Source organism: Cellvibrio sp. BR (genome assembly GCF_000263355.1).
Classification (GTDB): Bacteria; Pseudomonadota; Gammaproteobacteria; order Pseudomonadales; family Cellvibrionaceae; genus Cellvibrio.
Map to the genome: position 1 here is coordinate 414,152 of NZ_JH668201.1, position 57,671 is coordinate 471,822.

At 46.7% G+C, this 57,671-nt stretch carries 50 protein-coding genes and 1 tRNA gene (1 of these 51 cut by a window edge); 31 read left to right on the plus strand and 20 right to left on the minus strand.

Annotated features, from left to right (window positions below; all coding sequences use genetic code 11):
• Nucleotides 1-166 precede the first annotated feature (166 nt).
• Nucleotides 167-847 carry a UDP-N-acetylmuramyl pentapeptide phosphotransferase/UDP-N-acetylglucosamine-1-phosphate transferase gene (locus tag O59_RS07045; RefSeq protein ID WP_007640975.1) on the minus strand — a complete coding sequence of 227 codons (681 nt, stop codon included), beginning with the start codon at nucleotides 845-847 and terminating at the stop codon, nucleotides 167-169.
• 597 nt (nucleotides 848-1,444) lie between these two features.
• On the opposite strand from O59_RS07045, the gene O59_RS07050 reads away from it, so the two are divergent.
• Nucleotides 1,445-2,758, plus strand: a complete 1,314-nt coding sequence (locus O59_RS07050) for an ammonium transporter (RefSeq protein ID WP_050976989.1) — start codon at nucleotides 1,445-1,447, stop codon at nucleotides 2,756-2,758.
• 55 nt (nucleotides 2,759-2,813) lie between these two features.
• On the opposite strand, the gene rlmB is transcribed toward O59_RS07050, so the two are convergent.
• From rlmB to O59_RS07080, 6 genes are all read right to left on the minus strand, one after another.
• Complete coding sequence (gene rlmB, locus O59_RS07055; protein WP_007640987.1) at nucleotides 2,814-3,587, minus strand: 23S rRNA (guanosine(2251)-2'-O)-methyltransferase RlmB; 774 nt, start codon at nucleotides 3,585-3,587, stop codon at nucleotides 2,814-2,816.
• A gap of 17 nt (nucleotides 3,588-3,604) precedes the next feature.
• Nucleotides 3,605-4,378 carry a pyridoxine 5'-phosphate synthase gene (locus tag O59_RS07060; protein ID WP_007640989.1) on the minus strand — a complete coding sequence of 258 codons (774 nt, stop codon included), beginning with the start codon at nucleotides 4,376-4,378 and terminating at the stop codon, nucleotides 3,605-3,607.
• Entirely contained in the window at nucleotides 4,371-5,015 is a 645-nt protein-coding gene (locus O59_RS07065) for a peptidylprolyl isomerase (protein ID WP_040391681.1), read from the minus strand. Before O59_RS07065 ends, O59_RS07060 begins: the two co-directional genes overlap by 8 nt.
• A 13-nt stretch (nucleotides 5,016-5,028) precedes the next feature.
• On the minus strand, nucleotides 5,029-5,688 hold the full coding sequence (locus O59_RS07070) for a TIGR04211 family SH3 domain-containing protein (protein WP_157152504.1): 660 nt from the start codon (nucleotides 5,686-5,688) through the stop codon (nucleotides 5,029-5,031).
• Nucleotides 5,689-5,715: 27 nt separating this feature from the next.
• A complete protein-coding gene (locus O59_RS07075) occupies nucleotides 5,716-6,015 on the minus strand; it encodes a YciI family protein (RefSeq protein WP_007640994.1) in 300 nt (99 codons plus the stop codon).
• Between the two features lie 96 nt (nucleotides 6,016-6,111).
• On the minus strand, nucleotides 6,112-6,882 hold the full coding sequence (locus tag O59_RS07080) for a VC0807 family protein (protein WP_007640995.1): 771 nt from the start codon (nucleotides 6,880-6,882) through the stop codon (nucleotides 6,112-6,114).
• Nucleotides 6,883-6,920: 38 nt separating this feature from the next.
• Between O59_RS07080 and O59_RS07085 the strand changes: the two genes are divergently transcribed.
• The 5 genes from O59_RS07085 (at nucleotide 6,921) to rluB (ending at nucleotide 11,590) form a co-directional block, all read left to right on the plus strand.
• Nucleotides 6,921-7,766 (plus strand): PHP domain-containing protein, encoded by an 846-nt coding sequence (locus O59_RS07085; RefSeq protein WP_040391682.1) that lies wholly within the window; start codon nucleotides 6,921-6,923, stop codon nucleotides 7,764-7,766.
• Nucleotides 7,767-7,837: 71 nt separating this feature from the next.
• Complete coding sequence (locus O59_RS07090; RefSeq protein WP_040391684.1) at nucleotides 7,838-8,464, plus strand: L-threonylcarbamoyladenylate synthase; 627 nt, start codon at nucleotides 7,838-7,840, stop codon at nucleotides 8,462-8,464.
• Between the two features lie 130 nt (nucleotides 8,465-8,594).
• A complete protein-coding gene (locus tag O59_RS07095; RefSeq protein WP_007641008.1) occupies nucleotides 8,595-9,527 on the plus strand; it encodes a ScpA family protein in 933 nt (310 codons plus the stop codon).
• Nucleotides 9,524-10,423 carry an SMC-Scp complex subunit ScpB gene (scpB, locus tag O59_RS07100; RefSeq protein WP_007641010.1) on the plus strand — a complete coding sequence of 300 codons (900 nt, stop codon included), beginning with the start codon at nucleotides 9,524-9,526 and terminating at the stop codon, nucleotides 10,421-10,423. The genes O59_RS07095 and scpB overlap by 4 nt, the downstream gene beginning before the upstream one ends.
• Before the next feature lie 306 nt (nucleotides 10,424-10,729).
• Nucleotides 10,730-11,590 (plus strand): 23S rRNA pseudouridine(2605) synthase RluB, encoded by an 861-nt coding sequence (gene rluB, locus O59_RS07105; RefSeq protein ID WP_050977026.1) that lies wholly within the window; start codon nucleotides 10,730-10,732, stop codon nucleotides 11,588-11,590.
• Nucleotides 11,591-11,666: 76 nt separating this feature from the next.
• Here rluB and O59_RS07110 read toward each other — a convergent pair whose 3' ends face one another.
• The 3 genes from O59_RS07110 to O59_RS07120 form a co-directional block, all read right to left on the minus strand.
• Nucleotides 11,667-12,599: a GGDEF domain-containing protein gene (locus O59_RS07110; protein ID WP_232283049.1), complete on the minus strand. Its 933-nt coding sequence runs from the start codon at nucleotides 12,597-12,599 to the stop codon at nucleotides 11,667-11,669.
• Between the two features lie 285 nt (nucleotides 12,600-12,884).
• Complete coding sequence (locus O59_RS07115) at nucleotides 12,885-14,282, minus strand: ATP-binding protein (RefSeq protein WP_007641016.1); 1,398 nt, start codon at nucleotides 14,280-14,282, stop codon at nucleotides 12,885-12,887.
• Entirely contained in the window at nucleotides 14,282-14,989 is a 708-nt protein-coding gene (locus tag O59_RS07120) for a response regulator transcription factor (protein WP_007641018.1), read from the minus strand. Before O59_RS07120 ends, O59_RS07115 begins: the two co-directional genes overlap by 1 nt.
• A 188-nt stretch (nucleotides 14,990-15,177) precedes the next feature.
• On the opposite strand from O59_RS07120, the gene O59_RS07125 reads away from it, so the two are divergent.
• The 6 genes from O59_RS07125 to traF all read left to right on the plus strand — a co-directional run bounded on the left by O59_RS07125 (nucleotide 15,178) and on the right by traF (nucleotide 21,899).
• Nucleotides 15,178-15,684, plus strand: coding sequence for a Spy/CpxP family protein refolding chaperone (locus O59_RS07125; RefSeq protein ID WP_007641020.1), 507 nt, complete (start codon nucleotides 15,178-15,180; stop codon nucleotides 15,682-15,684).
• A gap of 186 nt (nucleotides 15,685-15,870) precedes the next feature.
• Nucleotides 15,871-16,413 (plus strand): flavodoxin, encoded by a 543-nt coding sequence (locus O59_RS07130; RefSeq protein ID WP_040391947.1) that lies wholly within the window; start codon nucleotides 15,871-15,873, stop codon nucleotides 16,411-16,413.
• A gap of 174 nt (nucleotides 16,414-16,587) precedes the next feature.
• Nucleotides 16,588-17,343, plus strand: a complete 756-nt coding sequence (locus tag O59_RS07135; RefSeq protein WP_007641024.1) for a phytanoyl-CoA dioxygenase family protein — start codon at nucleotides 16,588-16,590, stop codon at nucleotides 17,341-17,343.
• Between the two features lie 251 nt (nucleotides 17,344-17,594).
• Nucleotides 17,595-19,742 carry a protein-disulfide reductase DsbD gene (locus O59_RS07140; protein WP_007641026.1) on the plus strand — a complete coding sequence of 716 codons (2,148 nt, stop codon included), beginning with the start codon at nucleotides 17,595-17,597 and terminating at the stop codon, nucleotides 19,740-19,742.
• Nucleotides 19,743-19,832: 90 nt separating this feature from the next.
• A complete protein-coding gene (locus tag O59_RS07145) occupies nucleotides 19,833-20,471 on the plus strand; it encodes a redoxin domain-containing protein (protein WP_007641028.1) in 639 nt (212 codons plus the stop codon).
• A 276-nt stretch (nucleotides 20,472-20,747) separates the two neighbouring features.
• The gene (gene traF, locus O59_RS07150; protein WP_157152505.1) at nucleotides 20,748-21,899 is read left to right on the plus strand and encodes a conjugal transfer protein TraF; all 1,152 of its coding nucleotides are present in this window, start codon (nucleotides 20,748-20,750) and stop codon (nucleotides 21,897-21,899) included.
• A gap of 53 nt (nucleotides 21,900-21,952) precedes the next feature.
• On the opposite strand, the gene cmoB is transcribed toward traF, so the two are convergent.
• Nucleotides 21,953-22,921, minus strand: a complete 969-nt coding sequence (cmoB, locus tag O59_RS07155) for a tRNA 5-methoxyuridine(34)/uridine 5-oxyacetic acid(34) synthase CmoB (RefSeq protein ID WP_157152535.1) — start codon at nucleotides 22,919-22,921, stop codon at nucleotides 21,953-21,955.
• Nucleotides 22,922-22,944: 23 nt separating this feature from the next.
• Nucleotides 22,945-23,700 carry a carboxy-S-adenosyl-L-methionine synthase CmoA gene (cmoA, locus tag O59_RS07160; protein ID WP_050977027.1) on the minus strand — a complete coding sequence of 252 codons (756 nt, stop codon included), beginning with the start codon at nucleotides 23,698-23,700 and terminating at the stop codon, nucleotides 22,945-22,947.
• 161 nt (nucleotides 23,701-23,861) lie between these two features.
• Here cmoA and O59_RS07165 point away from each other — a divergent pair, with 161 nt between their 5' ends.
• The 6 genes from O59_RS07165 to O59_RS07190 all read left to right on the plus strand — a co-directional run bounded on the left by O59_RS07165 (nucleotide 23,862) and on the right by O59_RS07190 (nucleotide 30,798).
• Nucleotides 23,862-25,643 carry a bifunctional diguanylate cyclase/phosphodiesterase gene (locus tag O59_RS07165; RefSeq protein ID WP_007641040.1) on the plus strand — a complete coding sequence of 594 codons (1,782 nt, stop codon included), beginning with the start codon at nucleotides 23,862-23,864 and terminating at the stop codon, nucleotides 25,641-25,643.
• Between the two features lie 86 nt (nucleotides 25,644-25,729).
• On the plus strand, nucleotides 25,730-27,376 hold the full coding sequence (locus O59_RS07170; RefSeq protein ID WP_157152506.1) for a tetratricopeptide repeat-containing response regulator: 1,647 nt from the start codon (nucleotides 25,730-25,732) through the stop codon (nucleotides 27,374-27,376).
• A 95-nt stretch (nucleotides 27,377-27,471) separates the two neighbouring features.
• Nucleotides 27,472-28,101 carry a sensor histidine kinase KdpD gene (locus O59_RS07175; protein WP_232283050.1) on the plus strand — a complete coding sequence of 210 codons (630 nt, stop codon included), beginning with the start codon at nucleotides 27,472-27,474 and terminating at the stop codon, nucleotides 28,099-28,101.
• 106 nt (nucleotides 28,102-28,207) lie between these two features.
• A complete protein-coding gene (locus tag O59_RS07180) occupies nucleotides 28,208-29,101 on the plus strand; it encodes an FHA domain-containing protein (RefSeq protein WP_007641046.1) in 894 nt (297 codons plus the stop codon).
• A 71-nt stretch (nucleotides 29,102-29,172) separates the two neighbouring features.
• The gene (locus O59_RS07185; RefSeq protein WP_040391690.1) at nucleotides 29,173-30,489 is read left to right on the plus strand and encodes a DUF5610 domain-containing protein; all 1,317 of its coding nucleotides are present in this window, start codon (nucleotides 29,173-29,175) and stop codon (nucleotides 30,487-30,489) included.
• Between the two features lie 60 nt (nucleotides 30,490-30,549).
• Nucleotides 30,550-30,798: a glutaredoxin family protein gene (locus tag O59_RS07190; protein ID WP_007641049.1), complete on the plus strand. Its 249-nt coding sequence runs from the start codon at nucleotides 30,550-30,552 to the stop codon at nucleotides 30,796-30,798.
• A 68-nt stretch (nucleotides 30,799-30,866) separates the two neighbouring features.
• Here the strand turns inward: O59_RS07190 and O59_RS07195 are convergent, their stop codons facing one another.
• On the minus strand, nucleotides 30,867-32,099 hold the full coding sequence (locus O59_RS07195) for an EAL and HDOD domain-containing protein (RefSeq protein ID WP_007641050.1): 1,233 nt from the start codon (nucleotides 32,097-32,099) through the stop codon (nucleotides 30,867-30,869).
• 256 nt (nucleotides 32,100-32,355) lie between these two features.
• Here O59_RS07195 and O59_RS07200 point away from each other — a divergent pair, with 256 nt between their 5' ends.
• The gene (locus O59_RS07200; RefSeq protein ID WP_007641051.1) at nucleotides 32,356-33,303 is read left to right on the plus strand and encodes a chemotaxis protein CheV; all 948 of its coding nucleotides are present in this window, start codon (nucleotides 32,356-32,358) and stop codon (nucleotides 33,301-33,303) included.
• A gap of 99 nt (nucleotides 33,304-33,402) precedes the next feature.
• Here O59_RS07200 and O59_RS07205 read toward each other — a convergent pair whose 3' ends face one another.
• Nucleotides 33,403-35,397 carry a transglycosylase SLT domain-containing protein gene (locus tag O59_RS07205; RefSeq protein ID WP_050976990.1) on the minus strand — a complete coding sequence of 665 codons (1,995 nt, stop codon included), beginning with the start codon at nucleotides 35,395-35,397 and terminating at the stop codon, nucleotides 33,403-33,405.
• A gap of 176 nt (nucleotides 35,398-35,573) precedes the next feature.
• Between O59_RS07205 and O59_RS07210 the strand changes: the two genes are divergently transcribed.
• A complete protein-coding gene (locus O59_RS07210) occupies nucleotides 35,574-37,496 on the plus strand; it encodes an ATP-binding cassette domain-containing protein (RefSeq protein ID WP_007641053.1) in 1,923 nt (640 codons plus the stop codon).
• 44 nt (nucleotides 37,497-37,540) lie between these two features.
• On the opposite strand, the gene O59_RS07215 is transcribed toward O59_RS07210, so the two are convergent.
• Entirely contained in the window at nucleotides 37,541-37,999 is a 459-nt protein-coding gene (locus O59_RS07215; RefSeq protein WP_007641054.1) for a universal stress protein, read from the minus strand.
• A gap of 87 nt (nucleotides 38,000-38,086) precedes the next feature.
• Here O59_RS07215 and O59_RS07220 point away from each other — a divergent pair, with 87 nt between their 5' ends.
• Entirely contained in the window at nucleotides 38,087-38,590 is a 504-nt protein-coding gene (locus O59_RS07220; protein WP_007641055.1) for a hypothetical protein, read from the plus strand.
• Here O59_RS07220 and O59_RS07225 read toward each other — a convergent pair.
• On the minus strand, nucleotides 38,580-39,290 hold the full coding sequence (locus O59_RS07225; protein ID WP_157152507.1) for a hypothetical protein: 711 nt from the start codon (nucleotides 39,288-39,290) through the stop codon (nucleotides 38,580-38,582). The two genes, O59_RS07220 and O59_RS07225, sit on opposite strands and share 11 nt — an antisense overlap.
• 323 nt (nucleotides 39,291-39,613) lie before the next feature.
• On the opposite strand from O59_RS07225, the gene topA reads away from it, so the two are divergent.
• The 10 genes from topA (at nucleotide 39,614) to O59_RS07275 (ending at nucleotide 53,103) form a co-directional block, all read left to right on the plus strand.
• Nucleotides 39,614-42,235, plus strand: coding sequence for a type I DNA topoisomerase (gene topA / locus O59_RS07230; protein WP_007641057.1), 2,622 nt, complete (start codon nucleotides 39,614-39,616; stop codon nucleotides 42,233-42,235).
• A 59-nt stretch (nucleotides 42,236-42,294) separates the two neighbouring features.
• Nucleotides 42,295-42,828, plus strand: coding sequence for a DUF6586 family protein (locus O59_RS07235; RefSeq protein WP_007641063.1), 534 nt, complete (start codon nucleotides 42,295-42,297; stop codon nucleotides 42,826-42,828).
• A gap of 153 nt (nucleotides 42,829-42,981) precedes the next feature.
• A tRNA-Leu gene (locus O59_RS07240) sits at nucleotides 42,982-43,066 on the plus strand.
• Nucleotides 43,067-43,133: 67 nt separating this feature from the next.
• A complete protein-coding gene (gene tig / locus O59_RS07245) occupies nucleotides 43,134-44,447 on the plus strand; it encodes a trigger factor (protein WP_007641065.1) in 1,314 nt (437 codons plus the stop codon).
• A 175-nt stretch (nucleotides 44,448-44,622) separates the two neighbouring features.
• The gene (clpP, locus tag O59_RS07250; protein WP_040391691.1) at nucleotides 44,623-45,264 is read left to right on the plus strand and encodes an ATP-dependent Clp endopeptidase proteolytic subunit ClpP; all 642 of its coding nucleotides are present in this window, start codon (nucleotides 44,623-44,625) and stop codon (nucleotides 45,262-45,264) included.
• Nucleotides 45,265-45,359: 95 nt separating this feature from the next.
• Nucleotides 45,360-46,661: an ATP-dependent Clp protease ATP-binding subunit ClpX gene (clpX, locus tag O59_RS07255; RefSeq protein WP_007641068.1), complete on the plus strand. Its 1,302-nt coding sequence runs from the start codon at nucleotides 45,360-45,362 to the stop codon at nucleotides 46,659-46,661.
• 155 nt (nucleotides 46,662-46,816) lie between these two features.
• The gene (gene lon / locus O59_RS07260) at nucleotides 46,817-49,237 is read left to right on the plus strand and encodes an endopeptidase La (RefSeq protein ID WP_007641069.1); all 2,421 of its coding nucleotides are present in this window, start codon (nucleotides 46,817-46,819) and stop codon (nucleotides 49,235-49,237) included.
• 207 nt (nucleotides 49,238-49,444) lie between these two features.
• Nucleotides 49,445-49,717: an HU family DNA-binding protein gene (locus O59_RS07265; RefSeq protein ID WP_040391956.1), complete on the plus strand. Its 273-nt coding sequence runs from the start codon at nucleotides 49,445-49,447 to the stop codon at nucleotides 49,715-49,717.
• 190 nt (nucleotides 49,718-49,907) lie between these two features.
• A complete protein-coding gene (locus O59_RS07270; RefSeq protein ID WP_081489664.1) occupies nucleotides 49,908-51,779 on the plus strand; it encodes a SurA N-terminal domain-containing protein in 1,872 nt (623 codons plus the stop codon).
• A gap of 316 nt (nucleotides 51,780-52,095) precedes the next feature.
• Nucleotides 52,096-53,103 carry a glycosyl hydrolase 53 family protein gene (locus tag O59_RS07275; protein ID WP_007641072.1) on the plus strand — a complete coding sequence of 336 codons (1,008 nt, stop codon included), beginning with the start codon at nucleotides 52,096-52,098 and terminating at the stop codon, nucleotides 53,101-53,103.
• Nucleotides 53,104-53,171: 68 nt separating this feature from the next.
• Here the strand turns inward: O59_RS07275 and O59_RS07280 are convergent, their stop codons facing one another.
• The 4 genes from O59_RS07280 to flgM all read right to left on the minus strand — a co-directional run.
• The gene (locus O59_RS07280) at nucleotides 53,172-55,520 is read right to left on the minus strand and encodes a glycoside hydrolase family 2 protein (protein WP_007641073.1); all 2,349 of its coding nucleotides are present in this window, start codon (nucleotides 55,518-55,520) and stop codon (nucleotides 53,172-53,174) included.
• 51 nt (nucleotides 55,521-55,571) lie between these two features.
• Nucleotides 55,572-56,687 (minus strand): arabinogalactan endo-1,4-beta-galactosidase, encoded by a 1,116-nt coding sequence (locus tag O59_RS07285; protein ID WP_007641074.1) that lies wholly within the window; start codon nucleotides 56,685-56,687, stop codon nucleotides 55,572-55,574.
• A 241-nt stretch (nucleotides 56,688-56,928) separates the two neighbouring features.
• Nucleotides 56,929-57,405 (minus strand): flagella synthesis protein FlgN, encoded by a 477-nt coding sequence (locus tag O59_RS07290; protein ID WP_157152508.1) that lies wholly within the window; start codon nucleotides 57,403-57,405, stop codon nucleotides 56,929-56,931.
• 96 nt (nucleotides 57,406-57,501) lie between these two features.
• Nucleotides 57,502-57,671, minus strand: the 3' portion of a protein-coding gene (gene flgM / locus O59_RS07295; protein ID WP_007641076.1) for a flagellar biosynthesis anti-sigma factor FlgM. Its footprint extends 151 nt past the window's final position; the window shows 170 of its 321 coding nt (coding positions 152-321); its start codon lies off the right edge, out of view — the gene reads right to left on this strand; the stop codon is at nucleotides 57,502-57,504.

The window sequence follows — 57,671 nt, forward strand, 5'->3', positions numbered from 1 at the left end:
TGCTTCCTGCTTCCTGCTTCCTGCTTCCTGCTTCCTGCTTCCTGCTTCCTGCTTTATTCTTCGGCTTTTCCTGCTCTTACTTTGTGTGCGGCATATATGGCTGGTAGGTATGTCCTGCAAAGGCATTGGTATGTCCGAAAAGAACGACAAGCTCTAGTGGCAGGAGTCAGATTAAATTGAATGCCATGATAAGTAGCGTTGTTTTGGTGTGAGAGTTTAGTTTTATTGCTATTTTCTGATAAAAATGGGATCGATGCGGTAGGTGGAATTTCTGTCCAGTTGTTTTGCGTATGAATAGTGTATAGCTAGCATCTGCAATAAAAGCAGCCAAAATAATTAACCAATAACAGATTGTTAAAAGGTTATCTTGTGCAGTCCAAACGATAAGTGTTGCCAGTGTAATGCCGATAAAAAGGCTCCCTACATCACCCATAAAGAGTTTGGCTTTGGGGAAATTCCAGTATAAAAATCCCAAGCTTGCGCTACTAATAATAAGCATCAAGAGGATGATTTCGCTGTATGTGCCTTGCAAGTAAAAAAGAAGGCCTACGCTACTACAAACAAAGATTGCTTGCAGTCCTGCCAGTCCGTTCATTCCATCCATAAAGTTGTACAAATTTGTTAGCCAAACAATGCCAATAACTGATGCTATTACCAGTAATACGAAGATGGGTGCGGAAAATAAGATGTCGTTGAGGGTTATAAGGGTGATGGTGCACGCTGTTAGGGTTTGTGTGAAGAGTCGTATTCGAATGTTGAGAGTTATAAGGTCGTCGGCTATCCCAACAATTGCCATTAGTAATCCGGGGGCAAGCAAGTAGAGTGTTGTGTGATTAATTAGCCCCATGAAGTATGCGGTTAAAGCTGCAATGAGTGTTGCTAAGGCTATGGCGATACCTCCGCCACGAGGTGTGGGGATGGTGTGGGAGCTGCGAGTATTGGGAATGTCTAAGAGTTAGCGTCCAAACCAGTAAATAACAAGTTTTGAAAGCCCGAATGCAAGTGCTAGGGGCATCAGAAAGATAAGAATCAATAGTTCCATGTTTTAGGTCTTGGCTAAATTTTGTGTGCACGATTATATCTTATCTTTTTTGATCCCTTTATTGGTTTGTTTGTTTTGCACCAATATCGAGCCATAATATTTTTGTGTGTTCGCTGGTGGTGCTTTTGTACTTTGTTTGCGTGCGCCTTTAATTTATATCTATTTGAAATAATTATAAATTTAAATTATGGATCGTTTTTTGCTTTTGCGCAGAACCTTTGGCGTTTAGGTAAAAATCCATTAATTGGTGCTCTTTGGTTGTGCATTTGTCGGTTATTGGGTTGTTCTACGTGACAGGTAATACGCAAAAAGTGTACTAACTGTCTCATTATGAAGCGTTTACATTGCAGCTCATGTTGTCGCTTTTAATTGATGTCTGACAATAATCATTATGGGGTAAGTATGAAAAAACTAGATTCCGCTCTTCCATTAATTTTTGCCGCTGGTTTGGCGGTCTTGGTCTCGCCAGGGGCATTTGCTGAGGATGCTATTAATCAAGCCAATACCGCCTGGATTCTTACTTCCACGGCGCTTGTTTTATTTATGACGCTACCCGGTTTGGCGCTGTTTTATGGTGGTTTGGTTCGTGTAAAAAATATACTTTCTGTGCTTATGCAATGTTTTGCTATTGCATGCATGGTTTCTCTGTTGTGGCTAATTGCTGGCTATAGTCTTGCGTTTGGTGAGGGTAACGCCTGGATTGGTGATTTAAGTATGGTGTTTTTTGATGGTGTAACAGAGGGGGCGGTTACGAGTGGGATCCCTCTTAGTTTACATGCAATGTTTCAAATGACTTTCGCAATAATTACGCCTGCTCTGATTGTTGGTGCTTTTGCTGAGCGTGTTAAGTTTTCCTCCATGCTTTTGTTTTCAGGGTTATGGTTGTTCGCTGTTTACATTCCGGTGTGTCACTGGGTATGGGCTGGCTCTGGCTGGTTATTCCAGAAGGGTCTTCTTGATTTCGCTGGTGGCACTGTTGTCCACATTACTGCGGGTGTTGCTGCGTTAGTGGCTGCGATTGTTGTAGGTAAGCGTAATGGTTTCCCTAGCACAGCTATGCCACCTCATAACATGACAATGACTGTTACTGGTGCAGGCATGCTGTGGGTTGGTTGGTTTGGCTTTAATGCGGGTAGCGCCTTGGCTGCTGATGGGAATGCTGCTATGGCTATGTTGGTGACCCATATTTCTGCAGCAGCTGGTGCGTTGTCTTGGATGGCGGTTGAGTGGATGCGTTTTAGAAAACCAAGTGCTTTGGGTATTGTGACGGGTATGGTTGCTGGTCTCGGTACTATTACCCCTGCCTCTGGTTATGTCGGCCCTGGTGGTGCGTTAATAATCGGCTTGAGTGCTGGTGTTGTTTGTTTTTATATGACCCAGTTGGTCAAGCGTGTGTGGAAAATCGATGATTCTTTGGATGTTTTTCCTGTTCACGGTGTGGGTGGCATTTTAGGAACCATTCTTGCGGGCGTATTTGCTTCAACTGAACTGGGTGTATTTAGCGGTCAGGGATTTGCTGCAGGGATCAACTCTATGGGCGAGCAGTTAGGTATTCAATTCCTTGGTGTGGTTGTAACCTTTGTTTATACCGCTGTTGTAACTTATATACTGCTGAAGCTGACGGGTCTATTCACTTCTGGTTTGCGTGTGAGCAAAGAGGATGAAACCTTGGGGCTCGACTTGGCGTTACATGAAGAAGATGGCTATAAGCTGTAATCTTGAATGAAAAAAGAGGAGCTTCGGCTCCTCTTTTTTATTTTGAGCTGTTGGTTTATCGAAATGCGATTAGTGCTGCAGTTACGGCAACGTTGAGGGACTCAACCCCGTTATTCATTGGGATTTTCACGCTTTCATTGCACAGCTGCTGAACTGCCGGGGATACTCCTTCTGTTTCGTTCCCCAATACATAAATACAGGGAGCATTAGGTGTAAACTTTTTTAGTTCTGTGGCCGCATGCGATGAAAGTGCGCAGACTAGCGCTCCCTCTTTTTTGAAATCTAGTAACGCTTCAGTGAGATCTTTGCAGCGAAGAAGCGGTGCGCGAAAAACGGTTCCTGCGCTTGCTTTGATTACCAGTGGGTCGATTTGAGCATTGCCTTTTTGTGGAAGTAAAATTCCATCAATATTTCCTGCGCAGGCTGAGCGAATTATCATGCCAAGATTTTGCGGGTTGTTAACCCCATCGAGTGCAAGCAATGTGTAGTTTTTTTTGCTGTTCTCGCGCAAAAAATCGTCATAGTGCTGATAACCGCGAAGCTGTAGATCAGCTGCAACACCTTGGTCTTGTGTTGCATTTTTGGATATGCGCGATAGGGCTTGTCGTTCGTGATAAATAATTTCAGCGCCCTTGTGTTGGGCAAGCGTAATGATCTCATCCAGAATTTCTGCTGATTTGTTACTTTTCGCCAAGTGCAATCGATAAATGTATGTAGATGAGTCTTGCAGAGCTTCAAGTACGATTTTGCGCCCGTATACAGTCATGAGCGAGTCAAAGAAACGTTTTTTTTGTAGATAGGCTTGGCTATCTTCGCGGGCGTTGTTCATGCTGGAATTCTTGTGAGTTAATTGCTGGTGCAAATTGTTTTGTAGGCTTTTACGGCTGCGGGAAGACCCATTGCTATGGCATCAACCGTCAATGCATGACCGATTGACACCTCGAGCAAAGCAGGGATTTGGCGAAAGTGGGCGAGGTTATCGAGATTTAAGTCATGCCCGGCATTGATACCAATATCAATTGCTTGAGCATGACGGGCTGCGGCCAGGTAGCGTTGGAATAGTTGATCAAATGACGGGCCAGATGTTTTGAATGCTTCAGCGTAGGGGCCTGTGTATAGCTCGATACGATCAGCGCCAATCTCTTTGGCCAGGCTTATTTGATCAATATCCGGATCCATGAATAAACATACACGAATGCCTAAATCCTTTAATTCTTTGATCAATGGCTTTAATTTTTTTCCCGCTACTTTCAAGTCAAAGCCATGGTCTGACGTAAGTTGATGATTTGTGTCAGGTACAAGTGTGCATTGATCGGGTACTACATCGCAGACTAATTTTATAAACCCCGGAAAGTTTCCGATTGACTCAGCGTAAGGGTTGCCCTCGATGTTAAATTCAACTGCGTGATAAATTTTTACTAATTCACTGAGTTCATAAACATCGTGAGGTCTAATGTGACGTTGGTCGGGTCTTGGATGAACAGTAATTCCATCGGCGCCGGCATCAATACAGGTCTTGCCGTGAGCGGCGACATTAGGATAATTGCCGGGGCGGGAATTTCGGATCAGTGCAATCTTGTTCAGGTTTACACTGAGTGCGGTGTTGTTACTGTTATTCATCAACTGGTACCACTGCATCTTTAATGCTTGACGGTTTGGTTGCGCGTTGTTTTTCAATTATGGATTGTGCTTCAGCTGAATTTATCCTTGTTGCACTCAGCACTCGTACTGCATAGTTCGGCGCTTCCGGGTAAGCTTTAAACATGCCCAGCGGCTCTTGTGAAATTTTTTCGATAACTTCCATTCCCGCAACTACTTTCCCAAAAACGGTATAACCGGGTTTGGTTTCTGTGGCATTGAGGCCGGAGTTATTTTTGAGGTTGATATAAAACTGCGCCGTAGCGCTATCGGGATCGGATTGCCGGGCCATGGCTACACTGCGATAATCATTTGGCAGGCCATTCATTGATTCGTTGATTACAGGTTTCGCAGTTGGTTTTTCGGTAAAGTCAAAAGTCATTCCTCCACCTTGCACAACAAAGCCAGGTACCACTCTGTGAAAAATTGTCCCTTCGTAAAATTTACTGTCGACATAGTGTAAAAAGTTTTTCACTGTCTCTGGTGCTGACTTGGGGTAGACTTCAATTACAAAAGTACCTAAGTCTGTTTTCATGGCAACAAGATTATTATCTGCAAATGTGTTTGCTGAAAGTAGCAATACTAAACTTGCAAAAAGTGTTGTGAGTTTGTCGGTCATAATTTTTATCACCTTATCGCCATTCTGATTTGCGTTTGCGACGGCCAAGCCCCTGCAAAATAAACGAAAGCAGCACGCCGCCAATAATCAGCCCGCCACCATACAACCAATGATTAAAACGATCGGCATCTTTTAATTTTTCATTCTCTGCTTTTAATACATCTGCATGTGTTTGCAAAAGTTGATTTTCGGTCAGCATGCGTTGATGTTCTTCTTCCAGGTTTAGTGCTGTGGTCGCAGCTTGGCGCATATCTTCGGTGTCGTTGAGTAATTGCTGATGCTCTTGCTGCAACTTCTCTAGCTGGGTTTTGAGTTCGGTGTTTTCAGTTTGCAAGCTGAGAAGGTTGCGGGAGGAATCTGAGAGGGCTGCTAATTTTAACGCTGCAGTTGGTTTGTCACTGATGTTCTGACTGCGGATCCAGCCCTCAGTGCCTTCTGGCGTTACTACAAGTGACCAGAGGCTATTATCCGCACCTATTTCTTCGCGCAGAAAGTTTAGTTTGGTGCCGCTGGGAACACCTTGTTGCAAGATTCCGGCTTGAGGATTTTTATCACTCCGCACTGGTACATAGATAACATCGGATACATATTTTTCAACAGCGAATACGGGAATACTTATAAATGGTAAGGCTAAGAGCGAAAGTCCGGCGCCCAGAATAGTTAAATGTTTCACGTTGACTCCAATCTTGAAATTTGAAAATTAAGGCAGCACTTTCTTGAAAGGTTTGACTATAACGCTAGCGTAAATTCCTGCTGCGACATAAGGGTCTTCATTGGCCCAAGCCTGTGCATCTTGCAGGGAATTAAATTCCGCTACAACGAGGCTGCCGGTGAATCCTGCATCACCGGGGTTGTCATTGTCGATGGCTGGATGTGGGCCGGCAATCAATAGACGTCCCTCGTCAGTAAGTTGCTGTAAGCGTGCAAGGTGCGCGGGGCGAGCTACTTTTCGTTTGTCGAGGCTGTTGGCTATATCTTCACTAATGATGGCGTAATACATAATGCAATCTCTAATAATTTTTCCTGCAAGCTTTTAAAAAGTTGCCTTGGATTCCTGATGTTGAAGTGTATGAAGATTTAATGCTACGCGTTGTTATTATTCGTTGGAACCGTCATTAATAACATCTTCAAGTGTAAGATGGGTTAGCAGGCGAATACTGCGAAATACATAAAAAAGAGTGCCCATCATAATAATTAACATTGGCAATGCAATCACAGGGTAGCTTAGTGCCGTCATTTTACCCAGTTCTGCATTAAATTCAGCGGTGCCCGGTTGGCTAACCAAAATTATTTTTGCCAGAACATAATTTAAAATCGACGATAAAAAAAACGATGCGGCGATCATCAGTGAGGCATTGCTTAGTGTTCGCTCAAAATGCTTTTTGGTTTGATGTTGCTCGAGTGCGCTATCTACCTTTTGTATTTTTAGGACTTTATCGTTGTAGATAAATACTTTTACCAATGGGTAGCGAGTTTTAATAGAGATGAGTGTAACTATGCCAAGAATGCCGGGGATGGCTGCCTCTTTGATCGCAAAATATTCAGGGTCGAGTTGCAATAAACTGAGGCCGCCGGTTAATAGCACGCTCACAATGCCAAGTGCTGAAAATACGTTGATTTTTTTGTTGGCAACGAAATCCCGTAATCCGTAGCTGAGTGGAAAGGCGAGTGCAATGATCAATGCCCAGGTTGGGCCAAGATATTCCGCGTCACTGAGTTTGGTCAGTATTAGCGTTGGAATAACGATGTTCATTAACAAGTTAGCAAAAAAGCTTTCTTTTTTTTGCTTTGGTTGGGGATTTGTCGTTTCCAGAGGGGGTTTATCAGCTAACATGGTGGATGATTTTTCCGCGTTGTTGTCAGTCATGATCAATCCTGTTGATCTCTTCTATAAATGGTATCTGAGTGATTTTTGATCTGCATAGTCATACGTATTTTTCTGACGGTATGCTAAGCCCTGAAGCCTTGATTGCGCGTGCGCAAGAGCGCGGTGTTTCTGTGCTTGCCATTACGGATCACGATACCATAGCTGGCGTTCGGATTGCACAAAAAGCCGCACAGGAAGCTGGGATCCAAATAATTCCGGGCATAGAGTTTTCAAGTCAATGGGGGCGCGGTGGTGTTCATATTGTTGGCTTGGGAGTGGATATTAATTCTGCGGTGTTAACCGAGGCCGTCACGCAGCAGGAAAGTGCACGTGAGGCTCGATCAATTGCCATCGCGGAGCGCCTGGCAAAAGCAGGCTTCCCTGATGCTCTGGCGGGAGCCCGCGCGCTGGCCGGTGGGGTAAGTGTGGGGCGACCGCATTTTGCCCAGTATCTGGTGGCATGTGGTGCAGTGAAGAATATCAACGCCGCCTTCAAAAAGTATCTGGGCGCAGGTAAACCGGCTGATGTGAAATATCAGTGGCCCTTAATGGATCAGGTTATCAAGTGGATTCACGATGCGGGTGGAGTAGCGGTACTGGCGCACCCGGCAAAATACGAACTGACGCGCACGAAAATGTGCGCGCTGGTCGATTCTTTTGTGGCCGCGGGGGGCGATGCCATTGAGGTTATTAGTGGTCTGCAACCTGTGGCAATGACTGAGGATTTATTGCGCATTGCTGCCAGCCGTAATCTATACGCATCTTGTGGTTCGGATTTTCATATCCCCGATCAGCCTTGGCAGGATTTGGGGGGCTTTGGTCGCTTACCGCCCCAAGCCAAACCTGTATGGGAATTATTGGGCTATAACAATATTAATGGGTAAGCCCTGCGGGTTTTACCACCTTTTTGCTTGATGCTGTCTGCAATCGGGCGAAGCCGTAAGGAGTGTCCATCATGGCGCAATTTTTTCAGATTCACCCAGATAACCCCCAACACCGTTTAATCGTGCAGGCAGCGGATATCATCCGTAAGGGTGGGGTGGTAGCTTATCCAACGGATTCCGCTTACGCGCTCGGCTGTCATATCGGCGATAAAGATGCCTTGGAGCGTATTCGCACCTTGCGTAAGCTTGATAAAAATCACAACTTTACCTTGATGTGTCGCGATCTTTCCGAGCTTGCAACCTATGCACGAGTCGACAATCAGGTGTTTCGTCTATTGAAAAACCACACGCCTGGTGCCTATACGTTCATTCTTGAGGCGACAGCTGATGTGCCGCGCCGTTTGATGCATCCCAAGCGCAAAACCATAGGGTTGCGGGTGCCTGATAACGCAATTGCTTTGGCATTGCTCGAAGAGCTGGGTGAGCCTTTGATGACCAGCAGCTTACTCTTGCCGGGCGAAGAGTTCCCGATGACCGACCCATATGATATTCGCGACACGCTCGAGCATTTTGTTGAATTGGTTATTGATGGTGGCTATTGTGGTTTAGAGCCTACCACGGTAATTGATCTTACTCAGGATGTGCCAGAGTTGGTGCGTCAGGGCAAGGGCGACTTTGCACCGTTCGATTCCAACTAATTGATTTTTATGGATAATTAATGCTTTTTCGGGTTGCTGTCCGGCGCCCGCTTAAATCGCTATAATGCCCGTCCTGAATATGGTTACCCGCTGCGGTGCCCTTTGCCTATTTGACTAATGAGTTCGCTGAGTGACTGAAATTATTGAGCCTGTATCGCTAGCAAATCCGGACTCTGCAACAGATTCGGCGCAGGTTGCTGCGGCTAATATTTCTGAATCTGATCGCTCAACGGCTGAATCCCTTTCACCTGACGCGGCAGCCGCTCAGGTGAAAGCTCCACAGCAAGGGGAAATGCCGTTTGCTATGGTTCACGGCAAAGCCTACACCCAGTTGCCGCAGGATTTGTATATTCCGCCAGATGCACTTGAAGTGTTTCTTGAGGCATTTGAAGGTCCGCTGGATTTGCTGCTCTATCTGATTCGCCGGCAAAATATTGATATTCTTGAAATTAATGTCTCTGAGATTACTTCCCAGTACATGGCCTATGTCAATCTCATGGAGTCTCATCAATTTGAGTTGGCAGCCGAATACTTGGTGATGGCGGCTATGTTGGCCGAGATCAAGTCGCGTATGTTGTTACCTCGCTCCAGTGAAGAGCATGAAGAGGAAGAGGATCCGCGTGCCTCTTTAATTCGTCGCCTGCAAGAGTATGAGCGTTTCAAGCAAGCGGCTGAGGACATAGATAAGCTTCCGCGTGTTTCGCGCGATGTTTTCCCGGTAACGGTTGCGGGGCCCGATCGCAGTTTGACCCGTCTTGATCCGGATGTGGAATTGCAAGAGCTGTTGTTGGCACTGTCAGAGGTATTGCGACGCGCTGATATGTTTGAAAGTCACCATGTGTCCAAAGAGCGATTGTCCACCCGTGAGCGCATGGCGCAGGTGTTGGATACTCTTGCCCATCAACATTTTGTGCCTTTTGTCAGTTTGTTCAAAGCCGAAGAAGGGCGCTTGGGCGTGGTGGTAACTTTCCTTGCCGTAATGGAATTGATTAAGGAATCGCTCGTCGAGATTGTCCAAAGCGAATCCTTTGCTCCTATTCATGTAAAAGCCAGAACACAATGACCGAAACAATAATCACTGAAGAATTCGATGATGAGTTGGGTGCCCCAGAGGCAGCTGACTTAATTGCTGATGATACTCTTGCTGAGGAGTTGGCGACGGTTCCTGTAACCCAAATGCCGGTTGATGCCGGGCGTTTGCGTCAGGTTATCGAAGGTGCCATTTTGGCGGCAGGCCAGCCTATGACACTTGTGCGCATGCTGGATTTGTTTGATGCGGAAGTGGCGCCGACCAAAGATGAAATACATGCTGCACTGCTGGATATACAGACTACCTGCGAAGGGCGCGGTTTTGAATTAAAGGAAGTTGCTTCGGGGTGGCGCTTTCAAGTGCGCGATGATTTAGCTCCTTGGGTTAATCGCCTGTGGGAAGAAAAACCGCAGAAGTATTCACGCGCGCTACTCGAAACCTTGTCGTTAATTGCTTATCGCCAACCGATCACTCGCGGTGACATTGAAGAGATTCGCGGTGTTGCTGTTAGTTCTCATATCATGAAAACCTTGCTAGAGCGCGACTGGGTAAAAGTGATTGGTCATCGTGATGTACCCGGCCGTCCATCACTTTATGCCACTACCCGTCAATTTTTGGATTACTTTAATTTAAAAAGCCTGGATGAGTTGCCGTCACTCAGTGAAATCCGTGATTTGGATGAGTTAAATCCAGTGTTAGATTTGGGCGAGGCAGGCTTAGGCGAAAAAGATACTGATGCCCCGATTCCTGATGATCAGCCAATTGCGACATTGGATGAGCTGGAAGCTGAGCCGGTGGATACCAAAACAGCACTCTATGAAGATGGCTTTGTAGATGGTGAAGAGGCTTTTGTTGAGATTGAGGAGTATGCAGCTATTGATGCTTCACAATTATCGACGCCAGCCAATAATGAGGAAACTGGTCACTAATCAAGTGACCCATGAATTATGGTGAAGAAAATCAACCCAGATAAACCTGAAAAACCTACCAAGGCTGTGAAGCCAGTAGTTGCCGCTAAAACGTCCAAGGCCAAATCCATGGCTGGCGGAAAAAATACACCGGCAGAAAAATCATTTGGCTTTAAAAAAGCCAGTGGTCCCAGCGCTAAAAAGCATCAGGATTCTGAAAAGCCCGCAGGTAAATCTACCCAGAAACCCGCATCTACTGCGCGCACTAAAACTGCTTCTGCCGCAGAGCCACAAGCTCCTGTCGTCAGCAGCCCTACAGATGAAAAATTGCAGAAAGTACTGGCTCGTGCCGGCATCGGCTCGCGCCGTGAAATGGAGCGAGCGATAGAGCAGGGGCAAGTCAAGGTTAATGATCGCATTGCCAAGTTAGGTGATAGAGTCAGCGCACAAGATAAAATTTTTGTGAACGGCCAGCGCGTAGTGTTGCGTAGCGAATTAACTCGTCGCCGGGTAATTTTATATAACAAACCTGAGGGCGAAATTTGCTCCCGCTCCGATCCAGAGGGTCGTCCTACCGTCTATGACCATCTGCCACCATTGAAAGGTGAGCGGTGGATTTCAGTAGGGCGACTCGACTTTAACACCAGTGGTTTATTGCTGTTTACCAATGACGGTGAATTGGCTAATAAATTAATGCATCCATCATCGGTGATTGACCGTGAATATCTTGTGCGGATTCAGGGCGAGGTTACCGATGAGATGCGTCAGGTACTTTTGCGAGGTGTAGTGCTGGATGACGGCATTGCGCGCTTCACCGATATAGTTGACGGTGCAGGTGAAGGTAAAAATCGTTGGTTCTACTGTGTGGTAATGGAAGGGCGTAACCGCGAAGTGCGGCGTTTGTGGGAGTCGCAGGGCGTTAAAGTGAGTCGTTTGAAACGTGTTCGCTACGCCAATATTTTTATTCCTTCTCATGTGCGAGTAGGGCAGTGGATTGATTTAACTGACCGCGAAATTGAAGATTTATGCATGACGGCAGGATTCGACAGTTCTACCTATACTCGCATGAAAGTGCCCACTCGCGATGAGCAGGCACAGCGTGAACGTCATGACAAAAAGTTACGGTCTGCTTCTGCTGCACCACGCAGGGTGAAAGCTCCGCCGCGTAAGCGTCCTCCAGTTGTATAGCGAGGAGTCAAGCATAAAAAAACCGCGCAAATTTGCGCGGTTTTTTTATGGGGCTGGTTCCACTCAGCGCAACTGATTATCGAGTTTGTGCATTTGCCGTGCTATTGATGGTGCAGTTTCTGCCTGATTGCTTGGCGCTGTAAAGTGCTTTATCTGCACGCTCGAATAGCTCCTCTATGCCTTCATTCTGATCGCCATTGTGCGTTGCTACTCCAATACTGACTGTCGTGTTTATTGCCATAGTATTGTGAAGGATTTCTGTTTCTGAAATACGCTCGCGAATACGCTCGGCAATTATTTCTGCACCAATTGCATTGGTATTACTCAGCAGTACAACGAATTCTTCGCCGCCATAACGAAAAATACTATCGGTGCTACGGCACACAGATTGGATGGTTTTCGCAATCTCACACAGAATTAAATCGCCGCGGTGATGCCCGTAATCATCGTTGATTTTTTTAAAGTGATCGACGTCTATCATTAATAATGAAAGTTGCTGTTGCTGACGATTAGCAAGCTGCAGTTCGCGTTTTAAATTGTTGTTTAAGGCTGCGCGATTTCCTACCAGAGTTAATGGATCAAGTAGCGCCAGGCGCATCGCTGTTTGGTAGCGAACTGCATTGCGCAGTGGGTAAACCAATGCGCTGAGTAGCTGTTCGATTTTTATAAGCTCAGTTTCAATAAATCGTTTGCTGCGACTAAAAATGACCTCACCTAAATAGCCCTCATCGGTAGTGAGGCGATAGTCACAATGATGCAGCGATTCCCGTCCAACTCGGGAGTCGTCTTTGGTGGTGGAGGATTTGAAAATGACCCCGGATATTTGCACCAGTGGTTGTATTTGGTGAAAAAAAAGCGAAATTATTTCCGTCGGGTCCAGGCTCATTTGCAAGGCCTGCGTCAGCCGAACTCGCACGGCGAGCTCCTGATCTTGCGTTGGTATACCAAGGGGGATGCTTCCTGCGCCGTTTGCCTTATGGGCATTGGTCACCATAGTCATGTCCCGCATATAAAGTACCTGTCACATTGATGGGGTTGTTACCTGCCCAGAGTCGCCGCTTTGCGGAATAGGGCTTTGTGAGGTACACAGCGAAAATCATGCCATGTAAATTTTTTTATAAAAAATCCTTTTTAATCAATGGGATGGATTTTTTTTACGGCATGCGTTGGCACTGAATGCCAAAAAAAAGGCGGTGTTGGTGGGATGTTTCAACAGGGCAATGGCCGCTAGTCAAAAAAATGTCACCCCACTCAATTGTTAATCGACTGAGGGATGCGGATGAGGTTTGCTGGATTAGGTGTTGATCTGGGGCAGTAAAATACCCAGAGTTAGACCACCGGTAGGGCGGTTTTCTGCCCATATTTTGCCTTTGTGCAGAGCAATACTGCGATGTGCAATAGCGAGCCCCAGTCCATAGCCGCCACTCTCGCGTGCACGGGCCTGGTCGGTGCGGAAGAAGGGTTGGAAAATATCCTCCAAGGCATCCTCCGGTACACCGGGGCCCTGATCCATAATTTGGATGCGGTAGTGTTCGCCATCGCCGGTTTCGTTAAGTTGAATACAAATTTCCGAATTTGGGGGCGTGTAGAGCAGGGCATTACGCAGGGTATTTTCAAAGACTCCCACCAGCATGTTCCCGTGAGTGGCCACCAACGCTTCATCGAGGTTGGATTTAAATTCGATACGAATATTTTTTTCGCGTGCATCCAACTGATAGTTTTCAATGAGAGTTTGTACCAGCGATACCAGATCAAGCACATCATCCAGTACCCAGCCATCCTGGCCTTGAATGGGAAGGGTTAGAATCTCCGTAATAATGTCATTTAGATAATCAGCCGCTTGTTTAATGCGGCCCAGTTCGTGATCAATTACCCCGCCACTTTTTTGCTGCGCTAATGCCAACGCGATTTGCAATCTGGCGAGTGGTGTACGCAATTCATGGGATACATCTTTAATTAATCGCTTCTGTTCTTGCATGGCCTTTTCAAGCCGTTCGGTCATATTGTCGAAGTCGCGCCCGAGTGCGGCAATTTCATCGTTGCGACCGCGAAATTGTTCGCTGATACGAACACTCAAATCGCCGCGGGCAATTTGATGCGTGGCTTTTTGCAGGGTGTTGATGCTACGGGTGAAATGACGCGCAAGAAAAAAACAGGCAGAGCCACTGACCAGAATCGAAACCAGCAGCAGCGGCCAGATGTTGTCGATAAACAATTCCCATATGATGTCGCGGTCTTGCCCTTCGTCGCGGCCTGCTGAAATGGTGATTAACTTAACGCTATTGCCATCATTCAAGGTGATGTAGCGACCAAACAGTTTGCGATTGCGATCTTGCACCTTGTCAAAAGGGTGCTTGCTGGTTAAGCGCGGGGCAAGGAACATTACACCGGGCGGAAGCGGTCGGTCGAGCAAATCGCGATTGCGTTTATCTACCACATAAACAAAACGCGTCGACCAGCTCGGCATTGCGCGCAGGTCTTGGGTTAATTGAGTGGTATTGCGGTTAATTGCACTGCCGACCATTTGAAATAGTAAGCGTTTTGCAGGGTCTTCATCGGTAGCGGTGCTGCTGTGCTGCAGTTTGCCATCCGGTGTTATATCAAACCAATGCACGACTAAATTGGTGCCGATAATAATCGCCACCGTAATCAACCAAAACGTGAAAAATATTTTTAGGTAGAGGCGTGTCATCAAGTGCCGGATTCATCATCGTTCATAGTGAGCATGTAACCCGCACCGCGTACGTTGATAATTAAATCTTTGGATGAGCCTGCTGCGGTGATTTTTTTACGAATATTGCTGACATGCACATCAATACTGCGATCGTAAGGGGTTAGTTTTCGATTCAGTGCCTGCTCGGTCATATCGTCTTTGCTAATTACTTGACCAGCGCGGCGCACCAGAATTTCAAGTACGCTGAACTCGGTGCCGGTGAGTGGAACTTCATTGCCGTCCCAGGTTGTGGTGCGGGTACCCAAATGCAGGGACAATTTACCCGAGGACAAGCGTTCAACGCTGTTGGTCGAGACTTCTTTTTGATTGGCGCGACGTAAAATCGCACGAATCCGTGCGACCAATTCACGAGGGTCGCAGGGTTTTGCCAGGTAATCATCAGCACCGATTTCAAGACCGATCACGCGATCAACCGTATCGCCTTTGGCAGTCAACATAATCACCGGTGTTTGGTTGTGCTGGCGCAAGTTTTTCAGCACATCAAAGCCATTGCGAACGGGCAGCATCACATCCAGCACTATCGCCGAATAGGGGTTCTTCAGCGCAAGTTCCAGTGCTGTTTGACCGTCGTAGGCGGTATCTATAGTGAACCCTTCAGTGTGCAGATATTCACTCAGTAATTGGCTGAGTTCTTTATCGTCGTCGATGAGGAGAACCTTGAGCATAGCGATTACATACCCTTGTTATATAAGGCGTTATTTGAGGCGCTGAGTGTGCACCAGGCCTTGGTGAGAGTCATGATTCTTTGGGAATTGTTAACTAATCTTAACATGATAGCGCCCATAATGACTTCACTGGCGCTGTTCATGCAATCCGGCGCTTCAGTCAACCTAATCGACCCGAGGAACTTGATATGAAAGCGATCAAATTATTGGCAACAGGTGCATTACTTCTGGGTGCTGCCGGGATGGTTGTTCCCAGCATGGCCGCCGAAGCAACCAAACCTTGTGATGGCGGTAGTTATCACGCCAGCAAAGATGGGCACCATGGCGGAAAACATGCAGGCCATCATGGCCGTATGGCGCGTGTTTTGGATTTGAGCGATGCGCAAAAAGAAACGCTCAAGTCACAGCGCGAAGCAAATAAAGCTGCTCGTGGAGCGTTGCACAGCCAGCTTAAAGAAGCACGCACAGCCTTAAATACCGCCACTGAGGCAGGCGCGAATGATGCAGAGTTGAATGCGCTAGCTGAAACCCTGGGCCGTTTGCAGGCGCAGCAGGCACTGGCCGGTGCAAAAAACCATCAGGCTTTCTTGGCTGTGCTTACCGATGAGCAAAAACAGACGCTCTCTGAAATGAAGTCCAAGCGTATGGAGCGCAAAGGTAGTCGTAAAAACGACAGCGAGAGTAAAAGCAGCTAATTTCTGCACTGTACCCCAAATGCTAGTTCACTGACCCCGGCTTGCCGGGGTTATTTATTTTGATGAGCGCTAATAGACTTGCTTGCGCTGCCCAATCTTGGGAAAATCCGCGCCGATTTCTTTGCCTCCGGTGTGAGCCTACTGCCGGTGCCAGCAACTTCTTTTTCCCTGCATTTCGAGGTTATTGTGGCCCAGATTGGTCTGTTTTTTGGCAGTGACGAAGGTAATACCGAACGCGTTGCCTATCGTATTCAAAAGCGTTTTGGTGAAGATGTTGTTGATGTGCGCGATATCGCTGATGTTACCCAGCTGGACTTTGCTCAATACGACAAAGTGATTCTTGGCATTCCCACCTGGGATTTCGGTCAGATCCAATCCGACTGGGAAGAGTTTTGGGATGATATCGCTGCCGTAGATTTCTCTGGCAAACAAGTCGCGCTCTTTGGCTTGGGTGATCAATTTGGTTACGGCGATTACTTTTTGGATGCCATGGGCATGTTGCACGATGTGATTATCCAGAGCGGCCCCGAAATTGTTGGTCATTGGCCTACTGAAGGCTATGAATTCGAAGCGTCCAAAGCGGAAATTCCCGGTGCCGGTATGTTTGTAGGTTTGGCGCTCGATGAAGATCAGCAGGAAAACCTCAGTGCCGATCGGCTCAACCGCTGGTGCGCACAAATCCATGTGGAGTTTGGTTTGGATACCCCGCTGGAAATGCTGGAAGACTAAATTCAGTGGTTTTCACCGACCAAGCAGATCCATTTTCTATTTTTAGTCGTTATCCCATTTTTAGCCGTTAATAGTTGGTCTACTGTTAACGGCACTCTTGTTAATGGCGCTCTTGTTAACGGCACTTTTGTTAACGGCACTTTCCCCACTTTCTTCTACGAGTCATCTATTGTGATGCTGACGTCTGCACAAATGCTTGCTTTCCAACGTGATGGTTATGTTGTTGTGCCTGCTTTTTCGACTCCCGAGCTGTGTGAACAGATTGTGGCTTTCGCCAAAGAAGAGCTTGCCAAACAGGCAATGCCTATCGAGTTTGAGGCGGATACTCGTTACCCGGGAGCACCTGAATCGCGAGCGGCAGAAGGTGGATCAACGGCGCGTCGCTTGTTAATGGCTAGCGAGCGCAGCCCGCAATTGTTAGCTTGGGCGACGGGTGAGCCGCTGAAAAGCATGTTGATTCAATTGCTTGGAAAGGGCGTAACCCTGTCCCAAGCCCATCACAATTGCATCATGACCAAACAGCCTGCATTTTCGAGCACTACCGGTTGGCATCGCGATAGTCGTTACTGGCATTTTGCCCGCCCTGAACTGATATCGGCTTGGTTGGCGCTGGGCAATGAACAGCCAGAGAACGGTTGCCTCTGGGTAATTCCCGGTTCACATCGGGTTTCCATCGATGTTAATCAGCTGGATCAATACCAGTTTCTCCGCACTGATTTAGCCGTGAACGAAGGGCTGTTGAGCGCAGCCTTACCCGTGCCCTTGGCGCAGGGCGATTTGTTGCTCTTCCACAGTAATTTATTTCATGCGGCTGGTCGCAACACGACTGGCATGACCAAGTTCTCCATGGTCTTTACTTACCGCTCTGCCGACAACCCGCCAAAAGCAGGCACTCGTTCCGCGCTGAAGCCAGAAATTCCCCTGGCGTAACTCTTTTTCATACCACCAACATTCATCACCAGTTGTGATTTCTTGATCGCAGCGATATGTAATTTATCGTCAAGCTGGCTTCACTGTGTGATCGCTAGAGCTTCAAGAAAAGTAAATTATTCCCATTTAAGAAACTTCAGTGTTAAAACCTCAATCGAAACCCAGCGGGTTTAAGTTGCTCTATTCGTTACTGAGCTGGATGAAGGGGCATCGGGTAATAATAAAGAGGGTGATAATGAACCAGGTGATACATGAATAGCTTTTTGTGGCGGTTAGCGCATTGTCTGCTGCTGATGGTTTTTACGAATGCAGCGCATGCACAGTCTGATCGTGCTGCTACCGAGCAAGTCGCGGCGCAATTGGTGGCTTCGGTGGCAGCAGTGCAACCGGGAAGCGATTTTTATCTTGGCCTCAACCAACAAATTATTCCTCACTGGCATACCTATTGGGTGAACCCGGGCGATTCAGGTAGTGCCACTACTATCGAATGGTCTTTACCTGAAGGAGCTACAGCGGGCGATATCCTTTGGCCTTCACCAAGCCGCTTTTCGTTAGGTCCCATCACCAATTACGGCTACGAATCCAACGTCACTTTACTTACCAAAATAACGGCGCCTGCGAATTTGCAACCGGGTGATACTTTTACCGCTGCCGCGGTAGTGGATTGGTTGGTCTGTGAAGAGGAATGTATTCCCCAGCAAGTGGAGCTTTCGCTCACGCTGCCAGTTGTTGGCGATTCAGCGTCAGTCGGGCAGGGCAGTCCTTACATTGAACAGGCGCTGGCGCAATTGCCGGTTGCCAGCCCTTACCTGCTTACTGCGACACAAACTCCGGTTGATGCGACCACTGGGCGTGCACAGCTCAGCCTGTCGCTCGCATTGCCCGCCGCACAAATTTCTCAGGTAAAAGAGCTTTGGTTTTATCCCTACGATTGGGGGCGAATTCAACAAAGCAGTCCGCAGTTAATGAAGGCTACAGCGCAAGGTCTAGAACTAACCATTGAAACAGGTGAGGCACCGTTGACGGCAGGCCAGTCCTTGAAGGGCGTTCTCGTTATTAAAGAGCGGGATTCTCTGAGTGAATCAGAACCGTCGTTAATAACTCGCGGTCTTGAGGTTGATGTCCCGCTAACCATCGCGAGCACCAATATGCCTGCTACCGCAGAAGTGTCGGGTGTGATTAACGCGCTACTGTTGGCTCTGATCGGTGGGGTGATTCTCAACCTAATGCCCTGTGTATTTCCCGTGTTATCGATAAAAGCGCTGTCACTGATTAGCCACGCCAACCAATCGCCTACGCAGATACGTTTACACGGTGTCGCTTACACTCTGGGCGTTTTGGCAAGTTTTGCACTGTTGGCGTTGATACTCATTTTATTAAAAGCGGGTGGTGCGCAAATTGGTTGGGGTTTTCAGTTTCAATCGCCGTTATTTGTTGTTGCGGTTGCCTATTTGATGTTTGCGGTGGGTTTGAGTTTGTCAGGTGTTTTTTATATCGGCGGTTCGGCGGTGGGTGTGGGGTCTTCGCTGGCAGAAAAGCCCGGTTACGGCGGTAGCTTTTTTACCGGTGTATTGGCGACGATTGTTGCAACACCCTGTACTGCACCGTTTATGGCGGCAGCACTGGGTTATGCCTTGGCGCAATCCGCGTTAATCATCATGGCAGTATTTTTAAGTTTGGGGTTGGGTTTGGCCTTGCCCTATTTATTGCTCACCTGTTGGCCCAGATTACAGCGCTGGTTACCGCGCCCCGGTGCCTGGATGGAGCGCATGAAACAGCTGCTGGCATTTCCCATGTATGCCGCTGCGATTTGGCTGGTGTGGGTGCTGGTGCAACAAGCGGGAATTAATTCGCTCATCATTGCATTGGGGGGAATGTTGCTCATCGCACTTGCAGCATGGATTTACAACGGCACTCGCTATGCCTCCACCCGCTGGAATTATGTGGGTAGTTTTGGAGCGTTGGTATTAATTGCGAGTGTAATGGCAATCACTGTTGTGAGTATTAATACCTCGCGCGCGCAAGCGACTGTAGAAAATGCAGCCTCAACCCAACACTGGGAGGCATTTAGTGAAGCGAGGTTAAATGCATTGCTCGCCGAGGGCAAACCTGTCTTTGTTAATTTCACCGCTGCCTGGTGCATTAGTTGTTTGGTTAACGAAAAAGTCGCACTGAGTGATGCAAATGTCATTGCTGCATTTGCGCGTGGTGACATTACTTATTTGAAAGGCGACTGGACTAATCGAGATCCGGAAATTACGGCATTTCTAAAACGATTTAATCGCAGCGGTGTTCCGCTTTATCTTTTTTATCCAGCTGCCGCGTCAACGCCGCAAGTATTGCCGCAAATATTAACGCCGGACATGGTGGTTAATGTGTTGGAAAAAACAGATTTTTAAAACTGTAAAAACGAGTGTGAGTTAGTTATTGCTAAGTAGTTGATTGCAAATGTTGGTAAGTAAATTAACTGAAATTAATAGGAGTTTTTTATGTTAACTATTCAAAGTGCAAAAACATTACTGACAAAAATGGTAGCGGCCAGTGTATTGTTTACTGTGGCGGCGGTGCCAGTCTGGGCGGAAGCTATTATCGATAAACCGGCACCGGCTTTTTCTGGCGCCGCTGCCGATGGTTCAACCATTAATCTTGCGGATTTAAAAGGCAAAACTGTGGTGCTGGAGTGGACCAATAACGAATGCCCCTATGTGAAAAAACACTATGATTTAAGTGGCAATATCCCGGCCTTACAAAAGGCGGCGACTGCAGATGGCGTTGTGTGGTTGCAAATTATTTCTTCTGCACCGGGCAAACAAGGCCATGTGGATGCAGCAACTGCGTTGAGTTTAAATGAGCAGCGTGGCGCAGTGCCGAGCAATGTAATTTTTGATGCCGATGGCACTATCGGCAAACTCTATAACGCGCAGACTACACCGCATATGTTTGTGATTAATGCGGAGGGCACACTGGTTTACAAAGGTGGAATCGACAGCATCAAATCCAATAAAGCGGAAGATATTCCCAAAGCTGTACCCTATGTGAAAGAAGCATTGGAAGCGGTAAAAGCGGGCAGCAAAGTACCTAATCCTAGCACTGCACCTTATGGTTGCTCTATTAAATATGCGAGTTAATTCGTTCAGGTTTGTATAAAACCTTTTCTCTGCTACTCACTAGGGTCTTATTTCCCTAATGAGTAGTAGAGTATTTCTACCCAGCCCGTTTCAGGGTTATTCCTTGCCCCTCAATACTTCTCTGCTATCCTTTCCAATAACTGTGACATAAGTCATGGTTTGGCGATTTTTTGCGCAAGTTTTCCCGCTGGCTTGCAGGCGTTGTAAATGGATCAACTTGATCCCTTGGGGTTTACCGCGCTGTTTAAAATTTATACTTATCTAAGGAATATCCTAATGAAAAAAACGCTCTTGAGTATTGCATTGGTAAGCGCTTCATTGCCTTCAATTGCAGGTGAATTCCACGGCAGCTTTTCAGGTATGTCTGGTGCTGCCTATGCAACCGGTAACTACTCGGAAGGCGTATTGCTGAATCCAAGTTTGGGCGCCTCTTATAATCCAGAGAAGGATGATTTCGCGCTGTTGTTCAGCGTCGGAGCCTTAGGTTCAGATAAAGATGATTTGATTGATCAGGCTGATGAATTGGTTGATGTCATTGATAATCTGCAAAACGTCAGTGAATTAAGTGAGGCGCAAGCCGAAGATTTAAAGCGTCGCTTGGAAGACATTGATGGTGATTCTGCTCGTGTAGCGGCAGGTGCAAACTTGGTGGTGTCAATTCCCAATGAGCTGGTGTCCTTGGCATTTATTGTTAATGCGCGTGGTTATGTGTCGCTTGCTCCAGATGTGTCAGACGCCGACTTGGATTTGATTGATCGCTATTTGGAACAAAATCTTAATCCCTCTGATCTTGATGCTGAATTGGAATCAGAGATCACGGGGCATGGTGCCATTGTGACCGATATAGGTGTTTCTTTTTCGAAAGCATTTTCTCTAGCTAATGGCAATCACTTATTAGTTGGATTCAAACCGAAAAAAGTTGAAGTAGAAAGTATTATTTACACTTCGAATGTAGCCGACTTCGATGAAGACGATTTTGATGCTGACGATTACACGCTTAAAGAAGATGCAATGAATTATGACCTTGGCTTGACCTATATGGCGGGCAAGATGCGTTACGGATTGGTAGTTAATAATTTGCAAGACAAAACTTACAAAACCATCGACCCGGAAGAAACTATTTCCATCGAACGTCAAATGACCGGTGCTGTGGGTTATGTGAATGGCAGCTTCAAAGCGGAAGTGGCGGCAGATTTAAACTCGGTACCCGCAATTGGTTTGGGTGGCGAGGTGCAGTTGATGCGTGTTGGTCTTGAATATAGTGCGTGGGATTGGTTGCGTTTGCGCACTGGTATTGAACAGGATTCCAAAAACACGTTGGACGATACCTATTCATTTGGTGTAGGTGTAGGCGCACTTAACCTGGCTTATATTACCGGCTCGGAAGAAACTGAAGGTGCTGCGTTAAGTTTGGGTTTGCGTTTCTAATTTTCTTGGTGCAATAAAAAATCCCCGACAAGATTGCTTGTCGGGGATTTTTTTTAGGCTTCTGCAACAAACACTGCTCTGATGGGCGCCGGGTGGCCTTCAACCGTTAGTGCGGAATTGTCAGGGTGCAAAAATTCGGGCAGTGAGTGAAAGCGCATCCATTCCGTTGCGCGCTGTTCTTCGGTGGTGGTGGGGCAAATATCTACCACGCGCGGGTTGTGGTAACCCATTTTACGCAACCAGGAAAGCATGGTGTCGCAGCTTGGTAAAAACCATACATTATTCATCATGCCGTAACGGCCTTCCGGTACCAGTACATCCCCCAAGCCACCTTCAATGACCAAGGTTTCCAGCACCAGTTGTCCGCCTGGGCGCAGGGTATTTTTTAATTCCAATAAGTGATCCATTGGCGAGCGGCGATGATAAAAAACGCCCATGGAAAACACCGTATCAAACGCGTGCAATTTTTCCGGTAGTTCTTCAATTCCCAGTGGCAATACATCAACCGGATGATGAGCACCGGCAAAATGTTTGATCATATGAAATTGCACAATAAAGCGTGGTGATGGGTCTATGCCGATTACCCGCTTTGCGCCCGCACCCAGCATGCGCCAGCAGTGATAACCATTGCCGCAGCCAACATCCAGAATCAGGCGATCTTTGAGCGGTGCCAGATGTGGTAATACGCGATCCCATTTCCAATCGGAGCGCCATTCGGTATCGATATGGATATCGTGTACAAAGTAAGGGCCTTTGCGCCAGGGAATTAATTCCTGCAAAACCGATTTAATCGTTGCACGCGTGGTTTCGTCACAATCATCGCTCGCACCAATGCGCACCGCATCCATTAATTCAATGTGCTCGCTGGGTACGGTGGGTAATTTAGCCAATGAGGCTTTCCAGCCAGCTAAATCACCGTAGCGTTTTTCACTGAGACCGGCGGCAATTTGCTCGGGTAGTATTTTGGCCCAATCAGCGAGCGCGGTATCTTCCAGTGCGTGAAGTAAGTAGTCGTAATTAATCTGGGTCACTACAAAGCCTTGAGTTATTTAATCGCAATCAGCGACGCAAAATTAAAACATTGAAACCAAACATCCACACTGGAAAATCCCGCCGAGCGCAAACGCTGACGATGTGTATCCAGTGTTTCCGGAATTAAATAATTTTCAATCGCCGCACGTTTTTGTGCAATTTCCAAATCACTATAACCGTTGGCACGTTTGAAATTATGGTGTAGTTCAGTCATCAGTTGTTGATGCGGTTCATCATCAAATGCGACTTTTTCCGAGAGGATTAATACGCCGCCCGGGTTTAGCCCGGAACAAATTGCGCTGAGGGTCTGCAATCGCTCTTCCACCGCAATAAATTGCAAGGTGAAATTCAGGACTGCCATGGAGGCGTTGGTGATTTTTACATCGCCAATTGAAGCTTCAATCAATTCTACGGGTACTTCGCCACTATCAGCCGCAATTACCTGTTGGCAGCGCGCAATCATTGCGGCTGAATTATCAACGCCAATAATTTTGCAATTAGCCGCTTGAATGCGATGGCGCATGGCGAGGGTGGCCGCGCCTAAGGAGCAGCCCAGATCGTAGCAATGGCTATCAGCTTGTGCGTAGCGCTCGGCGAGATTGCCAATCATGTTAATGATGGTGGCGTAACCGGGAACCGAACGTTTGATCATGTCGGGAAAGACATCCACTACGCGCTCATCAAATGCAAAACGGCTGACTTCGGCCAGCGGGTTGGCGTAAATCGTATCGGGATTGGTCTTGGGCGAGTGGTCGCTGTTGTGTGTCATATCAACTGCTTGACGAAGAAATGGGCAGGTTGCTGCCGGGGCGGGCATTGTAGCGCTCAACGTCTGTGACAACAAATTTGACGATTCATAAAACTGTCATCTTTGCGCGCGATTATTCTGGTTATTATCCCTATCTTCGTCCGCTGTAAAGTTGTCGCCCTATGCATCTGCAGAACTCTGTTGTTAATTCATCCTTTCTGCACAAGGAATTGCGTCGCTTGATTGAGTTCAAGCTGCTAACCCCTGTATTCCAGCCAATTATGGCGGTGGAAAACCCGCGCATTATTGGTTATGAGGCGCTGATTCGCGGCCCGGAAGACAGCCCCCTGCACAAGCCCGATAGCCTGTTTGCCGTAGCGCGCGAGTCGCGTTTACTCGCGGTACTTGAATTCGCCTGCCGTGAGGTTTCCTGTGAGCGTTTTGCGGAGCTGAATCTACCCGGCAAGCTGTTTTTGAATATGAGCCCAATCAGCTTTACCGATAGCCAGTATCGGGATGGTGTGACCCGGGAAATTTTGCAAAGGGTAGGGCTCAGCGCCGAGCGCTTGGTGTTTGAGTTAACCGAAAGCCAGCCGCTGGATGAGTTGGATTTACTCTGCGCCGCATCAGATCACTTTCAGCGGCAGGGTTTTGCAGTCGCGCTGGACGATTTGGGCGCGGGCTATGCCGGTCTGCGGGTGTGGAGTGAGTTGTGCCCCGACTATGTGAAAATTGATCGCCATTTTATTTCAGGCATTGATAAAGACCCGGTAAAGCGCGAATTTGTGCGCGCTATTCTCGATATCGCTCACCGCATGGGGCACAAAGCGATTGCTGAAGGCATAGAAACCGCGGCGGAATTCACCACCCTGATTACTATGGGTGTGGACTACGCCCAAGGTTATTTTATTGCCTACCCCTTGGCCGAACCGGCAGTGGAATTGCCCCTGCAATTGGTGCAGTTGTCGGGCGCCTCTGCGCATCGCTATCAGGATCATTTCACCCGTCGCGTCAGCGAAATTGTGGTGAATTGCACTGCGGTAGCTCCTTCAATGACTGCGGAAACACTGGTGAAAATGTTTCGTGCTGATGTGCGTTTAACCTGCGTGCCGGTAGTAGATCAAGGGCGACCATTAGGTATGGTCAGTCGCGCGGAAATTTTAAATGTATTCTCGCGGCGTTTTGCCCATGAATTGTATGCGCACAAACCGATCAGTGAATTTATCAGCCCACTGTCAATTATGGTGGATATCACTACTGATTTAAAAACCGTTGGCCAGTTAATCAGCGAAGATCCGCAACAAAATTTAAGTGTCGATTTTATCGTCAGTGAAAATAATCAATACATGGGAGTCGGTAAGGTGCGCGATTTGCTGCGTTCCATCACCGAAGAAAAGTTGCGCGCGGCGCGGCATAGCAATCCACTCACCCAATTGCCCGGCAATGTTCCTCTGTACGAATGGGTGGATCATTTGCTGCTGCACAAAAAAACTTTTGTGGTGGCCTATTGCGACATCAACCATTTCAAACCGTTTAATGATGCCTTTGGTTACAGTGCGGGCGACGAAGTTATTGTCAACCTCGGGCGGATTCTTTGTGCGGCAGTGGACAATCAGCAGGATTTTGTCGGACATGTTGGTGGTGATGATTTTATTTTGGTGTTTTGCGGCTCCAATTGGCAGCAGCGCTGCGAGCAGATATTGGCAAATTTTAGCCAGATGAGTGCAGCATTAATGCCGCCCGAAACACCGGATTATTGGAGTACCGATCGCCAGGGGCGCCGGCAAAAATTCGGTGCCTTGACCTTGGCGATTGGTGCGGTGGAGCCGGATCTGGATTACTGCAAAACCCATCACCACATATCGCAGTTGCTGGCGGATGCCAAACAAAGTGCAAAGCAAGAGGGCGGTAACAACCTGTTTTTATCGCGCCGCCGCCAACCATCACTGGTTCATAATGTGTAAATTCAGTGATTGAATAGCCATTTATGTCCTAGCGGTAGGGGAATCCTGAGCTATCCTTAGCTTGATTTCTTTGCGGAGGTGGACTAATGGCCGATCTTGGCTTCTACAAGATGCATGCCCTGATTATCGATGATTTTGAGAATTTTCGTGGCACGCTGTACAAAATGTTGATGGATTTAGGCATAGGGAATGTGGACTCGGCTGCATCCGGTGAAGAGGCGCTGCGTTATTGCAAGGCACGTAATTACGATTTAATTCTCTGTGATAACAATCTGGGCAAGGGAAAAAGTGGTCAGCAAGTTTTGGAAGAGCTGCGCTCGACCGATAACCCTTGTGCAGAAAGTTTGTTTATTCTGGTATCGGCTGAATCCAGCAAAAGCATCATTATGGCGGCTTACGATTACGAGCCTGACGCCTACCTTGCCAAGCCCATCACTCCCAAGGCACTCGACCAACGGTTAAATCGCTTGTTTGAGCAGCGCAGTGAGCTAAAAGAAGTTCTGGCCGCCCAAAAAGCCGGCGATGATGCCCTGGCAATAAAGCTATGTAACGATTTGGTCGCCCAAGGCAGCCGTTACACAAACAGTTGTCAGAAAATTTTAGGCCAGCTTTATCTCAAACAAAATAATCTTCCTGCCGCTGAAGAGTTGTATCGAACCGTATTGGATAATCGCGAATTGGAGTGGGCGCAGCTGGGTATGGTAAAAACCCGCTTGGCGCAAAAGGATCTGCTCGGTGCGCAGCAGTGGTTGGAAAATATTTTGCAATCCAACCCTCTGTGTATGAAGGCATACGATTTAAAAGCTGAATTATTCAAGTTGCAAAATAATACTGAAGGGTTGCAAGAGGTGTTGCAGAAAGCAACAGACCTATCACCTCTGTCTATTTTGCGCCAGCAAGAGCTCGGCGCTGTCGCCCAGCAAAATAATGATTTACTCACTGCCGCCAATGCGCTCAAGCGAGCGGTAAAACTGGGTGAACATTCCTGTTTCGATAAAGCAGATGTACATTCCCTGTTCGCCCAAGCCACTATCGATTTATTTTCTATCGACAAAGAGCTGGCCAAACCGCTGGTTCGGGATGCAGTTGCTTGCGCGGTGAATATGGAAGATAAATTTGGCAAAAATAATCTGCGTAAAGCGGAATCCTTGTTGTTGGAGAGTCAGCTACAAGTTTGTGCCGGTGATCAACGCCGCGCACAGGATGCTCTGGCAAGCGCACAATCGGCATTAGGCAGTAGTAAAGATGAAAGTGCCTTGCCAGTGCAAATAGAAATGGTGCGTGCGCTGCGGTTGCTAGGGCGTACCAATGAGGCACAAGAGTGTCTTGCCGAGCTGTTACATCGCTATGCGGCTAATGAACAGCAGCTACAAAAACTGGATGTCTTGTTGGATGAGCCGCGCAGTGAAAAAAATAAACTGATGGTGGCTGAAATCAACAAAAAAGGTATCGCACACTATAACGCTAAAGATTTTTCTGCAGCAGCAGATGCGTTTAAAACAGCGCTGCAAAAATTACCCAATCATGTTGGGTTGCGTTTAAATTATGTGCAGGCATTAATCGATAAATTAAAAACCGGTTTTGATGTTTCACTGAGCGAAAAAATTCAGCAAACTTTTACCAAAACCACGGCAATTATTTCCCAGCAGCATCCGCAATTTCAACGCTACCGACAGTTGAATGATGTTTACAACAGCCTTGTTCGGGCCCACGAAAAACAGCAGCGAGGTTGAGTATGGAGCCTAGATCAACACCACAGCATTCGGATCAAGATTACGATCAGATGCCCATTGATTTTTCATTCGTACTCGCATCAAGTGTGCATGACATGAAAAATTCATTGGGAATGTTGTTAAACACGCTCTCTGCGATGGTGGAGGCTTCGCCGCCTAAGGATGCACAGCAAGCTAAATTATTTTCCACTCTGGAGTATGAGGCGGCGCGTATTAACGGCGAGTTAGTGCAGCTTTTGTCACTGTATAAAATGGACGAAAAAACCCTCGCGATCTTAATTGACGAGCATCATGTGATCGATATCATCGAAGAACAAATCGCGCGCAATTATGCGCTATTAACCTCGCGTGATATTAGTGTTGAAGTCGATTGCGACAGCGACCTGGCGTGGTACTTTGACAGTGAATTGTTAGGCGGCGTGTTGAATAATCTGGTGGTTAATTGTGCGCGTTATTGCCGTGAGCGCTTGCTGATTAGTGCGAGTGAAGATAATGGTTATTTGTGTATCAGTGTGGCGGATGACGGCCAGGGATACCCGGAGACTATGTTGTTAGGGCCTGCTCCCCAGGCATCGGTGTCTTTCAATTCCGGCAATACCCGTTTAGGTTTGTTATTTGCGCGTAAAGTATTATCGCTGCACAAATCCAAGCGCGGGCAGGGCTATATGACGATTGAAAACGGCGGGCCACTCGGTGGCGGTGTACTGAAGCTGCACCTTCCTTAATCTTCTTTTTTATTCATTTGTTACTGCAGTTGTTGAACGGTTGAAATCAATATAAGCCTGCTGCATTATCAATACCCATTCCGGTCTTGTTTTCAGGTTAATTTTTATGCTCAAAATCCGCTTTAAAGACAATAAATACAATGCGGTATGGTTGGTAGAACCTAAAATTACAATCGGTCGCTCGGCGACCAACGCGCTGGTAATTGATGACCCGCTGGTTAGTGACGTACATATGGAAGTGTTGGTAGACAACGAGCACCTTACCTTGCGCAACCTCGTTCCTACTCATGCGGTGATTGTGAATGGACAAAAAATCACTGGTGCATGTGAGTTGAAGCCTGGCGACAACATCAGTATTGGTGCTGTCGAGCTTGTTGTAATAGATCCCAAACGCGAGGCTCGTTTGTCTGCAGAGGCGCCTGTTGCTAGTGTTCAAGCAGTGTTGACCAAAACAACGGGTTGGTCATTAAAGGCAAACCACACCGCACTGGCCAATCGTGTGTTTCCACTGAAGGATGTCACAACTATCGGCCGCTCCAATGAGTGTGATATCAGCTTGCCCGCGGCACATTTGTCGCGCCGTCATGCCCAGTTACAGGTTATTGATGGCATGCTGTTCGTAAAAGATTTGGATTCTGCCAATGGAACATTCCTCAACGGCAAACGCGTAGCCGAAGCAAGAGTCAAACGTGGCGATGAATTGCGGTTTGATGCCTTGAGCTTTGGGGTCATGGGGCCAGCCGATGATATGGCCAAAACCACGGTGCGAAAGGCTGTGCCACTTGAGCCAACAAATTCGCCCGCCGCCAGCACTGCGCGTAAGCCGTCTCCTGCTGCGCGACCTGCGGTCGCAACCCGTGCTTCCTCGGTGAGTCGCTCGGCAGCCGCCGCGCCCGCCAAACCTGTTGCAGAAGAGGCTAACAAAGGTAAGTTCGGGCTAATTTTGCTGGCTGTTTTGGCGATTGTGGTTATAACAACCTTGATCTTAACGCGTAAATAAGTCTTTAAGTTTTGCAGATACAGGTCGATAACCTGTGATGCTACAGACCGATGCAGCACATAGGTGAATTTATGACTATCTCCTCGCTCAACAACACTTCATTAAATGGCACCTTGCCCAATACCCTTTCCGGTAGTGGAACCAATGCCAAGCCAGCCAACATTAGCTCTGTGAATCCGCAGAACCTGGATACACTCCCGGCTGCAGATGCCAAAGTAATGACGCTGGAGGAAAAGCGCCAGACTGCGCTGCAGGTGGTCAACAAAACCCTATCGATGGCCTATGAAAAACTGGCTTCGCGCGGGCAGGTGGTAAGTGATGAGTACGCCGCCTTCGAACCGCTAACAGCCGAAAAAGTGGCCAACAATATTCTCGGTTTTATCGAACGTCGGTTGCAGATGGATGCAGCCGATGGCGCCACACAAGAACAGCTGCAAGCGCGTTTGGAAGCCGGGCTGTCGGGCTTCAAAAAGGGCTTCGCAGAAGCCAGTGAAAAACTGGAAGCGCTGAGCCTTTTATCCTCCGAAATTAAAACCGATATAGATAAAACCTACGATTTGGTGCTGGAAGGTATTGATGAGTTGCGAGCCAAATTCATAGCGGCGGCCACAGCTCCATCAGCCGAGCCTGAAAAATCCACCTCTGGTGCCAAAGAGCAGCTTACTTCAGCCGCTACTGGCAAGGCGCCAGTCACCCTGGATGTGCCCGAATTTGTTCCAGCACCTGGCTCGTACCTTGGTTATGCCAACTATGAATATGGTCGCGCACGGGAGTTCAGCTTTGAGTTAACCACCAAAGAGGGTGATAAAGTCACTATCACGGCTGCCTCCAGCGAGGGTTTGGCGATAGAGGCAGGGCGGGCTGGTCGTGGTAACTCATCGGTAACCGCCATCAACGCCAGTTACAGCGCAAGTCAGTCATTTTCATTGAGTATTGAAGGCGACTTGAGTGAAGCGGAACTGGTGGCAATCAATGATTTGCTTGGGCGGGTAAATGATTTGGCCGGTCAATTCTTTGCCGGTGATTTGGATGGCGCTTTTACTCAAGCAATGAACCTGGGATATGACTCTGAACAAATCGGTAGTTTTGCGCTGAACCTTGCTCAGGCTGAAATCCAACAGATCACCAAAGCATACGAAGTATTTGAGCCTGCGCGCGCTTCTGATAATGGCAATAAATTGGGCCTAAATAGCGAATCCTTGTTGCCCCTTGGCAACTTTATTCGCGACTTACTCGATAGCCTGGATCGTGCATCAGTATTCCCCGAGCCTGCCGGACTACTGACCAATATGGCTGAAAAGATAACCGGTGAAACTGAGCAGGATCAGGTTCAGGGGCGTCGGTTTAGTGAGTTTATGAAAGAAATTTTGGCCCTGGAGTTGCGTTAATTCAGCAGGCATTTGCAAGTGAGACGCTGGTAAACTGCACTTTTTGTGCGGATGCCAGCTATGAAGCCTATCTATCTTTACTCCACCCCCGGTTGTCACCTCTGTGAGTTGGCGCGGGAGGTGGTTGAACCTCTGTTAAATAACTACTCACTGGTGCTCGAAGAGATTGATATCGCCCAGTCTGATGAACTCATTGAGCGTTACGGCGTAAAAATTCCTGTCTTAAAATCCCCCTATCATATCGATGAGCTCTGTTGGCCGTTCGATACAGCCCAAGCCGCCGCCTTTCTGGTTCGCAATAGTATTTAATGGCAGGGGGCTCGAAAAATTATTGCAGTTGCGTATGTAGCTGAATTTGTGAATTGGATTCGTTATTTTTAATTGGCGCTAATACCAAGTGTATTCATTGTTTCCGCTACCCAGCGCAATGCATCGATATAAATTTCCGCCAGAATTTCCGGATTAATCCCCATTTCATCCAGTTGATCCCAATCAATATCTTGCCAGCGCCCTTGTTCATGCATTTGCACTATGGCTAGAACCTTACCTTCGGGGCCTGAGTGTTTGAGCATCGCTTGGTTCAGTTGTTCGCTCAGGGATAAATTGCGCAATAACTCTTCCAACGGTGTATCTAAAAATGCGTCTAGCGTTGAAAGCAAGCCCACGGTGAAATAAGAGTCCGGGCGCGAGCGCTGATTAATCTTGGTTGCGATCATTTCGCACATACGTGCACGGGTGAGGGCGGTAATACTCAATTCATGTGGTTTGCCGCTCAGGTTTGAGAGCGCCAGTAAATTAACCCAATTCCTGAGTTTATTGAGCCCCAAGAGCATAATTGCCTGACGCAGTGATTCCACATTACGCGACAAACCAAAAGCGGCGGAATTCACCAGGCGCAGTAGTTTAAAACTTAAGAGCGTGTCGCGCGCGATCATCCGCTCTATTTTATCGATTGGTGCATTGGGGTCGTGCAGTGCTGATAACAATTGCAGTACGGATTGTTTATTTTCAGAAATTTTTCGTCCGGTGATAACACGGGGTTTTGCTAAAAAATATCCTTGAAAAAGGTCAAACCCCAATGCTTTGCACTTTTCATACATCTCGTAGGTTTCGACCTTTTCCGCGATTAAGGTGATGCCTAGGGATTTCAAGTGGCTGACATGAGCCAAGAGTTTTTCCGCTGACAACGCAAGTACATCCAGTTTGATTATATCTGCATAGGGAACCAGCCCCTCAGTGTCACTGCTTAACTCAAAGTCATCCAGGGCAATAGTGTAACCCTGCTCGCGCAATTGTTTCAGTGAGAACAGCATTGCCGCATCGACCTGCTGTCCTTCTAATACTTCGATAACTAATTTTTGCCGGCTAAAGGGCGGGGGGGAGTTGAGTAGTGCGCGTGTGAAATTAACAAATGCTTTGTGCGTACCGACCACTTCATCAATCGATAGCTCAGTGAATGCATTTAACAGCACTTGTGAGCTGGCCGCATCGCCATCGCTGGTGGCAATAAATTTTAAATCGCTATTGCGACACAATAATTCATAGGCAACAACTTTCATGTTGCCATCAAAAATTGGTTGGCGCGCAAGCAGCGGTATGGTTTCGGTCATAGTATGAAGTGACTGGATGCTAGTTGTTGTTAAAGTGAGGCTTCCGAACGTCCTGTTTGCTTCGTATTGAAGTGTAACTTGAAAAGAATATCTTACAATATGTGTTTGTTATAGCGCTTTCTTGCGGCATTCGGTTATTTCGGGTCTGACAGGTATTTTTGGCTATACTGCAAAGGTATTCGCACTTAAAAATACGCAGTGTATTTACTGCAGCCGTATTCTCGCGGCTCAACTGGTTTGGTTATAGGGTAGCAACATGTCTAAGTTACTGGATTCCATCGATCAGCGTACTCGTTTGGTGGGCGAGAATCGTTTGGAATTGTTAATGTTTCGCTTGGGCGGGCGTCAACTTTTTGCTATCAACGTGTTTAAGGTGCAGGAGGTTGTCAAAATTCCCAAGTTGCGCCCCGTACCTCACAGTCATCCCCATATTCGCGGTGTTGCGCATTTGCGAGGGCAGGCGGTGCCTGTAATTGATTTACGGGCGGCGATTGGCATGAGTCCGCTTAAAGATTTGGAAAACGCCAACTTAATTGTTGCGGAATATAATCGTTCCGTGCAGGCTTTTTTGATTGGTGAAGTTGATCGTATTGTTAACCTGAATTGGGAGTTGATATTGCCGCCCCCCAAAGGCACAGGGCGCGGTCATTTTTTAACGGCAATCACACGCATTGAAGATCAGTTAGTTGAAATACTGGATGTTGAACGTGTACTTGCCGACATTATTCCCTACAACACCCGGGTTTCAGCGGACATATTGGATTCGGATTTAGCGCAAGAGGCTCGTAAGCGTAAATTGAAAGTACTCTTGGCCGAAGATTCACCCACCGCCGTAAAACAAGTTGTGGAGACCTTGGGAAATATTGGTATTGAAGTGCTTTCGGTACAAGATGGTTTGCAGGCGTTGAACTTATTGCGGCAGTGGGCAGCGGCCGGGCGCAAGGTAACAGATGAAATTCTTATGTTAGTGACCGATGCAGAAATGCCCGAAATGGATGGTTACAGGCTAACGGCTGAAGTGCGAAAAGACCCAGCGCTACGCGATTTGTATGTGGTGCTACACACGTCGCTTAGCGGTAGTTTTAATAAAGCAATGGTTGAAAAAGTGGGCTGCAATGACTTTTTATCCAAATTTCAGCCGGACGAACTTGCTGCCGTAGTGCAAAAGCGATTGCGCGTATTTTTAAGTCAAGCGTCACATTAATTTTTTTTGATTTAATAAAAAAGCCGCCGGTTAAGTTAATTGGCGGCTTTCTTTTTGCGCGTATACATTTTCAAGTGAAAGTCGTTTCTCTCACAGCACCTAGAGTGTGCGATTGGCTTCTTCCGCTGTTACAAACTTTGTTTCTTGCCCAAGACGGTACGCATATATCACTGAAAACGACAGAATATTTTGCACATAGCCACGTGTTTCCTTAAAAGGAATAGTTTCAATCCATACGTCATAGGGTAATTGTGCATTTTTTTCTTTGTTCATCCACTGGCGCACGCGTGAAGGCCCTGCGTTATAGGCTGCTGCCGCAAGAATGCGATTGCCATCAAATACGCCCAGTAAATAATCGAGATAGCGACTGCCCAAGGCGATATTTTTATCTGGTTTTATTAAATCTTGCGCATTAAAACTCATTCCACTTTTCTGCGCGGTTTGTTTTGCTGTGGACGGCAGTAATTGCATGAGTCCAACTGCACCAGCGGGTGATTTAGCATCATGCATAAATGCACTTTCCTGGCGGGCGACAGCAAAAATCAGCAATGGATTGACCGAGGTTTGTTTGGCAGCTTTAGTGACATGATCCTGATAGACAATCGGGAAGCGTACTTGTAATTCATCCCAGAGTTGCGCCTCGGCCATAACTTGAATGCCGTGACGGTGCCAACCCCAACGCTCTGCCAGGCGCCCTGCAATTGCTGCTTGTTCCGGCTTCATGCGTCGCGCGCTGTAAAAAAATTCGCGCGTTGCGGCTGAGAGGTTACCTCGATCTAAAAATTCACGAGCGCGCAACATGCCCTGGCTATTTTCGACGGCGCGTACTTGTTCGTCGCTAACCACAACCGGGCGGTCAAGGAGGTGGTAGTTAATGCCGGTTTTATCTGCTGCCAGGAACCCATAAAAACTGCGTGCCGGTGCCACGGTATTGTAAATCGCCATGGGTGTTTCACCGTTAATTTCCTTAATCCCTAACTCTTCCATAGTGCGAGCCTGCCAGTAGCGCCAGCGTTCGGTAGCGCGTGCGTCTTCAGGCAGGCGCGTTAACCATTCATTTACTTGCTCCCAATTTTGCTTACGCAAAGATTCGCGCAATAACCATTCGAGCAAATCGATACTGTTTAAATTAGGTGTGGAGGCAACTAATTTTTCAGCTTCTGCGTCATGATCCTGATAGAGCAAGCGCAGTGCAATCTGGTATTTGATTGCGTTGCGGTCGTCGTCGCTGAACAATTGTTGTGCATCATAAATTCGCCACAAACTGAGCGCCTCTTTGGCATTAGTGCGCGCCAGTTTTTCTAAACCGTGCAGGATTACGGTTTTCATTTGCGGTGATTGTTTGGCAAATTTGGATGTTTGTTTTAACAAGCGTGGGTTTGTGTTGACTTGTTGCAACAGTAATGCAAGCGGTTTTTCGGTGGCGGGTAACAAGTTGCTCAAATAACTGGCCATGCCATTGTTGCCAGCCTTGAGCACCTTGAGGTGACGCTGCCAGATTAGCTCTGGCGTCATGCGTCCTGCTTTGCGCCATTCAGCAAAGACTGGATCGCAGGCTTTGGATTGGGCTTTTTCAATATTCCAAAGTGCGCCAACTTCATCCAGTGCAGTTTTATCACCGGTTGCCAAGCGCGCGCGTAGATTGAGACAGGCGAGTTCCGGGTCGGTCAAACGCGCGTCGTAAAATTGGCGATAGTCCGTCCAGCGCTCGCGTTGTGCCAGTGTTCGCAGCCAGCGATGCGTCAGACGTTCGGCCAAAAATGAATCCGGGTAGCGGTTAAAAAATCTTTCCACTTCTGTTTTCGGGAGAGTGATCAGGCGCTCGCTTAGGTCCTGGTATTCAAGGTAGGGAACCAGTGGATAATTCTGCAGCTTTTTAACCAGTTGCCGATACTCGGCCATGCTTTTGGAATTCAGTGCTTTTTGCGCGCGATCGTATTGCTGGCGTTCGACTAGGCGGGCATCGGATTTACCGGTTTGTTTGGTTGTGGCAGGAGTGGCGGCGGATGCGGTGCTGGCGATGCTCAGGGTCATACTGCCGATCAATACGCTGGCACTCAATGACAGCGGCCAAAGTATTTTCGAAAACCTCATGGGGAACCTCAAATTTTTGTCTTGCCAATTATTCTCGTGCGACGGTCCGCGAGTGCAGGTGGCGGGTTGGTAATGTGTGCCTGCTGGGATATGATGCGGCTCCTTTGAGAATAACAGCCCACCGGTGCTTCTGCCAGTATCATTTTTGTTATAAAACTACCTGAATTATTCCTTCTATGTCTTTGATTAAAATTGAAAAAGCGGGGCTAAGTTATGGCCTGCAAGTATTGCTTGATGGTGTTGATCTGGCCATCGAACGCGGCCAGCGTTTGTGTCTGATTGGGCGCAACGGCACTGGTAAATCCAGTCTCTTGAAAGTGATTGCCGGCGAGGTGGATCTGGACAAGGGAGAGGTTGTCAGGCAAACCGGAATTCGTGTTGCGCGCCTGGAGCAGGATCTGCCCGAGGCGGATGATCGCTTGGTGTTTGACGCTGTTGCGGCGGGTGCTCAAGGCGTTGGTGATTTGCTGGCGGAATACCGCTTTATTTCCCACTCAGCCGAGATTAGCGATGCGCAACTGGAGCGCATGACTCAATTACAGCAAAAAATTGAAGCCAATGACGGTTGGTTGCTACAGCAGAAAGTCGAGGAAATTATCTCCCGCCTGGACTTGCCAGCAGATCGTTACATGCGTGAGCTGTCGGGTGGTTGGCGTCGCCGTGTCGCGTTGGCGCGTGCGCTGGTGTTGGATCCTGATGTACTTTTGTTGGATGAACCCACGAACCATTTGGATATCGCCGCGATTGAATGGTTGGAAAAACAATTACTGAATTTTAATGGCGCGCTGGTTTTTATCACCCATGACCGCTCGCTTTTACAGGCTTTGGCAACGCACATTGCCGAATTGGATCGCGGTCACTTGCGCTATTGGGAAGGTGATTACACCAGCTTTTTGGTGTATCGCGAACAGGCATTGGCCGATGAAGCCCGTCATAATGAATTGTTTGATAAAAAATTGGCGCAGGAAGAGGTGTGGATTCGTCAGGGCATTAAAGCGCGCCGCACCCGCAACGAAGGCCGTGTTCGAGCCTTGAAAGCATTGCGTGAAACTAGGTCGGAGCGCCGTGAAGTTGTCGGTAAAGCCAACTTTACTCTCGCCAGCAGTGGTGACTCAGGCAAGTTGGTCGCAGACTTGGTGGATGTTTCCTATTCCTACGGTGACAAAGTCATAGTAAAAAACTTCTCCACTCGTATTATGCGCGGCGACCGTATCGGTTTAGTGGGAGCCAACGGGGCGGGTAAAAGTACCTTGCTCAAGCTGATTTTGGGTGAGTTGGAGCCGCAATCCGGTAGCGTTAAGTTGGGCACGAATCTGCAAATTGCCTATTTTGACCAGCTGCGCGATCAACTTGATCTCAATAAAAATGCCGTTGATAATATTGCTCAAGGGCGTGAATTTATCGATATCGATGGCAAGTCCAAACATATTTTCTCCTACCTGAGTGACTTCTTATTCAGCGGTGAACGCGCACGTACGCCATTGCGCGCACTCTCTGGTGGCGAGCGCAATCGCGTGTTGCTGGCAAAATTATTTAGCAAATCGGCAAACTTGTTGGTGTTGGATGAACCGACCAATGACCTCGATGTAGAAACGTTGGAATTGTTGGAGGATATCCTCACCGAATACCCTGGCACCTTATTGTTGGTCAGCCATGACCGGGCATTTTTGAACAATATTGTGAGCAGTGTCATTGCATTTGAAGGGCGCGGGAATGTGCTCGAATACATTGGCGGTTATGACGATTGGATACGTCAGGGTGGAAAATGGACGCAAGCTGATGAATTGCCGGCCGCAGAGTCGCCAGCTCCCGTGATAGTCGAGCAGAAGCCTGCCGTATCGAGTGAAGTGGTGAAGGCACCTGCGAAAATAAAAAAGCTCAGCTACAAATTTCAAAAAGAATTTGATGAGTTGCCACAAAAAATCGAACACTTGGAAAGCAGTGTGGAAGCCTTGGCTGCGATTACCAGTGCATCGGATTTCTACAGCCAACCTGCTGCAGTGGTTGAACAGAAGTTGCAAGAACTGGCAACGGCACAGAAGCAGTTGGATGATTGTTTTGAGCGCTGGGCAGAGCTTGAAGATATGCAGCAAGAGTAGGATTGCTCTCGCTGCATTGTTTTCGTTCCAGGTAATAGTGTTATTTAGGAGTCGCTGGTTTGTTTTTTGACGAGCACGGCCAGAACATCGCAGGTCGCGCCGTGTAAAACGCTATTAGGGGTAGAACCAAGTAAGAGTGAAAACCCTTTGCGGCCGTGACTGCCCACCACAATTAAATCAGCTGATTCCTGTTCCGCTAAATAATGTAGCTCGGCAGCAGGTTGGCCGACTAACACATGGCGCTGCTGGATAGGGTAGGGGCTGGATGCGGCCAATTGCGCTAAATCAGCCTCTGCTTTTTGTACTTGTTGTTCTTGCACGCCGCTTAAATCGACCGGCATATCACCGCCGTAAGCAAATGCAATAGGCTCAAGCACATGGGCAATAGTCAGTTTTGCATTACAGGTGTTGGCTATCCCCGCTGCGCGTCGAATCACGGCGGGGCAATCTTCGGAAAGATCGACACCGATAATAATATGCTTGTAGCTAAGTGTTTCTGTCATGATTCCTGTCCCCTATGAATACTGTCACTGTTAAGAGTTTAGTTCGCTCTGGCGAAAATTGCGCCCTTTGATCGCACAAGGATTTATATGAACCTCTGGTTTTTCGTTTTGTTGGTTGTAACTATTGCGCTGGTGCTGGGACCAATTTCCATGTTGCGTCCGAATCCGGCGCAAAAACGCAAAGAGCAGTTACGGATGCAAGCAAGCGCTCAAGGTATACGATTTGGTATGCGACGTTTGCCTGCACGCAAAACAGATATGGAGCAACCGCCGGTACTCCCCGTTTATTTTTTACCGCCGCCAACTACCATGCAGTCAATGGATGATTGGGTCTTGATGCGCACCGAATACGAGCATGAAGGGAATTTCTATAAAGAGTGGGATTGGCAAGGCAATGCTCGCCCGATACCGCAAGTAAGTGAGCAATTAACATCAATATTGTCGACGTTGCCGCATTCGGTGCCAGCTATAGCTCAGGGAAAATCAGGAACCTGTATTTTTTGGCGGGAAACAGAGGGCGAGGAGGTTTTGATTGCTGTGATAGCAGTATTGCGTAACCTGGATGCGCTGATTCGCGAGGCTAAATCATAACGCTTGATTTTGTCGGGTCGCGCAAATCCTTGCTAAGACTGTCGCGGCCGCCATCGACCAATTCCCCCAACTCTTTGATCATCTTTAAGCGGCGTGGATCCTGGTGCATGGATTCCATCAGTAAATATTGTGCCTTGCGGTAAAACGCCTGCGCAGAAAAGCGGTCACTAATCGCCATGGATTTATCCCCTTGTCCTATGTAGGACATCACCGCGACCATCAAGTGTGCCCAGCGCAACTCCCCCAGATATGTGCTTAGTTCAGCTTCATTAATTACCCCTTGGGCGGCAAGTTGGGTGATCAATTGCATTGCGTCGTTTAAGTGGAGCTGGGTTTTGGCAATTTGTGCATCACTTTCGCGTTGATAGCTAATTGATTGGCGGTTAGTGCCGCTCAGTAACTCTTCCGAGTGCGCCTCTGTTTTTTGAATTGCAAGTTCCAAAAGCTCGGGGTTTTTCTCTTCCAACGCCAGCATTTGCTGTTGCAAACTCGCGATCATGTCGTTGATGTGTTTGGTGATCATGCGGTTGGGAAGTGTTTCTGCGAGGCAGTTCACCACTTCGGTCAACTCTTCAGCGCGGATGCGCAATCGGCGTTGTTGTAGCCTCCGTTCCCGTTGCCGAAGTTGGATGCGGTTGACCACGCTGACCGCTACAAGCGCCAGAATCATCAAAACAAAAAGAACTGCGATTAAAGTCATGCGGATATCTGCGGTGTAAAAGTCAGGGATTGTATTGGCTGTTATGGTTATGCAATAACTAAAAATAAAACATTTTAAAAACAATAAGTTAACTGTATTTGTAGAACTTTTTTTCAGCGCGGGATAGGGTTTCCTATGCAGCGGTAAAAATACATCGCCTAATGTCACTCACGGAAATTATAACTTGACCCCTTGCGGCGCAGGTCTTATATATGCGCACCTTCAAGCTAATTTAGCTGTCCCGATCGGCGATACTGCAATCTTTTGGCACATAATTCAACTGTTTGCACAGCCTTCCTTTAATAGAGAATTTTCTGACCATTATGGGCAAATCCTTAGTTATCGTTGAGTCGCCAGCAAAGGCGAAAACCATTAATAAGTATCTGGGTAACGATTTTATTGTTAAGTCCAGTATTGGTCATATTCGCGATTTGCCCACCAGCGGCGGCGCCAAACCCGTGGATGCCAAAGAGCGTGCAAAACAGGCCGCAGCAACACGCAAAATGTCTGCTGAAGATAAGGCAACCTATCAAGCCAAAAAAAGCAAAAGCCAGCTTATCAATCGAATGGGCATTGACCCGGAGAATAACTGGGAAGCTACCTACGAGATTCTGCCCGGCAAAGAAAAAGTAGTGGAGGAGCTAAAAAAGCTCGCCGAAAAAGCCGACATGGTCTACCTCGCAACCGACTTGGATAGAGAGGGGGAGGCCATCGCCTGGCATTTGCGTGAGGCAATTGGTGGTGATGAATCACGCTATCGCCGTGTAGTATTTAATGAAATTACAAAAACCGCGATTCAAAATGCTTTTAAAACCCCAGGGCCAATTGATCAAAATCGGGTGGATGCCCAGCAGGCCCGCCGGTTTTTAGATCGCGTAGTGGGATATATGGTTTCCCCTCTGCTGTGGGAAAAGGTTGCCCGCGGGTTGTCGGCAGGGCGCGTGCAGTCGGTTGCGGTGCGTTTAGTTGTTGAGCGCGAGCGCGAGATTCGTGCATTTATTCCAGAGGAATACTGGACGCTGTTTGCCGATCTACAGGCCGATAAAAACCAACAAGCCAGCTTCGAAGTCAAAAAATTTGGCGATGACGCGTTCAAACCTGTGAATGAACTTCAGGCAATGACGGCTGTTGCCGCCCTGCAAGGTGCTAGTTACAAGGTACTCAGCCGCGAGGACAAACCGACACAATCCAAGCCCTCCGCACCGTTTATCACCTCCACACTCCAGCAAGCGGCCAGTACCCGCTTGGGCTTTGGGGTGAAAAAAACCATGATGATGGCCCAGCGTTTGTACGAGGCAGGCTATATCACTTATATGCGTACTGACTCTACCAATCTGAGTAAAGAAGCGGTTGAGTCCTGCCGCGAATACATTCTTGAAAATTTTGGCAAACGTTATTTACCTGAAGCGCCGGTGCTCTACTCAAGTAAAGACGGTGCACAGGAAGCGCATGAGGCGATTCGTCCTTCCAGTGTTGGTGTTATGCCAAATCAGTTGAGTGGTATGGAGCGCGACGCAGAGCGCTTGTATGGTTTGATTTGGCAGCAATTTGTTGCCTGTCAAATGACCCCGGCGGAGTACACCAGTACGAGTGTGGTAGTCACGGCAGGTGAATATGAGTTGCGTACTCGCGGACGGGTAATTCGCTTTGATGGGTATACCAAGGTGAGCCCACAGGTTGCCAAAAAAGATGAAGATGTTGTCTTACCTGATATGAAAGTTGGTCAGGTATTACCGTTGATCAAGTTGAATCCCCAGCAGCACTTCACCAAGCCTGCGGCCCGCTATACCGAAGCCAGTTTGGTGAAAGAATTGGAAAAGCGCGCTATTGGGCGTCCATCAACTTACGCGTCAATCATTTCTACTATTCAAGAGCGCGGTTATGTACGCCAGGAAAACCGTCGGTTTTACGCCGAAAAAATGGGCGATATAGTCACGGAACGATTGGTCGAAAGTTTTGATGATCTTATGGATTACGGTTTTACCGCTAACATGGAAGACTCTCTCGATGTAGTGGCGCAAGGTGGCAAAAACTGGCGCCAATTACTTAATGAGTTTTATGCTGGGTTTAGTAAAAAACTTGCGCTTGCATCCGGTGCCGATAAAGGTATGCGCGCTAATGATCCTACTGAAACCGACATTCCGTGCAGTCTCTGTGGTCGCCATATGCAGATTCGTACCGGTAGCACGGGTGTATTCCTTGGTTGCTCTGGTTATGCGTTACCACCCAAAGAGCGCTGCAAAAACACCATGAATTTGGTGTCTGGTGATGAAGTTATTGATGCCGATGCGGATGAAGAGGCCGAATCTCGTCAGTTGCGCGCCAAACATCGCTGCAAGTTGTGTAATTCGGCGATGGATTCCTATCTGCTGGATGAACATCGCAAGTTACATATTTGCGGCAATAACCCGGATTGTGCGGGTTACGAAGTGGAGCAAGGTAGCTATCGACTGAAGGGATATGAAGGCCCTACGCTTGAATGCGACAAGTGCGGTAGCGAAATGCAGCTGAAGACTGGGCGTTTTGGCAAGTACTTCGGCTGTACTAATGGCGAGTGCAAAAATACTCGCAAGTTGTTGAAAAGTGGGGAAGCTGCACCACCAAAAGTGGATCCCATTGTCATGCCTGAGTTGCGCTGCGAGAAAGTTGATGATCACTATGTGCTGCGTGACGGTGCTGCTGGCTTATTTTTGGCGGCTAGCCAGTTCCCCAAAAACCGTGAAACACGTGCGCCCTTGGTTGAGGAGCTTCTCCCTTATAAGGATCGCATAGATCCCAAGTATCATTTCTTGTTATCAGCTCCGGTTGCTGATCCTGATGGCAATAAAGCAATTATTCGTTTTAGCCGCAAAACTAAAGAACAATATGTACAAACTGAAGTAAATGGAAAGGCAACAGGCTGGAAGGCATTTTTTGCCAATGGCAAATGGCAAGTTCAGAAGTAAGTCAGGGCTTGTGGTAATTGAGGGTAGTTACCTTTTACTACCAGTAAAGCAGTGTATCTATGGCTATCAGTAATTTCTCTCTGGTTAATCAAAAATTGGCGTTTGCCAAGTCGCTCTGCGACTTGGCCAGAGGTATTGCACCTCCTGCAACCAGTGCAGAGCGTTTGCGTCAAGATGCTGTGCTAAGTAGCGGCGTGTATCAGCTTTCACTGGCCTTTCATTTCTATTTGCGCGAAATTGCCGATAGATGTTTTCTGAAAAATAGTGGCGCCATTAACTCCCTCGCTGAATTGCAGGTGGCGTTGGCCCAGAATGATAAGTTTCTTTCCGAGGTTTCTGAGTTGGATGAGCTTGCAGCGCGTTCTGGTTCTTGGCTCGAACAACTACAGCGGTACGCACAAAGTGCGCTGGAGTCTCCACGAAAAGAAAAAGAAAGGAAATCGTTTCAGCAAGATAACCTGATCATTGCTGTAGAGATAACCGCTGAAGAAGAGCTACAAGCAGTGTGCTTGACTGTCGAACTTCTGGAGTCATGGCAGGATTCATTTCGAGCGCTGGTTTTGCGTCAACGCGATACAAGTGCGGAGTTTTGATAAAAAGTTGAACCTGCAGAATCTCTGTGGCACAATCAGCACCCTTCGCGCCTCAGGGCTATTGGTTTTTATAAAAAACATTAAAAATCAATCAGTTAGGGTGCAGTGAAAATTAGTCAGTGCCTGCATTTATCCTAAATGAGGCAACCAAAAGCGGACGTGGTGAAATTGGTAGACACACCAGGTTTAGGTTCTGGCGCCGCAAGGTGTGAGAGTTCGAGTCTCTCCGTCCGCACCATTTTCCGAGTACACCTAAGTGTGCTCGATCTAATGCCAAACATTATCAGTTATTTCACGAGGCACATATGCAGGTTTCACTTGAAACGACTTCTGGATTGGAACGCCGCTTGACCGTTGGTGTACCCGCTGAGCAAGTAGAAAACGAAGTTGAAAATCGCTTAAAGCAGGCTGCGCGTAACGTAAGCATCAAAGGGTTTCGCAAGGGTAAAGTGCCTCTTTCCGTTGTGAAGCAACGCTTTGGTGCTGGTATTCGTCAAGAAGTGGTTGGCGACGTGATTAGTCGCTCTTTCTATGCTGCTGTGCAAAAAGAAAATGTAAAGCCGGCCGGTCAGCCCTCTATTCAGCCAAAACAGTTGGCTGCAGGTAAAGACCTGGAATATATTGCTACCTTTGAGGTGTATCCAAGTGTTGAGCTGAGTGATCTTTCTGCTTATGAGATCACTAAATACAACGCCGAAGTCACCGAAGCTGACGTAGACAACATGATCGAAGTTTTGCGTAAGCATCAGGCGACTTGGTCAGTGGTTGATCGCGCTGCCGCAGATGGTGATCAAGTTAATATCAATTTTGTTGGTACTAAAGACGGCGTTGAATTCGCTGGCGGCAAGGCTGATAACCACGCGTTACTGCTTGGATCCAAATCTATGATTCCTGGTTTTGAAGAGGGTATTGTAGGTATGAAAGCGGGTGAGCAAAAAACTGTCGCCTTGACTTTCCCGGAAGACTATCAAGCGGAGGAGTTAAAAGGTGCTGCAGTGGAGTTTGTGATCACTGTTAATACTGTTTCTGAAGCTCAATTGCCTGAACTCAAGAAAGAATTTTTCCAAAAATTTGGTGTAGAGAAGGGTGGCGAGAAGCAATTCCGCAAAGAGGTAAAAGCTAATATGGATCGTGAGTTAGCTAATGCTCTTAAAGCAAAAGTTAAAGTGCAGGTTATGGATGCCCTGATTGCTTCACACACTACTGATGTACCAAAAGCGTTGGTTGCCAATGAGATCCAAGTGCTGCGGAATCAAATGATGCAGCGCTTTGGTGGTCAGCAACAAAATTTTGATATCAAGTCGTTGCTTCCCGATACTATGTTTCAGGATGAAGCATCGCGTCGCGTCACTCTCGGCTTGATTGTTGGGGAGATTGTTAAGTCTGCAAAGTTGAAGCCGGATGCCAAGCGTGTACGTGCAATGATTGAAGAAATTGCTTCTACCTATCAAGAGCCTAACGAGGTAATTGAATACTACAGTTCCAACCAAGAGTTAATGGCTGGTGTTGAGTCGGCAGTACTTGAAGATCAGGTGGTTGATCATATTATTTCTCAGGCCAAGGTTTCAGAAGTTGAAACCAACTATGATGAAATTATCAAATCCAACGCTCAACGTTAACTGTTTAAAAAAGCCGCAAAGCGCCTGCTTTGCGGCTTCCTCCCTCTCAAATCCCGCCCAAAACACCTCTTTTGACTGGCATATAATGCCATCACGAGTTAAGCTCTCTGGTAACAAAAATCTATAGTTTTCAATACTAGCGACACTAAAAGTTCGCTTAAGGATAAAACGCAAGATGTCATACGAATCTATGAAATCCCAGTCTTCTGTCATTAATAGCGGTTTGGTGCCAATGGTAATCGAGCAAACCGCCAGAGGAGAGCGCTCATTTGATATATATTCACGCCTGCTTAAGGAGCGTGTGATCTTTCTGGTTGGTCCAGTTGAAGATTATATGGCCAATTTGGTTGTTGCTCAGTTGCTGTTTTTGGAAGCAGAGAATCCCGACAAAGATATTCATTTATATATCAATTCTCCCGGTGGCTCCGTGACCGCAGGAATGTCAATTTATGACACAATGCAATTTATCAAGCCTGATGTTAGTACTATGTGTATTGGCCAAGCGTGCAGTATGGGAGCCTTTTTATTAAATGCTGGCACCAAAGGTAAGCGCTTTTGTCTGCCAAACTCACGCGTTATGATTCATCAGCCAAGTGGTGGTGCTCAGGGGCAGGCTTCAGATATTCATATTCAGGCACAAGAAATTTTAAAAATTCGTTCGCGTTTGAATGAATTGATGGCTTTTCATTCTGGCCAGCCTATTGAAAAAATAGAGTTGGATACCGAGCGCGATAACTTTATGTCTGCCCAGCAAGCAAAAGACTATGGCTTAATTGACTCTGTTATTGAGCGACGTGTTCAGCCAGCAGCCAAATAGCTTGTCTAGGCTATTGGATTAGCAGTAAGTAATGTATTTGCAGCTGATGTGCTCTGATTAACAGCTGTTTTAAAATTTTGATGGAGTGGGTTCCAATGACCGATCACACCAGCGACACAGGTGACAAAAACGGAAAGTTATTGTATTGCTCTTTTTGTGGCAAGAGCCAGCATGAGGTTCGCAAGTTAATTGCTGGTCCATCTGTTTTTATATGTGATGAATGTGTTGACCTTTGTAACGATATTATTCGCGAAGAAATTCAAGAAAGTGCAACTGAGGGCGTTTCAGAGAAGTTACCTAAACCTCATGAAATATCAGCAATTCTTGATCAATATGTAATCGGCCAAAAGCGCGCCAAAAAAGTATTGGCTGTTGCTGTTTATAACCATTACAAGCGTCTGCGTTTTGGCGACAAGGCCGGTAAAGATAAAGAGCCTATCGAATTAGGCAAGAGCAATATTTTATTGGTTGGCCCGACGGGCAGTGGCAAGACCTTGCTTGCTGAAACACTGGCTCGATTGTTGGATGTGCCATTTACTATTGCAGATGCAACTACGCTCACTGAAGCTGGTTATGTCGGTGAGGACGTTGAAAATATCATTCAAAAACTGCTACAGAAATGTGACTACGACGTAGAAAAAGCTCAGCAGGGAATAGTCTATATAGATGAGATCGACAAGATCTCCCGCAAATCTGATAACCCATCAATCACCCGCGATGTGTCAGGTGAAGGTGTTCAGCAGGCGCTATTGAAGCTAATCGAAGGTACTGTTGCTTCTGTTCCACCCCAAGGAGGTCGCAAGCATCCTCAACAAGAATTTTTGCAGGTTGATACTTCTAATATTCTTTTTATTTGTGGTGGAGCATTTGCCGGTTTGGATAAGGTTATCCGCGACAGATCCGAGAAAAGTGGCATCGGCTTCGGTGCTGAAGTTAAAAGTAAAGATGAAAAGCGCAACTTTGGTGAGACGCTGCACTCTCTAGAGCCTGAGGATTTGGTTCGCTACGGCCTTATTCCGGAATTTGTTGGTCGCCTCCCTGTAATTGCTACCTTGGATGAGTTGGATAAAGCTGCGTTAATTCAGATTCTGACCGAGCCAAGGAACGCTCTAACCAAGCAGTATGCAAGGTTGTTTGAGATGGAGGGGGTTCAGATTGACTTCCGTCAAGACGCTTTGGATGCAGTGGCGGAACGTGCGCTTGAGCGTAAAACAGGTGCTCGCGGTTTGCGGTCAATAATGGAAAATGTACTGCTTGACACTATGTATAAGATTCCCTCTGAGGACAATGTAGTTAAGGTAGTTGTAGATGAGTCCGTTATTAAGGGTGAGTCCGAGCCGCTATTGGTGTATGAAACAGCTGAGGTGCCTCCCAAGGTTGCCTCGGACGATAAATAGTTATTGTTCAAGCAATAATCTGGTCTGATGAAAAAGAGCGCATTTATGCGCTCTTTTTGTTTTTTCTTTAGGAGTAACTTGTAATTAGTACTTTTTGACCCCAATCTTGGGTCATGGCAAGGTATTTGTTGCCTTCTTGAAATAGAGAGGAACCAATGGTCGCTGAAACTCTTATAGATACCCATATTACTGACATTCCCTTATTGCCGTTGCGCGATGTTGTCGTTTATCCGCACATGGTTACCCCTCTGTTTGTTGGTAGAGGAAAGTCCATCGAAGCCTTGGAGCGGGCGATGGCCAATGATAAGCAGGTGCTCTTAGTTGCGCAAAAGAACCCGCAGCAGGATGAGCCGCAGGGCGAGGATTTATACACGGTTGGTACTATAGCCTCGATTTTACAGCTGCTTAAGTTGCCCGATGGGACGGTTAAAGTGCTAATTGAGGGGCGCGAACGGGCAAACATAGAGTCCATAGAGGACGTTGGTAGTCATTTTAGGGCTAATGTTAGCCTTATATTTAGCCCAGAAGTCGAATCTGCGGAATCTCGTGCATTGGTGGCTTCTGCAATCGGCCAATTCGAGCAATACGTTAATCTAAGCAAAAAAGTCCCCGTAGAAGTTATAACCTCACTTTCAGGTATAGATGAGCCGGGGCGTCTCGCTGACACTATTGCCGCCCACATGTCCCTTGAATTACCCAAAAAGCAATCGGTACTAGAGATAGCAGACATTCGCGAACGTATCGAGCACTTGTTGGATTTGATGGACGCTGAAGTCGATCTTTTTCATGTTGAAAAAAAGATTCGTGGTCGCGTTAAAAAGCAAATGGAAAAAAGCCAGCGCGAATACTATTTGAATGAGCAAATCAAGGCTATTCAAAAAGAGCTTGGTGAGTTGGGTGAAGAAGTCAGTGAAGCTGATGAACTTGAAAACAAAATAATTGCAGCTGCTATGCCTAAAGAGGCACTGGAAAAAGCTCGTGCAGAATTGAATAAGTTAAAAATGATGTCGCCAATGTCTGCTGAGGCATCGGTACTTCGCGCCTATATTGATTGGATGATCAAGGTGCCATGGAGTAAAAAAAGTAAGGTTCGTAATGATCTCGCTCGTGCAGAAGAAGTCTTAAACAAGGATCATTTTGGTCTTGAAGAAGTTAAAGAGCGCATTCTCGAATATTTAGCAGTCCAGCAACGAGTAAAAAAAGTAAAAGGTCCAATTCTTTGCCTTGTTGGTCCTCCGGGTGTGGGGAAAACATCTTTGGGAGAATCAATTGCACGTGCCACTAACCGTGAGTTTGTGCGCATGGCTTTGGGTGGTGTGCGTGACGAAGCAGAAATTCGTGGTCACAGACGAACTTACATCGGCTCTTTGCCTGGAAAGCTAATTCAGAAAATGGCCAAAGTCGGTGTTAAAAACCCATTATTCTTGCTCGATGAAATCGATAAGATGGGAATGGATAATCGTGGTGATCCTGCGTCTGCCCTCTTGGAGGTTTTGGATCCGGAACAAAACAGCCACTTTAACGACCATTACCTTGAAGTTGATTACGACTTGTCCGACGTGATGTTTGTGTGTACCTCCAATTCAATGAATATTCCAGGGCCACTACTTGACCGAATGGAAGTAATTAGAATTCCCGGGTACACAGAGGATGAAAAGTTAAATATTGCTCAGCGTTATCTAATACCCAAGCAAATCAAGGCAAATGGCCTAAAAGATTCTGAAATTAGCGTAACTGCAGACGCGATCAAAGATGTTATTCGCTATTACACCCGCGAAGCTGGCGTCCGCGGTTTAGAGCGTGAAGTGGCTAAGATCTGCCGTAAAGTTGTAGCTCGCCATGTAAAAGGGCGATTGATCAGCGCTGATGTGATCGACTCTGCAGCGTTGGAAGATCTATTGGGAGTTCGGAAGTTTGATTTTGGCAAGGCGGAGAGTAAAGACCAGATTGGTCAGGTAACAGGCTTGGCCTGGACACAGGTTGGTGGTGAGCTACTCACTATCGAGGCATCTGCTGTAGTGGGGAAAGGGCGTATCATTAAGACTGGGTCGCTTGGTGATGTTATGCAGGAGTCGATACAAGCGGCCTTGACCGTCGTTCGCTCCAGAGGGCAAGCGCTGGGTATCGCTCCGGATCATCATGAAAAGGTCGATATCCATATTCATGTTCCCGAAGGAGCAACACCAAAAGATGGCCCTAGTGCCGGCATCGCTATGTGTACAGCTCTGGTGTCAGTTCAAACAGGAATTCCTGTAAAAGCCGATGTAGCAATGACAGGTGAAATTACCCTTCGTGGAGAGGTTTTGCGGATAGGTGGTTTAAAAGAAAAGCTGCTTGCTGCTCATCGAGGAGGAATCAAAACGGTTATTATTCCAGCGGATAATGAGCGTGATCTCAAAGAAATTCCCGTGAACATCAAAGAGGATCTATGTATTAAGCCGGTTAAATGGATTGATGAGGTTCTCGAGCTTGCTTTACAGTACAACCCCAAACCGCTCAGTGATGAGGAATATCGTGCTCTTGAAAAGGCAGCACAAAAAACAGGAGATAGCGATAACCGTCTCAGTACTCACTGACGGTGATTTGGGGCGAGTACGTTGATTTAACTGATTGTTTTGTGATCAGAATTTTAGGGCTTTTGTGTAAAGCTGTAAGCTTTCCTTGACCCCCTGATACTCTGTTGGTATAAATCGCAATTCATTTGCTGCACAGATTATGCGAATTAAATGCATCATTGAATTTGTACTGTGTTTTTAGAAACAAATAATCAAAAGGGGTTAAGTGTGAACAAAACTGAGCTGATTGAAGCCATCGCCGCGTCTGCGGATATTCCAAAAGCGGCTGCTGGGCGTGCGCTGGATGCAGTGGTTGAGAGTATTACCGGTGCCCTCAAAAATGGCGACTCTGTTGTTTTGGTAGGCTTTGGCACCTTTGCCGTTAAAGAGCGTGCTGCTCGTACTGGTCGTAACCCTCAAACCGGCGCGGAAATTAAAATTGCTGCTGCCAAGGTTCCAGGATTCAAACCAGGTAAATCTTTGAAAGATGCTGTTAACTAATTTGTATTTACTGGGTTAGTGCTGAATTAAAAGCACGTAAAAAAGCGCATCTAGGTGCGCTTTTTTTTTAACGGCGTAGCTTTTATTAATCAAGTTGCAAGTCCTTTTCAACATCGAATAATTAAGTAATTAGTGTCTGTTTGTGCTGCCTCGTTGGCGCAAGACATCCTCATCATGTTAGGAGTTTAAAATGTTACAACACCTCAGAGATAATTCCCGAGGAGTAATCTCTTTCATCTTAATCGGATTTTTGGTGATCATTTTTGCCCTGACCGGTGTTGAAGCGCTTTTCAATTGGGATACCTCTGCAAATCAAGCAGCGAAAGTGAATGGAGAAACCATCACTGAAATGGATGTGGCTCGAGCTGTTGGTATGCAAAAACAACAGATGCTAAATGCTTACGGCGATCAAATACCCGCTCAGTTTTTGAGTGATGAGTATTTGCGTAAACCAGCGGTTGATAACTTGGTCCAACGCCTTATTCTCTCCCAGGCAGCTAAAAATGCAGGCATGGCAATAGGGGATGATTATCTCGCGCAAGAAATTGCTGCTGCGCCACAGTTTAAAAATGATGCTGGTGTTTTTGATAATAATGTTTATCAAAGTTTGTTGCGTAATATGGGTTACACACATAGTACCTATACGAAAATTTTATCTGAGGAGTTATTGATCAATCAGTTGCAGGCTGGTGTTGCTGTAAGTGCCTTTTCGACTCCCACACAGCTCGATGAATTAGTAGCGCTCAGCTTTCAATCGCGCGATATCCAATACGTTATTTTACCTTCTGGAAAAGTACGTGATTCAATTGAATTGCAGGACTCAGAGATTCAATCTTACTATGATGCAAATCAATCAATGTTTGTCAGTGAGGAGCAAATTGCGGTCGATTACATCAGTTTGAGTGTTCAGGATTTGATGAGCAGTGTTTCTATCTCTGAGGCTCAGGTGCGCGATCAATACGAACAAAACGTGGCGTCATTTGTAGCTGCGCCAGAACGTCACGCTGCGCATATTCTTATAGAGTCTAACGATGCAGATAAAGTTAAATTGGTGGGAGAAAAGCTCTCTGGTGGCGCCGATTTTTCTGCACTTGCGAAAGAGTTTTCTGATGATTTAGGGAGCAAAGACCAAGGTGGTGATTTGGGGTTCACCTCTGGTGATGCATTCCCTCAGGAATTTGAAACAGCGCTTGCTGCGCTTAAAGTAGGTGAAGTTTCTGCGCCTGTAAAAACAGAAGCTGGCACTCACTTTATCAAGTTGTTAGCTGAAAAAAATTCCACACCGCCTTCATTTGAGGAGCAAAAAGCAACAATTGAAGAGCAATTAAAGCGTGCGGAAGCCGAAGTGAGTTTTGTTGCTCAGCTCGAGAAGTTGCGCGACATTTCTTATAACGCTGAAAGTCTGGCAGAAGTTGCTGAGGAGCTTGGTCTTAAAGTCGAAAATTCTGGGCTTTACGAACGTAGTAAAGGAAAGGGAATCCTCGCAAACCCTAAAGTCACAGAAGCAGCATTCTCTGATGAGGTTTTGCGTGAAGGGAATAGTAGTGATGTTATCGAGATAGATTCAAGTAATGTGCTGGTGCTAAAGATGACAGAGCATAAGCCAAGCCAAGTTAAAGCATTGGCAGATGTTAAAGAACAAATTGCAAATACTTTGAAAGATCAAAAAGCTCGTATACTGCTGACTGAACAATCAAATAAATTTATTGCAGATTTAAATACAGGTGTATCTCTTGCTGAATTAAGCACGGTGGCAGGTTTGGAAAGCAAAGAGTTTAAAGAGGCAACCCGTAATACTGCTGAGGTGGATAGTGATGTTCTCCGTCATGCTTTTTCGATGCCTAAGCCTGCTGCGGGCAAGCCATCTGTTGGTAATCTCATGACATCAAGTGGTGACATGGCTATTGTTGTTGTGCAGTCAGTAAGCCTTGGTTCGGTTGAAAAAGTGACCCTGGAACAAAAGGAAACTATAGGTGCACAATTGGCCTCTATCTATGGTAGAAATGATTTCTCCGGGTTTCAGAAGTTTCTGAAAGATTCTGCTGATATTGTTCAAAAGTAATAACCTTCAAAGTCTTCCGGTAGTTTGAAAAAACCGCGCTTAAGCGCGGTTTTTTTATTTTAGGCAGTTTTTATTCCCGGTGTCTTTTTCGCGCAAAGCGGATTTATCTTTTGGGCAAATTCCATTCTTATATTTCCGTTTTCAGAAAGGTGACCTCTCCGCGTGGGTGAATTTGCCTTGTCAAAAGATAATATATGTAATATAAATATTGTTATTGAACGGAGCTCTATGATGTATCGCTAGTTTGGTTGTGCAGCGTGAAGGGATGCAAAACACTCAATAACAATAATGCTCGAACATTAATGGAAATATCCCTATGAAACTCAATAAAAATTTTCTCTCTTTTTGTATTGGTACTGCGTTAAGCCTATCGATTGCCCCTGGCGTGGCTGCACCGGTTAAAGGTGCAGATGTTAGCTGGATGTCAGAGATCGAGGCTAACGGTATCAGCTTTTATAATCGTAGCGGTGTTAAGAAAGATATTTTGGCGATTATGAAAGAGCAGGGAATGACTGCAGTGCGTTTGCGTGTGTGGGTTAATCCTGCAGATGGTTGGTATAACTCGACTCAAGATGTTGTGGCTAAAGCCAAGCGTGCCAAGGCGGCGGGAATGAAAGTAATGATAGATTTTCATTACAGTGATAGCTGGGCAGATCCGGGACAGCAAACTAAACCTGCAGCATGGAGTGGTTATAGTTTTCAACAATTGATGGATGCGGTTTGGAATTCCACACGGTTTACATTACAGGCAGTTAAAGACGCTGGTGTTACTGTAGATTGGGTGCAAGTAGGCAATGAAACAAACAACGGAATGTTATGGAATGAGGGTAAAGCGTCTGTGAGCATGAAAAATTATGCATGGCTAACCAATACGGGCTATAACGCTGCAAAAAGTATTTACCCAAGTACAAAGGTAGTGGTGCACTTAGCCAATTGTCACGACAATGCAAATTTTCGCTGGATATTTGATGGCCTTAAAGCTAACGGCGCAAAGTTTGATGTGATTGGTGCATCGTCATACCCTACAAATGCAACTGGCTATTCGTGGCAATCTGCCAATACCGCGTGCTTAAATAATTTAAATGACATGGTTGCGCGTTACGCTGTTCCAGTGATGGTTTCTGAAATAGGTGTACCTTGGGATCATGCACAGGCACAAACAATAGTGAAAGATATGATTACAAAGGTTGGACAAGTGTCTGGTGGTAAGGGTGCAGCTATATTTTATTGGGAGCCGCAAGCACGCCCTGGTTGGAAGGGTTATACCCTTGGGGCAATGGATAATAGCGGTAGGGCAACAGCTGTATGGGATGCTTTTAAGTAATTAAACAATAATTATTGTTTATTCAAAAAAATGCCCTGTGAATTATCACAGGGCATTTTTTTAGGCCATTATTTTATTGTCATGCTGGCGGGAGCGAGGTTGGGAGCTTCTGCAGTCACGATAATATTGTCCAGTGAATCTCCAATCTCAATCAGCGCACTAGCTATTCCTGCAGCAGTATTTGTTTCCACTGGGCTAACTAGCTTCGCTGAGCCAGTTAAGGTGAATTTTACAGAAACATTATTGCTGTGCACTCGGTCCCCATTGCTGTCCTGCAATTGGGCATAAACAAAAATAGTATCTTTGACGCCTATTTGTGGCGATTTGCCACTGGTGTCAAGTGTCAGTGCTATTCCTGTTGCCGTGTTTGGAGTTATTACTTTGTGTTCAGCAACCGCTTTACCTGCGCGATAAGCAATAGCTTTGAGTTCACCTGCTTCAAATTTATCAATAACAAAAGTAAATGGCGGATGTTTTAAGTTGGTTGTATTCGCATTTTTATCTGGAGCTTGTTTTGCAATAAGCTTACCGTTTAGCTGCAGCTCAACTTCATCGGTATTACTGAAAATTCGGAGGTTAAGCGAAGAGCTTTCCGTCCATTCGCTGGCAATAAATACCATTGGACCTGAGGTAAATTTATCGGAAAATTCATCAGGATCACGCTGGCTTTGATAGAAGTAATAGCTGTATTTTGGAAGGCGATCGATGCTCATAATTCCTGAACTTTCCAGATCGGGGGCGTAGCCACGGTTGTAATCAAACATTACCCAGTAACCATCGGCAAATGCTGGTGTATTGAAATTATCGTTGTGCGCTTCCTGAATATTAGCGGCTTGTTGTAGTAGGCGGGTTTCGCCATCACTCAATAACTGACGACTAGAACGATCTGCCTGCAATAAATTTGCCCATGCACTTTGGTTTAACCCAGCATTCATTGCGTAGTATTCCCAATCACCATATTCGCTGACGACATAAGGTTTGGTTGGCATTTTATAATGTTCCAAGCGATGTTGACGTGCTTGCAAATAAATGTCGTAGCCATATTCCTGCCAACCTGCTGATAGGGCGCCGGGGTATTCTTGTTGGATAATAGTTGTGAGTGAATCAATAAAAGGCTCTGTCATCCAGGATTCATTCAGCGAACATTCCCATGCCATGACGGATGCGTGGTTGCGGTCGCGGCGAATTAAGTCGCGACAAGTTTGCTGGATTTGTGCTTGAAACGCAGGGTCTTCAGAGAAATATTGCCAACCTAAAATTGCATCTAATAATACCAAACCCAATTCATCTGCTGCCGCCATAAAAGCAAGGGAGTGTGGGTAATGGGAAAGGCGCACATAATCAAATCCGGCGGATTTTATTTTTACCGCATCGCGATAATCTGCAGCATCCGAAGTTGCATAGCCAATATAGGGATATTCTTGATGGCGGTTTACGCCGCGTAAAAATGTTTTCTCCCCATTGATATAAAGTTGACCCTCAATCCATTTGAATTCACGAATGCCTATACGTGTAGTTTGTTCATCGACCAATGCGTCTCCCTCATAAACCCGCGTGACCAGGTTGTAGAGATTTGGTGTTTTTGGTGACCATAGGCGAGGGTTGTTAACGGTAAATTCAATCTGATTTTCGATATCTCCATTGCCGTTAATGGTTTGTGGCTCACTGGATTGTTCGATAATTTTTTTTTCGCCATCTACCAGTTGTTGCACTACACGGAATTGTTTCGGTTGCGGGCTTTTATTAATTAAATGGGTTTGTATGCTAACTGTTGCTTCTGTAGCGCTAACCTTTGGGTAGCGAACAAATATTCCACCACTAGCCGTTTTTCCGGCGGCTACAGGGTCGCTAATGTGTAAGTCGTTATCGAGCTGCAAATATACATGGCGATAAATACCACCGTAGGTATTGAAATCCAGATCGTGTAGCGGTTTTGGGCCGGTAATCGGATTGTCACGATTGTCCAGGCGTACCAGTAGTTCGTTGGGTGCATCCCAGAGTAATTTTTCCGTTAAGTTAACGGTGAAAGGAAGGTAGCCTCCAACATGGGTTGTAAGTTTTTCACCGTTGAGCCATACCTCTGCAACGTTCATGGCGGCTTCAAATTTCAAACTGATTTGTTTCCCTTTCCAGTCAGCTTCGGTGGTAATGGTTTTTTTATACCAAGCGTCACCTTGGAATTGGTCGTTTACTACCAAGGGCTCAATCTTTGGTGTGTGGGGAATGGCGATATTTTCCCAATCGGTTTGTTGTTGTGCGGTGGCAAGGTCAAGCACTTTTTCGCTACGGAAAAATTGCCAATCTTTATCGTAGTTGATATCACTTATTACGCTGGTTTGCTGTGTGGGTGGGGGCGAACAGGCAGCGAGAACGCCGCACAGCGCCAGTGCGCTAATTTGTTGTAGTGTTTTTTTCATTGTTCCTCTCTCTTTTCAATGTTATTCAAAATAGTGTATGCAATTACTTTGTTAATTTTTAGATTGGTATTTGTTTGAGAAAAATAAAAATGCGGGCAGGGTCTTGTTACCTTCTGCTGCATTAAAGAAGGTTGCATTTTCCCAATGCGAACCTTTACCCCATAGCGTTGTACACTTTGTGCTTACCCATGCAGGCTCCCAATAAATCACACCGATACCACCGGCGGCTTTTACCAAGTTGCGCAGTGTGAGCAAATAACTTGCCTGGCCTTTAGGTGTTGCGGGAAACTCCGGTTGAATGGCATTTTTCCCGAGGACATTGTCAGCTTTATCAAAATTTTCCAATGTATAGGGATAGGCGGTTTCTACAATAAGAACATCTTTTTTGTAGGTGTTTTTTAATGTTGTAATGGCACCAGGTAACTGCGGCAATTTATATGTGGACCACTGTGGGTAGTAAGAAAGGCCAATTATGTCGTAATCCAATACGGCATGCTCGCTAGCTTGCTTAAACCACCAAAGCGCATTTTCTGGTTGTGCAATGTGCAGCACTATTCCAATAGGTTTGTTAACTTTTTTACTGTAATCGCGCACAGCTTTGATGCCGCTATTTAATAGCGTTGCGTTGCGCGGCCAATTTGGAATGCCGTGTACTAATGTTTTCTCCGGTTGAAGAATTTCGATATTGGTTTCATTGCCCACCTGAATCATATCGGGCAACAGGTTTTTTGCATCAAGTGCTGCGAGTATTTCTGTTGTGTAGTTGTAAAGTGTTTTGGCCAATTCATCTGTATCACTAATGTGTGCCCATGCCTGCGGGACAAATTGTTTTTCTGGATCAGTCCAGGTATCTGAATAATGAAAATCCAGCAGGGTTTTCATGCCGTTGTTTTTGGCGCGTTGTAGTGTTTTGGTGGCATCCTCCAGATTTGAGTAGGCTGTCCACTGTGGGTTATGCCAGAGGCGAACCCGGATTAAATTGGCCCCTTTGTCGGCAAATAATTTGAATGGGTCTTGCCGTTTATTCTTGTCATAGTATTTGGCTCCACAATCCTCCATTTCATTTACGTAGGAGAGGTCAGCTCCCAGATAAAATTGTTTTTCTATGCTGGCGGCGGATAGGAGTTGGCTGGCGAAACTGAGCAATGCGATGAAACAATACTTCATTGTTTTTATGCCTTTTTTGATAAGCAGGGGGCTTCGTTAAGCTGACGGTTTGTGCGGTTTGATCGATTGGTGGTTACTGAATTAAAGGATGTGTAACATAATCACGCATATAAATCATATATATAATCTAATATTAGCGTTTTACAGCGACATGTCAACACAAAGCGTTTACGTCGCTGTGAAGGGAGGGGAATAGGAGGAGAGGGGATTGCCCGTGGTTTACCCACGGGCTAATAGAGAGCTAGGCTTTGGCGACTGTGAAAGAGGATGTCTGCTCGCTTTTCAAGCCCTGAGCGGTGTAAAGCGAGGCTGTTGCGACTTTGCCGCGTATCAGGTTCAGCATGTGGTTCAGGGTCTGTTGCGAGCGTGCGATCAATTTACCGTTAATGCCATTCATGGTTTGGCATTCTTCAAAGTTGCGAACGAGTTGCTGCCAATCTTCCCGCAGGTGCATAGTGAGGGTGTTGCGTTGTAGAAATAAGTCCCAGCCTTGCGCGTTAGTGGGAAGGTTAAGGGCGCTAAGAACCTTCATGCGCTGTTTACTATTGTGGCTGAGCTGCTCAACAAGGCTGGTTTTTTGTTCTGCGATGATTGCAAGGCGATCTTGTTTGCGCTGGGCAAGTTGTTCGCGTTCTTCCAGTAATAGCTGTTTAAGCTGTTCAATTGCAGATGAGTCCTGCGCAAGCATCTGCCGCAGTAGAGTGGTATCAAGAGACATAGCAACCTCTTTATATGGCCCTGAATGGGCGGAAAGTGTCATCAATGTAAAACACTAAACAGCGCAGGGGAGGCGTGTTTAGTGGTTACACCGGGTTTAGCCAAGTAAATCGTTTTGGTTGAGCATGTTCTCCGCAATGCGTTCGGGGTTTATTTCAAAACGCCCTTCCGCGATAGCGCGGCGAATTTCCGCAACCTTTTCCAGATTGACGTCCGGGGCACTGTCGATTTTGCTTTGGAGGCGACCAAGTGTCTGCGCCTCTTGGC

What these genes read in the sequence shown, in the direction of transcription:
- O59_RS07215 (WP_007641054.1), bottom strand. Translation starts at nt 37,999, where the DNA reads ATGACAGAAACACTTAGCTACAAGCATATTATTATCGGTGTCGATCTT.
- O59_RS07195 (WP_007641050.1), bottom strand. Translation starts at nt 32,099, where the DNA reads ATGACCGAAACCATACCGCTGCTTGCGCGCCAACCAATTTTTGATGGC.
- O59_RS07220 (WP_007641055.1), top strand. Translation starts at nt 38,087, where the DNA reads ATGAACCTCTGGTTTTTCGTTTTGTTGGTTGTAACTATTGCGCTGGTG.
- O59_RS07205 (WP_050976990.1), bottom strand. Translation starts at nt 35,397, where the DNA reads ATGAGGTTTTCGAAAATACTTTGGCCGCTGTCATTGAGTGCCAGCGTA.
- O59_RS07210 (WP_007641053.1), top strand. Translation starts at nt 35,574, where the DNA reads ATGTCTTTGATTAAAATTGAAAAAGCGGGGCTAAGTTATGGCCTGCAA.
- O59_RS07060 (WP_007640989.1), bottom strand. Translation starts at nt 4,378, where the DNA reads ATGAATAACAGTAACAACACCGCACTCAGTGTAAACCTGAACAAGATT.
- O59_RS07090 (WP_040391684.1), top strand. Translation starts at nt 7,838, where the DNA reads ATGGCGCAATTTTTTCAGATTCACCCAGATAACCCCCAACACCGTTTA.
- O59_RS07135 (WP_007641024.1), top strand. Translation starts at nt 16,588, where the DNA reads ATGCTGACGTCTGCACAAATGCTTGCTTTCCAACGTGATGGTTATGTT.
- O59_RS07145 (WP_007641028.1), top strand. Translation starts at nt 19,833, where the DNA reads ATGTTAACTATTCAAAGTGCAAAAACATTACTGACAAAAATGGTAGCG.
- clpP (WP_040391691.1), top strand. Translation starts at nt 44,623, where the DNA reads ATGTCATACGAATCTATGAAATCCCAGTCTTCTGTCATTAATAGCGGT.
- O59_RS07290 (WP_157152508.1), bottom strand. Translation starts at nt 57,405, where the DNA reads ATGTCTCTTGATACCACTCTACTGCGGCAGATGCTTGCGCAGGACTCA.
- O59_RS07120 (WP_007641018.1), bottom strand. Translation starts at nt 14,989, where the DNA reads ATGCTCAAGGTTCTCCTCATCGACGACGATAAAGAACTCAGCCAATTA.
- O59_RS07285 (WP_007641074.1), bottom strand. Translation starts at nt 56,687, where the DNA reads ATGAAGTATTGTTTCATCGCATTGCTCAGTTTCGCCAGCCAACTCCTA.
- O59_RS07275 (WP_007641072.1), top strand. Translation starts at nt 52,096, where the DNA reads ATGAAACTCAATAAAAATTTTCTCTCTTTTTGTATTGGTACTGCGTTA.
- cmoA (WP_050977027.1), bottom strand. Translation starts at nt 23,700, where the DNA reads ATGACACACAACAGCGACCACTCGCCCAAGACCAATCCCGATACGATT.
- O59_RS07185 (WP_040391690.1), top strand. Translation starts at nt 29,173, where the DNA reads ATGACTATCTCCTCGCTCAACAACACTTCATTAAATGGCACCTTGCCC.
- O59_RS07140 (WP_007641026.1), top strand. Translation starts at nt 17,595, where the DNA reads ATGAATAGCTTTTTGTGGCGGTTAGCGCATTGTCTGCTGCTGATGGTT.
- O59_RS07045 (WP_007640975.1), bottom strand. Translation starts at nt 847, where the DNA reads ATGGGGCTAATTAATCACACAACACTCTACTTGCTTGCCCCCGGATTA.
- O59_RS07165 (WP_007641040.1), top strand. Translation starts at nt 23,862, where the DNA reads ATGCATCTGCAGAACTCTGTTGTTAATTCATCCTTTCTGCACAAGGAA.
- O59_RS07175 (WP_232283050.1), top strand. Translation starts at nt 27,472, where the DNA reads ATGAAAAATTCATTGGGAATGTTGTTAAACACGCTCTCTGCGATGGTG.
- O59_RS07235 (WP_007641063.1), top strand. Translation starts at nt 42,295, where the DNA reads ATGGCTATCAGTAATTTCTCTCTGGTTAATCAAAAATTGGCGTTTGCC.
- O59_RS07225 (WP_157152507.1), bottom strand. Translation starts at nt 39,290, where the DNA reads ATGACTTTAATCGCAGTTCTTTTTGTTTTGATGATTCTGGCGCTTGTA.
- tig (WP_007641065.1), top strand. Translation starts at nt 43,134, where the DNA reads ATGCAGGTTTCACTTGAAACGACTTCTGGATTGGAACGCCGCTTGACC.
- O59_RS07125 (WP_007641020.1), top strand. Translation starts at nt 15,178, where the DNA reads ATGAAAGCGATCAAATTATTGGCAACAGGTGCATTACTTCTGGGTGCT.
- clpX (WP_007641068.1), top strand. Translation starts at nt 45,360, where the DNA reads ATGACCGATCACACCAGCGACACAGGTGACAAAAACGGAAAGTTATTG.
- O59_RS07170 (WP_157152506.1), top strand. Translation starts at nt 25,730, where the DNA reads ATGGCCGATCTTGGCTTCTACAAGATGCATGCCCTGATTATCGATGAT.
- O59_RS07180 (WP_007641046.1), top strand. Translation starts at nt 28,208, where the DNA reads ATGCTCAAAATCCGCTTTAAAGACAATAAATACAATGCGGTATGGTTG.
- O59_RS07050 (WP_050976989.1), top strand. Translation starts at nt 1,445, where the DNA reads ATGAAAAAACTAGATTCCGCTCTTCCATTAATTTTTGCCGCTGGTTTG.
- O59_RS07075 (WP_007640994.1), bottom strand. Translation starts at nt 6,015, where the DNA reads ATGTATTACGCCATCATTAGTGAAGATATAGCCAACAGCCTCGACAAA.
- scpB (WP_007641010.1), top strand. Translation starts at nt 9,524, where the DNA reads ATGACCGAAACAATAATCACTGAAGAATTCGATGATGAGTTGGGTGCC.
- traF (WP_157152505.1), top strand. Translation starts at nt 20,748, where the DNA reads ATGAAAAAAACGCTCTTGAGTATTGCATTGGTAAGCGCTTCATTGCCT.
- O59_RS07200 (WP_007641051.1), top strand. Translation starts at nt 32,356, where the DNA reads ATGTCTAAGTTACTGGATTCCATCGATCAGCGTACTCGTTTGGTGGGC.
- topA (WP_007641057.1), top strand. Translation starts at nt 39,614, where the DNA reads ATGGGCAAATCCTTAGTTATCGTTGAGTCGCCAGCAAAGGCGAAAACC.
- O59_RS07270 (WP_081489664.1), top strand. Translation starts at nt 49,908, where the DNA reads ATGTTACAACACCTCAGAGATAATTCCCGAGGAGTAATCTCTTTCATC.
- O59_RS07110 (WP_232283049.1), bottom strand. Translation starts at nt 12,599, where the DNA reads ATGCGGGACATGACTATGGTGACCAATGCCCATAAGGCAAACGGCGCA.
- lon (WP_007641069.1), top strand. Translation starts at nt 46,817, where the DNA reads ATGGTCGCTGAAACTCTTATAGATACCCATATTACTGACATTCCCTTA.
- O59_RS07115 (WP_007641016.1), bottom strand. Translation starts at nt 14,282, where the DNA reads ATGACACGCCTCTACCTAAAAATATTTTTCACGTTTTGGTTGATTACG.
- O59_RS07065 (WP_040391681.1), bottom strand. Translation starts at nt 5,015, where the DNA reads ATGACCGACAAACTCACAACACTTTTTGCAAGTTTAGTATTGCTACTT.
- O59_RS07280 (WP_007641073.1), bottom strand. Translation starts at nt 55,520, where the DNA reads ATGAAAAAAACACTACAACAAATTAGCGCACTGGCGCTGTGCGGCGTT.
- O59_RS07190 (WP_007641049.1), top strand. Translation starts at nt 30,550, where the DNA reads ATGAAGCCTATCTATCTTTACTCCACCCCCGGTTGTCACCTCTGTGAG.
- rlmB (WP_007640987.1), bottom strand. Translation starts at nt 3,587, where the DNA reads ATGAACAACGCCCGCGAAGATAGCCAAGCCTATCTACAAAAAAAACGT.
- O59_RS07080 (WP_007640995.1), bottom strand. Translation starts at nt 6,882, where the DNA reads ATGACTGACAACAACGCGGAAAAATCATCCACCATGTTAGCTGATAAA.